Here is a 57,671-nt window from a genome sequence, read left to right as displayed (position 1 = left end):
AGCATCTACTTCTTTTACAAAATAAATATTATCTAAGTAAACAGTTGTTCCAGCAGTTACCGATTCAAATTTTAACTCTTTAATACTTATTTTATCTACACTCGTATAGTCAGATAAAATAATATCAATTGAATTCCAACCCGTTAAGGAAGGATTCACAGTTACGCTTTGTTCAGCCCCTGTTGTAGGAACTAAAAACACTTTCAAAGCATTACAATCTGGAGACCAGACATCCAAATGAAGTTTTGTCATTTTGGAAACATCAATTGGACTTTGCAATACAACTCCTTGGTAATTGAAATTAGAGTATTTTTTAGTAGCATTTCCAGAGACAAGAACCTCTTCATATACGGTTGATTGCCCCCAACCTGGATTCCAATTGGTTCCTGGTAAATCGGTATAAGCACCACCACTAAAAAGAGAAATCACGTTAGCTGTAGCGGCTGTTGGTGTTGCAGCAGCTGCAGTTGGACTGGTTGGTTTAATTCCATCACAATAGCTACCTACCTCATATTTTATGTATTTTGTTACAGACTGTCCCCCTGCATAAGCAAATTTACAAGCATAACTTATTACATCACCAGGCGTTTGTCCAGTAATTGTTTTAGTGTAAATTTTAGAGCCAACAGGATTGTTTGTCATTGGTATATCCTCAAAAGGAGTTTCTCTCCACAATCCAACAACTAATCCATCTTTTTGATCTAGTAATTCAAAAGAAATATTCACATTTGTCCCTACTGTTTCAAATTTTGTTTTGTAGCCAACAGTAAATGAACCTTGTTGAGCATCTGTTAAAATAGCATCACACGCCACAACTGGTGGAGCAACCAAAGATTTCGAAAAAGTTATATTATCAAAATAGCTAATACTTTGATCTGTTCTATCTCTAAAATCCATAAAGAAAACAATCTGATCAATTGCTCCAGAAGTGGCTTGACCAATTTTTCCTGAAAAATCAAAAGTTAATTCTTCCCATTCATTAATTTTGGTATTTGCTACTTTAATCTCTCCTGTAGAACCTCCATCAGCTACAGAAAATTTTATACCAACATCACTTATAACCGATTTGTAAACCATTATTTTTATGGTACAATTAGAATAGTTGAGTTTAAAAGTACCAAGATCCGCAGCATGTTTAGATTCACAACCGGCCCATGCGGCAGCTCCTGCCGTAGTGGTTGACAAAGCAGTAAATTTACCAACTGTTGCTGAAGTATTTATTCCAGAAACACTAGGATTGGCTACTTTTTCATAGCCCTCTGGTCCAGTACCATTCCCAAAATTGGCAAAAGTCCAACCAGAGCCATATCCTCCAGATTCAAAGGTTATAGGCGCATTTTGCGAAAAACCCAATGCATAAAGCATTAAGAAAATCAACAAAGTAATTTTTTTCATATGGTTTAGTTTTAAGTTTCTCAAATTTAGTTCAGAAACAAAAAAACCTTTACAAAAACTAGTATGTAAAAACTATACCAAAAAAATAATATAAGTAAATAACCAATATTCTCTTGTATTCACAAGTCTAAATCTGTTTTTAAAAAGATTCTTTGTAACAGCTTCATAATAGGTTATTTTGTAAAAAATGATAAATGATGTAGTAATGTATAGGTATTTACGAAAACGTTGTATTAAATATTATTTAAAATTATAACACTATAAAAACCATATTTATAAATAAATGGCCTTAATTTGAAATTATCTTAATTATTTATAACAAATTATAACCAACTTTTAATGCGATTTTGTAGTTTAAAAGAACTATAAAATCAAATATCATAATAGCTAAATAAAAAATCAAGATGTAAAACACTAAACAAAAGCTATTATTAACCCGTTGCGTGAAATCATTTTTTACAACATAGAATTTATAGTTTTTAAAAGAAAAAAATAGACGTTTTACTATTCACATAGCTATACTATTTGTGAAATAGTACTATTTCAATATATTCTTTACCTATTAAGCATTAACCTATGATTCTATGTATTTAAATTTTTATTTTATTAGAATTTCACCCAACGAGCTATTATTAGTATTTAATTCGCAAAAACATGTTTTTGAATGCTATAAATAAAAAATAGTAGTGAAATTTTATGTTATAAAACAAAACTAAAAACAACTCATTGCATTTACTTCAAAACCCCATTCTCATCTATAAATTAAGTACTTTTGTGTAAAATTTACTTTTTATGCCAATTGATATTTCCAAACTCGATCCAAAGAAAAACATCATAATAAAAGGAGCGCAAGTACATAATTTAAAAAATGTTGATGTCGCTATTCCAAGAAACAAACTTGTAGTCATAACAGGGTTATCTGGTTCCGGAAAATCAAGTTTAGCATTTGACACCTTGTATGCAGAAGGGCAACGTCGTTATGTAGAAAGCTTATCTTCTTATGCGAGGCAATTCCTAGGTCGTTTAGACAAACCAAAAGTAGAATACATTAAAGGAATTGCACCCGCTATTGCCATCGAGCAAAAGGTCAATACCACAAATGCTCGTTCAACAGTTGGAACTTCTACCGAAATATACGATTACATTAAACTACTATATGCTAGAATTGGCAGGACATACTCGCCTATTTCGGGATTGGAAGTCAAAAAAAATACGGTAACTGATGTTGTCACAACTGTAAAAGATTTTGAATTGGAAAGCAAATGGTTACTCCTTGCTCCTATTCATCTTGAAGAAGGTCGCCAGCTCGAAGACAAACTAAAAGTATTATTACAACAAGGATTTGCAAGGATTTTAGTCAATAATGTAATGGTACGTTTGGATGATTTTGATATTTCTGAACAACATACTTTAGATCACAAAGACATTTTACTTATTATTGACAGAATAGTAGTCAAAGAAGAAGAAGAGTTTTACAATCGATTATCAGATGCGGTACAAACTGCCTTTTTTGAAGGGAAAGGTATTTGCTTTTTACACGAATTAAATTCAGACAAAAAGTTTTCTTTTTCTAATAATTTTGAATTGGATGGAATTTCTTTTTTAGAACCCAATGTTCATTTATTTAGTTTTAATAATCCATATGGTGCTTGTCCAGTTTGCGAAGGTTACGGAAATATTATAGGAATCGATGCCGAATTGGTCGTGCCAAATACTTCACTTTCTGTTTTTGAAAATGCCATTTTCCCTTGGCGTGGCGAAAGTATGGGTTGGTTTCGTGATGAATTGGTCAACAACGCCTACAAATTTGATTTTCCAATTCACAAGCCTTTTTTTCAACTTACTGAAGATCAAAAAGACTTGATTTGGACCGGAAACAACTATTTTCAAGGTCTAAATAGCTTTTTTAAAGAACTTGAAGAAAAAAATTATAAAATTCAAAATAGAGTGATGCTTTCACGCTACAGAGGCAAAACCAAATGCCATGTCTGCAAAGGAAAACGCTTGAGAATTGAAGCTTCGTATGTGAAAATCAATGGCAAAACAGTATCCGATTTGGTGGATTTACCAATACAACATTTGGTTACTTTTTTCGAAAAAATTGATTTGGATGTGTACGAAAAACAAATAGCCAAGAGATTATTAATCGAAATCAACAATCGATTGTCTTTTTTAACCGAAGTAGGTTTGAATTATTTGACTTTAAACAGAAATTCTTCAACACTTTCTGGAGGAGAATCGCAACGAATTAATTTAGCGACTTCACTGGGGAGCAGTTTAGTGGGATCGATGTACATTTTGGACGAACCAAGTATCGGTTTACATCCAAAAGACACCGAACGATTAATTAAAGTTTTGCTATCTCTACGAGATTTAGGCAATACTGTAATTGTGGTTGAACATGATGAAGATATAATGAAAGCGGCCGATATGATCATTGATATCGGACCCGAAGCAGGTACTTTGGGAGGTAATCTAGTCGCTCAAGGTACGTATGATGAAATACTCAAATCAAGCTCGCTAACTGCAAAATATTTGAATGGTGAACTTGAAATTGCTGTCCCAAAAAAACGCAGACCATTCAAGAATTTTATCGAAATAATGGGTGCTAGGGAAAACAATCTACAAAATATAGATGTTACTTTTCCGCTCGATGTTTTAACGGTAATTACAGGAGTTTCTGGAAGTGGAAAAAGTACTTTGGTCAAGAAAATACTTTTCCCTGCTATGCAAAAAAAACTGGACAATGCAGGAGAAAAAGCGGGACAATTCAGCGAAATTCCAGGCTCATTTTCGCAAATAAAACATATTGAGTACGTAGATCAAAATCCAATTGGAAGAAGCTCTCGTTCCAATCCTGTTACGTATATAAAAGCTTACGACGATATTCGCGAATTATATGCAAAGGAAAAACTTTCGAAAGTAAGAGGGTATCAAGCCAAACATTTCTCTTTTAATGTAGATGGAGGTCGTTGCGAAACCTGCAAAGGAGAAGGATCAATAAATGTAGAAATGGTATTTATGGCAGATGTGCAATTGCCTTGCGAAACCTGTAACGGAAAACGTTTCAAAAAAGAAGTTCTCGAAGTCGCTTTTGATGGCAAAAACATTCACGACATTCTAACAATGACCATTGATGATGCTATTGCTTTTTTTGAAAAAAATAAGCAAACAAAAATCACTCAAAAGCTACAACCGTTGCAAGATGTTGGTTTGGGTTATGTACAATTAGGACAATCCTCATCTACACTTTCGGGAGGAGAAGCACAACGTATCAAACTTGCCTCTTTTTTAGTTAAAGGAGCGACCAAAGAAAAAGCCCTTTTTGTATTTGATGAACCTACAACTGGATTACACTTTCATGATATCAAGAAATTATTGAAGTCTTTTGACGCTTTGATAGAAAAAGGACATTCTATCCTTGTGATCGAACACAATCTTGACCTTATAAAATGTGCCGATTGGGTTATTGACCTTGGTCCAGAAGGAGGCGAAAACGGAGGTTTATTACTCGCAGTGGGAACTCCAGAGGAGATTGTGAAAAACAAAAAATCGATTACAGCCAAATATTTAAAAGAAAAACTATAAAATTAAAATCTAATTTATTTCAAACTAAAAAGCCACTGAACAATTAATAAATTATCGTGGCTTTTTATGTATTATACCTTTATATAATATTCCTTTAAAATTTATGATTCTTATCCCAAATAACAATTTTCTTCAAATACTTTACCATCCTCATCTATAGCTATCAAAATTTTTTTATCCTTTGCTGCCACTTGAGATAAATATAGCCATGGCAAAGACCACATTCCTAATGTTGCGCAACAAACTAAAAAATTCAACTTATGATTTACTTTCATACCTTGTTTATACAAAATGGTAAAAGGCATTTTATCATTTCGTTCTACAACCACAAAACCATCTTTAATTTTGTTTGAAATCACTTTAGTAAAGAGATTCAACCTTTTTTGATTAAGTAATTTACTTTTCATATTTAGTATATCAATTTTTATTATGCATTAAACAAATACTTGAAAACATTGCAAATTTAAAGCCAACATAAAAACTACACAATACCCACTTTTGGTGATATTAAAATAATAAAATACTAAATTACTCAAAAACAATAGGTTACAATCAACAAAAACAACAACAGGTCAATATACTCGTTGGAATGTCTATAAAATGAAAATAAAGAATAAATTACTTGCAAAAAAAAAGAGTACAAATTAAATATTAACACGTATATATGTGTTAAAAAAATTATTTTTCAGATTTAAAATTAAATGAAGGAGATTCATAGTCTTTATTCAAATAGTTGCCAGGTATAGTAGTTTTATTCCCATCTCGTAGAGAATTATAATGTGGTGACATAATTTCAATCCCAGCTTCATTAAAACAATCTTGAATATTTTGGTGCAAATTGGAATAAATTAATGGTTGTTGGTTGGGATGTTTAGTATACACATTAATTTCATAAGAAACATAAAAATCATCTAGACTGTTTTGCAAAACAAAGGGGACTGGAGTTTTCTCTACTAAATCTGTTCTCAAAGCTGCATCAATTAGCGCTTTATGAATTTCCTTCCAAGGACAATCATAACCAATTGTTACATTGGTATGAATCAGTAATCCATTACCATTTTCATAGGTATTTGCAGAATAATTAACACTGGAGCTTGACAAAACTGTTGCATTTGGTATTGTAATATCTTCCTGTTTTGCAGTTCGAATCCTTGTTACCAAAGTAGTTTTTTCAATTACAGTTCCTTTAACATCCCCAATTTTTATAAAATCTCCAATTTTAAAAGGACGCATATAAGTAATAACCAAACCTGCAATCATATTGGCAATCGCATTTGAAGAACCTAGAGAAAATAAAACTCCAACAAAAACTGATACCCCTTGAAATACAGGAGAATTAGAACCTGGTAAATAAGGAAAAATAACAACAACCATAAAAGCATAAATCAATACTCTTATAATATTAAAAGTTGGTTTAGCCCAATCACTATAAAAACCTTCAATTTTTATCTGACCCTTCTGTATCTCATCTACAAAAAATTTAATAGCTTTTAACAAATAATGAAATAACCCTACAATAACCAAAATCGAAAATAAATTGGGCAGAAAATCAACAAATCCTATTAAAGCAGCCCTGGCAGGAGAAAAAATCCACTTTAAAAGAGTAGATGCATACGCTTTTGTCTCAGGAAAAACACTAAATATAGCAGGCAAAGAAATATAAAAAATAAAAAGTAAAACCAGCAAACGAATCAACAAAATGAATTTTATAACAAATTCTAATTCTTTTTCTGGTGTAAAAATATAGGATTCCTTAATTTTAATTCCCGCAAAATAACGCTCTTTTCTCTTTCTAAGAAAAAATTGAATCCATCTAAATAATTTATTGATTGCAAATACGATTATTCCAACAAACACAACTAATAACAAAACAAGTCCAATTCGTCTTAACCAATTTTCAGCAGAATTGTTTTCTTTTTGAAAAAGAATTGATTTCTGGATAATCGAAAGATTTTTTTGTGCAAGTTTAAATTTTTCACTCCCAACAGATTTAGCATCTAAATCTGTTACCGACATCACTACAAAATCATCATTATAAACAATATCAACGCTGATATCAGATTTTATCAATACTATAGAATCGGGATAAAAATAGGGTTCGTTATACAAGGATTTTATTCTTTCACTGATTGCTTTTGCGCGTTCCTTGGCAGTAAATGAACCAATTTTATTATATATTAAAAACAGAGTGTCTTTAAATGGTACAACTGGATAACCACTTAATTCAGGATTTATTTTTTCTTTTTCTATGCTATCTGTAACAGTTCCTTTTCTGATCTGATTTTGAGAAAAAAGAACTGTCGAACTAATAAGTAACAAACAAATTAATTTTATTATAAATTTAATCATCGCTATAATATATTAGTATTAAACCCTAAATAAGTATCCATTACAATAGACACATATAAGAAACATCCTTACAAATATAAAAAAACTAAGCAACTAAATTTAAAAAAACAACTAGAAGATATAATAATCAATTAGTTAGTTATTTGATTATTCTCAATTTTACAAGTAATTTATCAAACGTTTGATTAATCTCAGGCGAAACTACCATTTTATAATTGATAAAACCATATACAATTGTTACCAGAATAGATTTTAACACTATACCAACGATTGGATGCAAAGGAAACTGCCAAAAGTAAAACAGCAAAAATACGAACAAAGAAATTCCAGCTGAAATAAAGTTTTGTTTAGTAAAAGGAAACAAATGCATGCGTTTTACAACAAAAAGCAATTTAGCTAAACTATAACATGTTATCGATAATAAAGTAGCGAATGCGGAGCCAATAATTCCAAATAACGGTATAAAAATCATATTCAAAACTACTGTTAAAACTACTAAACCTACACCCAAAAACAATACGGCACGATAATATTTTGAATTAAAGATGATCGCATTATTATTGCCTAATATCAGATCAAAATATTTTGAAAGCCCAATCATAAACACTACTAAAATTCCACCACAATACTCTTTCGGCATCATTTCATACAATTGATCGATATTAACAAAAATACACAACATAACAAAACCTCCAACAATTTGAAGATTAATCGAAGTTTTTTTATACAAAACATTTAGTTCATCATGCTTGTTTTCATGCATCAGTTTTGCTGTAATAGGATATACAATTTGGTGCATCGCTCGACTTGGCACCGAAATTACTAATGCAATATATGTGGCTACAGAATAAAAAGCAATGTTCCCAATATCCATATATTGATTAAGCATTATTTTATCGCCATCAAGAAGCAAATTGGCAACACTACCCGACAAAATAATATACGAAGTATACACTAAAATTTCTTTTACATTCCAAGGTATTGTAAATTGAAAAACAGGCTTTTTTATCCTAAAAGCATAAAACATGGTAACCAAAAATGCTACAAAGTATATTCCAGCAGTCAAATAAATAAAGTCAACAACTGTAATCCATTTAAAGTATATTCCCAAAAGAGCGATTAATGAAAATAAACGTAATCCTACCTCTTTTATAAAGTTGCCAAAAACGGAAAACATATGTACCCTAGCCCAAGCATAAAAAATCTCAAAATAAGCCATACAGATACCTACAAAAGGAATAAGCCAAATAAAATCTTTTACAATTGGATTTTTCTTTGTTACAAAAAAGGCAATTTCATCATAAAAAAACAATCCAATTAAAAGGATTGGAATAATTAACAAAATAGGGAACAAAACCGTAAATGACAGAAACTGATTTTGCTCTTTTTCAGATTTGCATTGCGAATAAAACTTTACCAATGTATTTTGCATTCCAATTGCAAATAATGGCATAATTACATTGGCACATGATAAAATATAATTAGACAATCCATAAAATGTTTTACCTAAAATTGGAGGAAACAAAAACAGTGTACTTATTCCCCCTATTGCAAAACCGATATAGGTTATTATTGTATTTTTTAAAGACTGATTTAATACTATACCCATTAATAGGAGTTTAAAAGTTTAAGGTTAAAAAAGTTTAAAGTTGAAAACCTTAAACCTTTGAATGTATCAATTTTGATAATTCTTTGGTTAAATTTTTTCTGGAATATTTTTGCAAACCTACACCATAAGATTGTAATTTCCCTTCCAAAAATTGATTGTAATACGATTTAATGGTGTGTTTTAGTTTTTCCTTCTCTGTATATTCAAAAAATACACCTGTATTGGTTTCTGTTATGATTTCGGCAAAATCAGAATCTTTTGGGCCAATTGCAATAATTGGTCTGTTGGAAACCATATATTCAAATAATTTTCCGGGAATAATACTTTTGGTTTCCGCAGAGTCAATTTCGATAAGTAACAACACTTGTGAATTACGTTGATGCGCCACCGCTTCCGAATGGGAAACATATCCTAAATTATTCAAATACCTTTCCAAATTAAATCGTGAAATAGTATCTAACACTTCCTGACTAACGGCTCCTATTAATTTAAGTTCCAAATGATTTTTAAAATCAGGTATTTCCTGAAGCAATTCGGTTAAAGATTCCCACAATATAGTTGGATTTCGTTCTGACAAAAAAGAACCTATATGCGCCAAACTGAATTTAGAATCTAAAGTAACGGTTGTTAGGGGCTCTGTATCAAATCCATTGGTGATAACAGCGATTGGTTTATTGGTTATTGCTCTAAATTCAGATTTAGTTGTTTTACTGGTGACAATAATAGTATCGGCAGTATTCAAGACACGAAATTCCAATGCTTTGTGTTTGTTTTCTGCTTTGGCTGATAATTTTAAAGATTTATGATAACCGATAGTTGTCCAAGGATCCCTAAAATCAGCAAACCAAGTTACTTTTAATTTTTGCTTTAAAACCAATCCAATTAGATGTAAACTATGTGGAGGCCCAGAAGTAATTATGGTATCAATTTTATTCTCAACAATGTATTTTTCCAAGTACTTTACAGATGGTTTAACCCAAAAAACTCGTGCATCAGGAATAAATAGATTGCCGCGAACCCACAACATAGTCTTTTCCAGAAAAGTTTGTTTCTTCTGATTTGGAATAATACCCGAACTAATTTTTTTGGTTTTATTTTTAGAAAAAACCGAAGCCAATTGATACGGTTCAAAAATTTTTTGCTTTAAAACAATCGCTTTATCCGATACTTCTTTTCCTAAATTGGCATCAACAATTGGATAAGTTGGATTCTCAGGAATATAAACAATGGGCTGAATATCAAAATCCGGCAAATATTTTACAAATTTAAGCCAACGCTGAACACCAGGCCCTCCTGCTGGTGGCCAATAGTACGTTATAATAAGGATTTTTTTTGTATCCAAAATGATAAGGATTTGTATTAAATAATTAAATCAAGAATCAATTCCGAAAATAATCGGGAAGTTAATTCATGTTCTTAAATCCATTCTTTTTCTCAAAGTACAATCCGCCAACTAAGAGAAATAACATTCCAATACAACTGACAAGCGTAATTGCACTTCCTGTTTTCACTACTTGAGGTTCAAATTTAAATTCTATAGTATGTTTTCCTGCTGGAACTACAATAGCTCTCAAAGCATAATCAGCTCTCATGATTGGAGTCTCTTTACCATCAATTAAAGCTTTCCAGCCTTTTTCATAATACATCTCAGAGAAAACAGCTAAACCTTCATTAGAATTGTATGATGTATATTTCAATTTATTAGGCTGATAGTCATCCAAGGTTATGGTAGCCGAACTGTCTTTGACGAAAGCCTTATTCTTTATTTCCGAAAATTCATTCCCATTGATAATAGCTAGGTTTTTAGAATTCACTTTATCCAAAGCTTTCATTTCTTCATCTGGATTAGTCACCAATTTAACTCCACTTACAAACCAAGCGTTTCCATTGGCATCTGGATTAATAATCGGGTATTCCTTCCCTTCTTTATCCAATTGAATCACATACTTTACATTCAACATATTAAGTATTTCCACATTATTTTTGGCAATTTGATAATCAAATAATTGTTGCATCCTTTGAGGCTTGACAGCACTATATCCTCCAATTGCTTTATGAAAATAAGAAGTTCGTGCTTGCATTAGACCTTGTATATCAAAAACACGATAATTAGTAGTATCTTTTAGAATCTCTGTATCAGTTGGTGTTTCTTGAAAAGGCACTTCAACTTCTCTGGCGCTTATAAAATCTTTGTTCGAAACATAATTTTTGTCCACAAAAAATAAATCAGAAACCATAAATAAACCAACCAAAATAATAGCCGTATTTTGGGCAACTTTATTTTTAACGAACAGCCATAAAGTACCAGCAGCTATCAAAATAAAAAAACCAGAACGTAATAAATCTGCACTATACAATGATCTTCTATCTGCTTTTAAGGCATCTACAAAACTCGGCCCATAATTTTCAAGAAAAGAACCATCATTTGCACCCGAAAAAGTGAATAAACTTTTGGACAAGAACAGAATCAAAATCAATCCTAATCCAATTGCCCCTGATTGCAACAACGGTTTCAATTGCTTATCTTTTTCTAATTTAAAAAAAGATTGCAACCCCATAATAGCCAAAACCGGAAAACACAATTCCAGAATAACTTGAATAGACGATACTGCTCTAAACTTATTGTACATAGGAATATGATCGATACAAAAATCCGTCAAAGCAGGAAAGTTTTTCCCCCAAGAAAGAATTAAAGTAATTAGAGCTCCACCTAAGAATGCATATTTAATTTTCCTTTCATCAATAAACAAAGCCAAAATTCCCAAAAAGAAAACCACTGCTCCTATATATGCTGGCGCAGATACAATAGGCTGATCCCCCCAATACGTAGGCATACCCGAAACAAAATCGGTGGCTTGAGCTTCTGGTACTCCCTGTGAAATCATGAACTCAAACATTTCACTATCTGTTCCTACCTTTTCATTATTAGATCCTCCAAATAATCGAGGTGCAATAAGATTAAAACTTTCCGCGATACCATAACTGTATTCTGTAATATAGTCACGAGACATTGCAACATCAGTAGTTCGTTTTGAACCGTCTGGGTTAAAGCTTAAATCGCTTTTTCCACGTGTACTAAAATTGGCATATTCGACCGTCGCCAATAAATTTGTTGCGTTGGAACCAATGGCTATAATACCAGCACCTATTAGAGTTCCTATCGAATACAATAAAGACTTATATTCTTTTGATTTAATCCCTTCATAAATAAAATATCCTGAAAGAATCAATAACAAAATCAATAAATAATAAGTCATTTGAAAGTGATTGGCATTTATTTCTAATGCCAAAGCAATCATGGCGAGCAATCCACCTAAAATATATTTCCGTTGAAAAACCATTACAAAACCAGCCACAACCATCGGCATATAGGCAATTGCATGCGCTTTGGCATTATGTCCAACTCCAAGAATTATAATTAAGTAAGTAGAAAAACCAAATGCCAATGCACCAAAAAAAGCTTTTAACGGATCCGCTTTTAAAACCAACATTAAAATATAAAAACTAAGAAAATATAAGAATAAATAATCCGCTGGTCGTGGCAAAAAACGCAATACATCATCAATGGCGCCTACATAATCGTGAGGATATTTAGCCCCCAATTGATAGGTTGGCATTCCCCCAAATGCAGAATTTGTCCAATAAGGTTCCTCGTGATGAGTTGCTCTAAAATCATTTTGCTCTTTGGCCATTCCAGTATATTGAGCAATATCTGATTGAAAAATCTGTTTTCCTTGTAATACTGGAAAGAAATAAAGTGTAGAAACTAGAATAAAACCAAAAATGGCTAGTGCGTGCGGAAAGAACTTTTGAAGTTGCTTCATTAATATGGGTTTTGGATTGTGGGTTTTGGTTTGTAAGTTATAAAAAGTAAAGCTATTTTAATTTAAATTTAAACTATCAACACTTTACAATTCCCCCTTTGGGGGTTAGTGGGCTAATCAATTTCTTCATAATCGACATAATCACCCACTTTTTTGGTCTCACGTGGGTTTTTACTATTGGCAGTGTCAATTATAATTTCATCATTGTTGGATGTTTTCTTCCAAGTTGTTTGCTGAGTGCGCTGTTGCTGTTGTTGCTGAAAATTTTGACCAGCCTTTTCTACAACTTTTTTTACTACTATAGGTAAAAATAGTTTGGCCAAAAATTTAAATATATAATAGAAAGCTATCATATAAAATATCATTTCTATAAAACCCGAAAAAGAGGCTGTTTGCATAATCCAATAATTTTTAGGCAAAATTAATAAATCAATATGGAAACTTCGGAGCATTTTAAAAATATCATTCTTAAAGAAATGATAAAAAATGAAGAAAAGGTGCAAAAAACAATTAAAACCCAATCACTCTAACGCAAATTAAACTCAACAACAAATTGTAATACAAATTAAAAACATTTTTTTATTCCTTTTTTTAACAAAAAAATAAAATTCAAGACATAATTTCACAGTAAAAATCAAATTTAAAAATCAAAAATCAAATTTAATATTATAATAAACTGATTATCAAAAGCTAATAAAAACCCAATTCTTAAAATACCATTAGTTTATATGGATTATAAACAGTAATTTTGCACCCTATTTTAAAAATACATATGAATAAATTTGAACAATTAGGATTGAGTGAATCGTTACTGAAGGCGATTTTAGATCTAGGATTTGAGAATCCGACCGAAGTACAGGAGAAAGCGATTCCCCTATTATTGGAAAAAGACACAGATTTAGTTGCGTTGGCTCAGACAGGGACAGGGAAAACGGCAGCATTTGGTTTTCCAGTTATTCAGAAAATTGATGCCAACAACAGAAATACGCAAGCATTGATTTTATCTCCAACACGTGAATTGTGTTTGCAGATTACCAACGAACTTAAAAACTACTCTAAATACGAGAAAGGTATTAATGTGGTAGCAGTATACGGCGGGGCTAGCATTACAGAACAAGCGAGAGACATTAAGAGAGGCGCACAAATTATAGTAGCGACTCCGGGTAGAATGCAAGATATGATTAATAGAGGATTGGTAAACATTTCTCAAATTAACTATTGTATCCTTGACGAAGCAGACGAAATGTTGAACATGGGTTTCTACGAAGACATCGTAAACATCCTTTCTACAACGCCTGACGAAAAAAGCACATGGTTGTTTTCTGCAACTATGCCTGCTGAAGTGGCACGAATTGGAAAACAATTCATGACGGATCCTATTGAAATTACAGTAGGTACCAAAAACTCAGGTTCTGCTACCGTATCACACGAATTTTACTTAGTAAACGCTCGTGACCGTTACGAAGCATTGAAACGTTTAGCAGATTGTAATCCTGATATTTTCTCAGTAGTTTTCTGTAGAACAAAAAGAGACACGCAAGCTGTTGCCGAAAAATTAATCGAAGACGGATACAGTGCTGCTGCATTGCACGGAGATTTATCACAAGCACAACGTGATGGTGTAATGAAATCTTTTAGAGGAAGACAAATCCAAATGCTTGTAGCTACTGATGTTGCCGCACGTGGAATTGATGTTGATAATATTACTCACGTAGTAAATTACCAACTTCCTGACGAAATCGAAACCTACAATCACCGTTCTGGTCGTACAGGTCGTGCTGGTAAATTAGGTACTTCTATCGTAATCGTTACAAAAAGCGAATTGCGTAAAATTTCTTCTATCGAAAGAATTATCAAACAAAAATTCGAAGAAAAAACAATCCCTTCTGGAATTGAAATCTGCGAAATCCAATTATTACACTTAGCTACTAAGATTAAGGATACCGAAGTGGATCACGAAATCGACAACTACCTTCCAGCAATCAATAATGTTCTTGAAGATTTATCTAAAGAAGAATTGATTAAGAAAATGGTATCAGTTGAATTTAATCGTTTTATCAACTATTACAAGAAAAACAGAGACATCTCTAATCAATCTTCTGGTTCTGAAAGACGTGATCGTGACGATAGAGATGGCGCTCCAAGAGAAAACAATAATGGTGGTGCTACAAGATACTTTGTAAACATTGGTTCTAGAGACAATTTTGACTGGATGTCATTAAAAGATTACTTGAAAGAAACATTAGACTTAGGTCGCGATGACGTTTTCAAAGTAGACGTAAAAGAAGGTTTCTCTTTCTTTAACACGGATCCTGAACACACCGATAAAGTAATGGAAATATTGAACAACGTACAACTAGAAGGACGTCGTATCAATGTTGAAATTTCTAAAAACGATGGTGGCGGAAGACGTGACCATAACGGAAGAAACTCTGGTGGTGGATTCGGTGGTGGAAGAAGTTCTGCTCCAAGAAGAGAAGGAAGTTTTGCTCCAAGAAGAGAAGGATCAGGCGGATTTAGAAGCGACAGAGGTTCTGCTCCTAGAGAAGGTGGTTTCAGATCTGAAAGAAGCTCAGCCCCAAGAAGAGAAGGCGGTTTTTCATCAGACAGAACTCCAAGAGAAGGTTCGTCTGACAGAGCACCAAGACGCTCTGAAAGCTTTGGTGATGCACCAAGACCAAGAAGACCAAGAAGAGACTAAAGAAAATAGAGGTTAGAGGTTAGAGGCAAGAAGTGAGAAGTGAGAAATAAGATTTAAATCGTATTTTTCTAATTTCTAACTTCTATTTTCTGACCTCTAATTTTTTTTCGATTGTTAATTTTCTTATAATTATACAAGAACTACAAAATATTTAATACCGTTTTACTACTTTTAAAGTTTTAAATCAGTTTATGAAATATTTTGTAGTTTTTTTATTTTTAGTCACATCCATAAAATCAATTGCACAAACAATTGATACTCCAACAAAAGTCTCTGGTTCTATAATCAGCGATAATACCGGCACCCCATTAGCCAACGTAAACATCATCAACATCAATCAAGTCACAGGAACCACCACAGACAACAAAGGTAATTTTGAAATTGCTGTAACACAAAGTGACACTTTACACATAACACTTTTAGGCTACCAATCTTTACGTGTAAGAGTGACCAATGACTGGATTAAAAATAAAAAAACAACCATACAACTTACCCAAAAAGCTATCCCTTTAAACGAAGTTGTAATCAGCCCATACTATCTTACTGGATATTTAGAAATCGATTCCAAATTAATTCCAATAAAAGAAGATTATCGCTATAGTATTTCGGGCTTAGGACAAGGATACGAAGCAGGCCAATACGCTCCAGAAGCATTTGGAAAAGTTTTAGGCTCTATCTTCAACCCTGCAGATATGCTCTACAATTTCTTCGGAAAAAAACCCCAACAACTCAAAAAATTAAAAGAGATGCGAAAGGATGATACTGTTAGGAATCTACTGGAAACCAAATACGACAGAGAAACCATCTCGCTGCTTCTTGGCGTTTCACAAGATGAAATTGCCGAAATATTAGGCCGATGCAGTTACTCAGAAGCTTTCATAAAAACCGCCAACGACCTTCAAATCATGGACGCCATAAGCGGTTGCTACGAACAATACAAAGTCTTGAAGAAAAAGTAAAGTTAGTTTTCAACGACAACTTTAAACATCATTTGGGCGTGTCACCATAAAAAAAAGGGACCAACTAATCACACTAATTAATCGGTCCCTTCTTTTTATGCTGCCGGGCTATCTGGGCTACTTCGGTAGCTTCCGTCTATCCCTCACGCGTATTTTCGTAATCTAACAGTTTTAGTATAAATACAGAAAATGAATTTATATTAAAGCAATAATTCAAAAACTATTATAATTATTTTTAGGTCAAAATCAAAGATTTATCTAAAAAATGATCGAAACATATTTGAAAACATTCAAAATCAATCTTTTTTGTGTTGTTGCTCTATGTGATTTTGATTACCGTTAATCATAGTATCACCGCCATTCATACTGTTTGACATTCCAACCATAAGCGCCGTAATAACAAGAATAATTTTTCTTTTTAACCAAAGAATAGGGCGTTTAGATTCCTCCAAACGTGTTTTGTTAGGTTTATACATTTTGTAAATGATAAATGATTAGACATTATAATATCATCTTATGTATTGAGTTGCATAAATGCTTAAAAAATATTTTTAAGCTATGTATAAATTTTTATAAGTTATTCTAGAAGTAACCATCTCATTTATAAAGATGGATTGAGATAAGATTGAACTTACTTCTTGATGAAGCAACTTCTGAGTTTTTAAAAGAACCCAAATTTGAAGACTATAACTATCTTTAAATTCGAGGCAAGCAAATAAAATTGGAGACGAACCCTTTTTAGATGAATTTACCTCACCGAACACATATAATTTGGAATCTTTATTATTCGATTCTCCTCTAAGAATTACGCTCGAAAATTGATAGTAATCTACTGAATTGGATTGAGAATATAAATCACAATCATTAACCATCAGGCCAAAAACCAGAAAAAGAGAAATCAGATATTTAAAACATTTTTTCAATCTATATAATTCGAATTATCAATTTTGGCAAAACTGGAAACTGTATCGCTTAGTATTTTTTTCCTAAAAGAAAATACAAATAAAACTAACAATACCACACTTAAAATTTCAATGGCAATACTAAAATGTACTTCAAACTAAAACAGCTTTATAAGTTTTAGAATTTGTAATTGCCCTTGAAATTGAATTTGCATTTGAAATAGAATTTTAAATTTGTGGATTCTCTTCATAATATCTTGCTTCAATCCTCTTTATATCTTTAATAGACTTTCTCGCCCAATCCAATCTTTTTACCAAAATCTCTTCTTCAGTCAATTGCCAATCAATATCCGAATTACGCAAACGATTCGTTAGATTCTGAATAATAATCGATGCCGAAACAGAAATATTCAAACTCTCTGTAAAACCAACCATCGGAATTTTAAGAAAACCATCCGCTCTCCTGAGAATCTCTTCTGACAATCCATCTCTCTCGGTTCCAAAAAACAAGGCGCTTGGTTTCGTGATATCAAAATCCTCCATCAAACAATCATTCTCGTGTGGTGTAGTCGCAATAATTTGATAGCCTTTATTTTTTAACGTATCAATACAATTCGTAACACTATCATAAGTCGAAATATCAACCCATTTTTGGGCTCCCATTGCAATTTCTTTATCGATTCGTTTTCCATAACGTTCCTCGATAACATGCAACTCCTGAATTCCAAAAACCTCACAACTGCGCATCACCGCACTAGCATTATGCATCTGAAAAACATCTTCAACCGCAATGGTAAAATGTTTGGTTCTGTCTTTCAAAACTTTCAAAAATTTTTCTTTTCTATTATCTGTCAAAATATTTTCAAGAAAAGCAAGGTAATCGAGATCAATCATTGTATATTAGTTTTGGTAAAAATACTAAAAAAGAGTAGTTTTATTTTCTATAAAAATTTCAAAAAATGAAAAAGAAATTAGTTGTTCTTACTGGCGCTGGAATTAGTGCCGAAAGCGGCATCAAAACATTTCGTGATAGCGACGGATTATGGGAAGGCCATAACGTAATGGATGTTGCAACTCCAGAAGGTTGGTATAAAAACCCTGCATTGGTTCTTGATTTCTACAACCAAAGACGACAACAACTAAAAGAAGTACACCCCAATTTAGGACATCAGATTTTGGCCGAATTAGAAAATAATTTTGACGTTTATATCATCACCCAAAATGTAGATGATTTACACGAACGAGCTGGAAGTTCAAAAATTACTCATTTGCATGGCGAATTATTAAAAGTACGAAGTTCCAAAAACGAAAACTACATCTTGGATTGGCCAAACGATTTAAATTTTGGCGACGTTGACCAACAGGGTAATCAGCTTCGTCCTCATATTGTATGGTTTGGAGAACAAGTACCCGCTTTGGATGAAGCGATAGAAATCACAGAACAAGCCGATTATTTTGCAGTAATTGGTACTTCATTACAAGTTTACCCAGCTGCTGGCTTAATCGATTTTACCAAAAGAGAAACACCCATCTATTATATCGATCCAAAACCCATAAAAATTCCAAATCTTAGAAACCCCCTTGAAGTGATCCCAAACATCGCTTCCGAAGGTGTTCGTATTTTAAAAGAAAAACTACTCGCTAATCCATAAGGACTTTATCAAACGAATTTAACAGACCCAAATCCAGAATGGTGCTTTTGTTATTATCACTTCGAGTATACATTGGTTTAAATTTGGCACCATAAACGACTTCTTCAAAAGTATAGGATGTGCGAGTTGCAACCGTAGTACTGAACATGTCATCAAAAGTTTTAATAATCACAATAATTTCACCCAAAATCGAATCATAATCAGATGAAACTAATTCCCACAAAGGACTTTCACTGGTTATTGGATGAACCAAAGTCCAACTCAGTGCTAGCGAATTTATTCTTTGATATTCCAAATCCAAAGTGTAAAATTTATTGGTCATCACTCCATTTTCTTCAATTCGCATTCCAAGAGTTACATTCACTTCGGCATCAATATAATTGGTATTTTTATAAGGAGCCAACCGAAACATTAATGCTTTTCCGTCATTAAAAGGAGCAATGACCGCATTTTTTGAAAATTTTAGAAAAATAGAAGGCTTGCTAAATCTCCCAAAAAACAAACCTGTCGCAATAGCAAAACTCAATAAACCAATTAGTGCTTCTGCCGAGGACAATGCGCTGGTATAAAATCCTGTCGGACTAATATGCCCATAACCAACTGTGGTAAACGTTTGCGCACTAAAGAAATAAGCCTGCCCAAATTGTACCCATTCATTATCGGTAGTTGCAATTCCATTAAGATGTTCAATCCCAATTGCAAAATACAGCAACGCAAACACAAAATTAATAGTAACATAAAACAACAACAGTATCGAAAGGAATTTCCACGAAGACATATCCAGCATCGTATGATACCAACTAATTCTATCTAGAGCACCAACTCCCTTTTTCACCGCATTGACCGAGCCATCTTTATTAATAAATCGCCCACCATAACTCGATGCACTGCTACCAAAGCCCGTATTTACAAGTGATTTTGCCCTCAAATTTAAACGATTAAATAATGCCATAAGATTGATAACTAATAACCTGCAAATTAGTCAAAAAATCCGAAACTCTAGTCTGCCATAATACTTTGGGCGTGACCGCGTTGAAAAAGGGGCTTACTTATAGCACCGCCCATTAAGCCCCTTTCTTCAACGCGGTCGGGTTATCACGAGCGCTTTGGCGCCTTGCTCTACCCCTCACGCAAACCCGTATCTCAAGATCAGAATTATACTTTTCAAATCAAAACGAATGACAACAAACTGAACAAAAACAGAATGAAAATTAGCATCAAAAAAGTTGAAAAATACTTCAAAATAAGAAACTAAAAACAAGAAAAATAAATTATGTTTGTAATCTAAACCTTAACCACTATGCTATTTTTTCTTACCTACTGGTGGATATTCTTAATTGTATTATCCTTTCTTTTTTACAAATTTGTTTTACGTGTTTTCTTCGGAATGGTTATCGTTCCAGAAAACAAAATTGGCTTAGTTACCAAAAAATTCGTGCTTTTTGGCGCTGATAAATCATTGCCAGACGGCAGAATTATCGCAACCAAAGGAGAAGCTGGTTACCAAGCCAAAACGCTTGCCCCAGGATTATATTGGGCGATGTGGCCATGGCAATTTTCGATAGACATGGCATCCTTTACTATTATTCCAGAAGGAAATATCGGATTGTTACTAAGTAAAGATGGAGCCGAAATACCAACTGGACGAATTCTTGCTCAAAAAGTGAGTTCAGACAATTTTCAAGACGCCACTCTATTTCTTGACAATGGCGGACAAAAAGGAAGACAATCTGCTTTTATTACAACGGGATCGTATCGTATCAACACCCATTTGTTTGAAGTGGTTATTTCTCCTCAAATAGTCATTTCCGAAAACATGGTCGGGATTGTAACCGCAATGGATGGAGAACCTATTCCGATTGGACAAATTGCCGGTAAGTTTGTAGACAACCACAATAACTTTCAAGATTTTGATCAATTCTTAAAAAACGGTGGAAACCGTGGATTGCAACCGCAAGTAATGCTAGCTGGTTCTTATTATATCAATACATGGGCAATTCAAATTGAACAAACCCCTATGACAGATGTGCCTATTGGTTATGTAGGTGTTGTTATATCTTACATTGGAGAAGACGGGCAAGATGTAACTGGCGATACCTTCAAACACGGAAATATAGTGTCAAAAGGACAACGTGGTGTTTGGATGGAACCTTTTGGCCCTGGAAAATATGCACTTAACAAATATACTACCAAACTTGAACCAGTACCTACGACTAACTTGGTATTAAACTGGGCAGATGCCAGAAGTGAATCTCATAACTTGGATCAAAACCTTTCAACAATTACGGTGCGTTCCAAAGATGGTTTCCCTTTTAATCTGGATGTTTCACAAATCATTCACGTTCCTGCAAATGAGGCACCAAAAGTAATTGCCCGTTTTGGAAGCATGAACAATTTGGTTTCTCAAGTATTAGAACCAACGATTGGAAATTATTTTAGAAATTCGGCACAGGAAAGTGATGTAATTTCATTTCTTTCGACTAGAAAAGAACGTCAGGAATCAGCAAAAAATCACATCAAAGTCGTTTTGGACGAATACAATGTTAACGCAGTTGATACCTTAATTGGAGATATTGTTCCACCTGAATCGTTAATGAAAACATTGACAGATAGAAAAATTGCCGAAGAAGAGCAAAAAACCTATCAAACTCAAAAAATGGCGCAAGAGCAACGTCAAGGAATGGAAAAAGAAACCGCCATTGCTGATATGCAAAAAGAAATCGTAAAAGCATCTCAAAGTGTTGAAATTGCACAACGAACAGCCGATGCAACCGTTAAAAAAGCAGAAGGAGACGCAACAAGTTTAAAACTTAATGTAAATGCCGAAGCAGAAGCTACAAAAATGCGAGCCAATGCAGAAGCTGAAGCTACCAAAGCAAGAGCAGGTGCACAAGCCGAAGCAACCAAATTGACTGCCAGTGCCGAAGCCGAAAGAATCTCTAAAACGGGTCTTGCCGAAGCCGAAAAAATTATGGCAATTGGTAAGTCAACAGCAGAGGCCTATCAACTGCAAGTTTCCGCAATGGGTGGAGATAATTTTACAAAATACAAAATCACCGAAGAAATAGGAAAAGGAAAAATCAAAGTCATTCCAGATGTCCTTATTTCCGGAAGCAACGGAACAGACGGATCTATGAGCGGATTATTGGGTCTAAAACTCATGGAAATGATGGATACTGAAAAAAGCAAAGTAGTTGTCAAAAAAGAGCTATAAAAATTGCAATTCTATTTTTAAAAATCTGCTGTAAAAAGCAGATTTTTTTATTTAATAAAAACACCTTTTTTAATTTTTTGTTATTAAATAAAATAAAATCCTATAATACATAGTTTAATTGTAAGACTTGTAAATTAAAAAACATATAAATTTAAATTTTAACCAAATTTAAAAATAAAACACACATAAAAAGTTAAAAAAATGAAAAAAAAGTTATATTTGTAAAATCCAAAATTAACCATAACTAACCAAATACCACATTATTATGAATATAAAGGTACCATTTGCAATTATTTTTCTTTTACTAACACAAACTTTCTTTGCTCAAGAATCCAAAAATGAAACTGTAAGTTCCGAAAGTTCTACAGCAACAACAACTGCTCCAATTGATTTTAAAAAACAAATGCAAGATTTAAAAGATCAAGAAAAAGCATATTTAGCAAAAATTGAAGCCGAAAAAAAAGCAGTTGCAGAAGCTAAAATAGCCGAAGAAAAAGCGGCTAAAGCAAAAGCCGAAGCAGACAAAAAAGCAGCAGAGCAAGCAAAAATAACTGCGGCAAAAGAGGCTGCCATAGCTGCTAAAGTAAAAGCTGAAGCTGAAGCTAAAGGTGCCGCTGAGGCAAAAGAAGCTGCAAGAGTAGCTGCCATCGAGGCAAAAGCAAAAGCCGAAGCTGAAGAAAAAGCAGCAAAAGAAGAAGCAATAGCATTGAAAGCAAAAGCAGAAGCCGATAAAAAAGCGGCTGATGAAGCTGAAAAAATTTCTAAAGAAAAAATAGCGGCTTATGAAAAAGAAGCTGGGAAAGCTAAAGATGCACAAGAGAAATTAATCAAAGATGTTGAAAAACTAAAAAAAGAAAAAGCAGAAGCTGACGCAAAACTAGCAGAATCTGCGAAATTAGCTTTACAAAAATCTACAATGCTAGATGAACAAATTGCAAAAGCAACAGCTGAAGCAGAGAAAAAAGCTGCTGCTGAAGCAAAAATTGCTGCTGAAAAAGCTGTTAAACCAAACTAAACATTGCTCTGAAATAAACACTAATACCCAAACAATAACATAAAAATATCCATTGAAAAATGGATATTTTTTTTTCTTTTTTACGAGCTCCAAACCAAGAACTACAGTTTTTTAAAAATGTTTATATTTGCTCAAAAATAAATACCATGCAACATATAATTGACCGTTTCATAAGTTATGTAACAATCGACACTGAATCAGATGCAAATTCAAGTACCACTCCAAGTACTTCAAAACAATGGGATCTAGCCAATATACTAGTTGAAGAATTAAAAAACATTGGTTTACAAGATGTAACCATAGACGACAAGGCTTATATAATGGCAACATTACCCAGTAATGTAGATCATGATGTACCAACAATTGGTTTTATTTCTCACTTTGATACCACACCAGATTTTACAGGTGCGAATGTAAAACCACAAATTATTCCAAATTATGACGGTAAAGACATTGTTTTGAATGCTGCACAAAATATAATTTTATCACCTACCTATTTTAAAGATTTACTACAATACAAAGGACAAACCTTAATTACAACAGACGGAACGACTCTCTTAGGTGCTGACGATAAAGCGGGAATCACCGAGATTGTAACCGCAATGGAATTCTTAATCAAGAATCCTGATATCAAGCATGGCAAAATCAGAATTGCTTTTACACCTGACGAAGAAATTGGCCGAGGAGCGCATCACTTTGATGTGGAAAAATTTGCCGCAGAATGGGCTTATACTATGGACGGAAGCCAAGTAGGTGAATTAGAATATGAAAACTTCAATGCAGCAGGAGCCAAAATAACCTTTAAAGGAAAAAGTGTTCACCCAGGTTATGCTAAAGGAAAAATGATCAATTCAATGCTAATCGCTAATGACTTTATCAATGAATTACCAAAAGACGAAACTCCACAGGAAACCAAAGGATATCAAGGTTTTTTTCATGTGCATCAGTTAACAGGAAGTATTGAAGAAACGGTTTTAGAATTAATAATCAGAGATCATAACAAATTAAAATTTGAAAAACGAAAAGATTTAATTGCTAAAATCGCAAAAAAAATCAACAAAAAATTTGCCAAACAATTTGGTGAAGATATTGTGATTGCAACTGTTAAAGACCAATACTATAATATGAAAGAAAAGGTAACTCCCGTAAAACATATTGTTTTTATTGCAGAAAAAGCGATGAGAGAATTAGGCATAAAGCCACTTATAAAACCTATTCGTGGCGGTACTGATGGCTGTCAATTATCATACAAAGGATTGCCCTGCCCTAACATTTTTGCTGGCGGACATAACTTTCACGGAAAATACGAATATGTTCCAGTAGAAAGCATGCAAAAGGCAGTAAATGTCATTATAAGAATTGCAGAATTGACTGCCAAAGGTGAATATTTAAATAAAGAAATCATATCAAGAAAAAAATAAATAAAATTATATATTCCTATAAAGCCTATCTATTTAAAGTTTAATTAAAAGTTTACACTTGACCCCATTGCATTTTAAACAATAAAAAAAACTTTTAATCATCATAAATAAGAGTAAGCGCTTTATTAGAAAATGAATTTAGCTATAGTAGATTTCTAATTCGAAATCTATGTTTAAATACAGGCTAAAAATGAATTTAAAACAAAAAAGAGTTTCGAAATTAATTAGATTAATTTTGAAACTCTTTTTTGTTAAAATATGTATTTAGAATCACCATAAAAATTATACCTCCTAAACTAAACACACAAAATAAAAAATCAGCAAAACCTTAACATTACAACATTCATATATTCATTATATTTGTTAATGTAAAACTAACAATTTATTAATATTGAGATATTTACAAACCACTTCCTGATTTTACAAAAATACCAAAATAAAAATAAAACATTAACAATATACAATTATGATAGAAAAAAAAGATGAAAATGTAGTGACTGAGAAAACAGAGAATACAGACATTTCAAAAACCGAAAAAACTGAAATAGTAAAACCTGCAATAGCAAAACCATCCGCCGTTAAATCGACAACTGCAAAGACAGCTGTTACTAAACCAACTGCTGTTAAAGCAATCAGTACAAAACCAGCTGTTGCAAAACCAGCTGTTGAAAAATCAGCTGTTACAAAATCAAATTCTACAAGGACCACTCCAAAATCCAACAAAACAAAAATTCCATCTACATCAACTGGAGTTATAGCTAGCGCAGCTAATGAGCCAATTATTGAAAAAATTAAAACTCAGGATAAAGCAATTATTTCTGAAGATGAAGAAAAAAAGAAAAGCAAAAAGAAAAAATCCAAAATGAAAGAAAAAGAAAAAGAAAAAGAAAAAGCTAAAAAGGCAAAAGCAAAAGAAAAAGCGAAAGCAAAAGCAAAAAAAGCTAAGAAAGCCAAAAAAGACAAAGCAAAAAAAGCAAAGGTAAAAGCGAAAGCCAAGGAAAAAAAGATGAAAGCAAAAGCAAAAAAGAACAAAAAAAATAAAAAAAACAAAAAGAAATAAGTTTTTTATTTTAAAAATAAAAACCCCAAATTTCAGTCTGAAACAGACAGAAGTTTGGGGTTTTTGTTATTATATCGAATAAATTATGCCTTTTTATTCAAAGTAGCACTAAATTCCATTGAAATAGAAGAACGTTCCATTTTTATTTTTCCAGCCATAGTTTCAATAATTACCGTTGAATCACCTAGCTCAGCTATCTTACCATGAATACCACTTTTTGTAATGATTTTATCTCCTACTTTTAATGCGCTTTCAAATTCTTTTTCATTTTTAGCTCTTTTTTGTTGTGGTCTTATCATAAAGAAATAAATGACTACGAACATTAATAGAAACGGCAAGAACTGTTGTAATTGTCCCATAATTTAAATATTTAGTTTTTATGTTAAAAAATTATTGCGCAATTCCTATTCTCGGAATTACGTTTGCTTTTATGTTTAAAATTTCAGTACCTTTTGTTGTATTTGCTGTAATTGTAACAGATTTATTTTGTATCCCTGATCTATTAGTAGAATTAAATAAAACTTTAATACTACCGTTTTCACCAGGCTTAATGGCATTTTTCGGAAATTCCGGAACTGTACAACCACAAGATCCAACAGCGTCTGTAATTATTAAATCCACATTTCCCGAATTTGTAAACTCAAATTCTGTACCTACTTTATCTCCTTGATTCACGGAACCAAAATCATGCATTTTTTCTGAAAAATTCATATCGGTTACTGCACTATCTCTATCTAAAACATTACTGCTCTTTTTACAAGAAAAAATGGTTATCAATACAAAAAAAAGTAGTGTGGGTATTGCTTTTTTATCCATTATAATAGAAAAATTAAAATTACATCAATCCTCTTCCTATCTTAACAATTCTTTTATTTCCTTCAAGTTCTTTAACCAAATTATCCAATATTCCATTAATAAAAATACTGCTTTTTGGAGTTGAATATTCTTTAGCCAATTCTAAATACTCATTCAAAGTTACTTTTACAGGAATTGATGGGAATTTCAAGAACTCACAAATGGCCATCTTAAGGATAATCGTATCGATTTCAGCTATACGCTCACTATCCCAATTAGGTGTTTTATCTACATATTCCTTAGCCAATTCGGTTTCGTTTAGAATTGTTTTTCTAAACAAGTCTTTTACATAAGCTTTATCTTCATTGTCTTTGTATAATTTCGGAACTCTAAAATTATCATCTTCACCTTGCTTAATTGCTTTTAGTTGCTTAACAATATGAGTATTTACCAAAGGAATATCATCAATCCAAGTTAATTTATCGTCTTCTAAATAATCATACAACTTTTCGTTAGGAACAATAACTTCCGAGAAAATGTCAACAATAAATTCTTTATCTTCTTCAAAAGTAGAAGCAGGATTACTCATGTATTTTGCATACAATTCACTTTCCTTTATTGCATTTAGCAACAGAATTATATAATCATCATTTAATTCCCAATTATTGATGGAACGATTTTCAAGTGCAATGCTTAAAGAATTGTTTTCGGCAAGAATTTGAAAAATTCTGTTTTTGATGAATTTTTCATTTGGGTTACGCTCTTCTTTTGTTGCCAAATGTTTTTGGCTTGATAAATGTAAAAAAACTGTTTCTTTTTTACATATCTCTATCAATGAAGAAAGCATTATTAGGTATAAATCTTGAATAGCGTCAATACTATACATGAGGAATTTCTCTTCCTTTTCTAGATTGTCAGAACCATTTTGATGCATTGCATAAATGGATTGCATGACTTTAACGCGAATGTGTCTTCTATTTACCACCTTGTAAGAACTTTTAAAATTAGTTGGCAAAAATAAGAATTTCATCTATTAAATGAAAATTTATACCTGCTTTATTTGAGAAAATAATCAGTGATCAGTGGTCAGTTTTTTAGTGATCCGTATTTGCACGAAAAAAAAGTGTTCAGCATTTTCAAAATAAAAATACTGAACACTCTTTCAAAACTGAATACTAAGAAACTGAATACTGACTACTTCTTTTCGTTTTCTATTTTTCTTAAATCAATACGATTTTGTGCAATTGTCAACGCTGCTTGATGCGTTGTAATTCCATTTGCAACAGCATAATCAAAAATCTCTAATGTCGTATTATAAATATTTTCTGTTTTACGCATAATTTCTGCTTTGTCATAATGAGCCAATTCAGCATACACATTGATAATACCACCAGCATTGATCAAGAAATCTGGCGCATAAAGAATTCCTCTTTCTTGCAAGATCAAACCGTGAGTATTTTCGTTTGCCAATTGATTATTTGCAGCACCAGCAATTACTTTAGCTTTAATTTTGTTTACGGTAATATCATTTATGGTTGCTCCCATAGCACAAGGTGCATAAATATCGACATCAGCACTATACAAATCGTCGCCTGTAAAAATTTGAGCATTATATTTCTTTGCTACTTCGTATAATTTCTCTTCATTAATATCAGCAATAAATACAACAGCTCCTTCTTTTGTTAAATAATCTACCAACGTCTCCCCTACGTGTCCAATTCCTTGAACCAATATTTTTTTACCTTCTAAATTATCGGTTCCAAATTGCTGTTTCGCAGCAGCTTTCATACCCATATAAACTCCAAAAGCAGTAACTGGAGAAGGATTTCCCGCACCACCTCTTTCTTCAGAAATCCCAGTGACATAAGGTGTTACATCTCTAACCAAATCCATATCTGAAGTTTCCATTCCAACATCTTCAGCAGTAATATATCTTCCACTTAAAGAGTGAACAAATTCGCCAAATTTACGCATTAACTCAGGTGTTTTCTGTGTTTTTGCATCACCCATAATAACAGCTTTTCCACCACCAATATTCAATCCCGTGATTGCAGCTTTATAGGTCATTCCTCTAGAAAGACGCAAAACATCATTCAAGGCATCCCATTCATTTGCATAATTAAACATACGAGTCCCCCCCAATGCTGGTCCCATAACCGAATTATGAATACCAATAATTGCTTTTAATCCTGTATCTTTGTCATTGCAAAAAACAATTTGTTCATGATCATTAAAAGATAATTGTCCGAAAACAGGATCCATTTTTTGAAGTTCTTTCCCCGTGGTAACAGTAGCATTCATAGTACTATTTGTTTTTAGTTAAAAATTACGAATTTATCAAAAAGACATCTCAAACATACGTAAAAAATAAATATACTTTATTAAAATTATTTAAAAATAAATATATCACAACAAAAACAAAACTACAAATTGACAAAACAATTGTTAAATTTTAAACATTAAATAAATAACAAAAACAATTCAATACTGAATATATCAAAATATGAAAGAATTACGCTATTTAAACAAATATTTCATCAAATACAAATACAGCTTTTTACTTGGAATAATTATCACAATAATCGCACAAATATTTTCATTATTTACACCTAAACTCATCAGTAAATCATTTAATGAAATTGAAGCTTTTTCAAAAAGTAAAGCAGTTGATACCAGTATAATAAGTCAACAATTGATTTCAAATATTTTATTGATAATTGCCACTACAATCGTTGCTGGATTTCTAACATTCTTGATGAGACAAACACTAATCGTGATGTCTCGCCACATTGAATTTGATTTAAAGAATGAAGTCTTTCGTCAATATGAAAATCTTTCTCAAAATTTTTACAAACAAAACCGAACAGGTGATTTGATGAATCGCATCAGCGAAGATGTTTCTAAGGTACGTATGTACGTAGGACCAGCTGTTATGTACACCATCAATACTTTTATTCGCTTTTCGATCGTAATTGGCTACATGTATAATGTATCTCCGCGACTTACTTTGTACACTATTTTACCTTTGCCTATTTTATCTTTTTGTATTTTTAAATTAAGTTCTGAAATCAACAAAAGATCTACAACTTTTCAGCAGTATTTATCAAAAGTTTCCAGTTATACCCAAGAAGTATTCTCTGGAATACGCGTTATAAAAGCGTATTCACTGGAAGACCAAAATCAAACACTTATAACCAATTTAGCAAACGAAAGCAAAAGCAAAAGTTTAAGTTTAGCCAAAGTACAATCACTATTTGGACCACTAATGCTTGCACTTATAGGAATAAGCAACTTAATTGTAATCTACTTTGGAGGATTAATGTATATAAATGGAACTATAAAAAATATTGGAACCATTGCTGAGTTTATTTTATACGTAAATATGCTGACATGGCCAGTTGCTTCTCTAGGATGGGTCTCGTCAATGGTTCAAGAGGCTGAAGCATCACAAAAAAGATTGAATGAATTTTTGAAAATTGTGCCCGAAATACAAAACAAGAATACCAATAGATCTAAAATCGAAGGAAGTATTTCGTTTGAAAATGTGAGTTACACGTATGAAGACACTCATATAAAAGCACTTCAAAACGTAACTTTTACAGTTAAGAAAGGAGAAACCTTAGCTATTTTAGGAAAAACGGGGTCTGGAAAATCAACTATTATATCTTTAATCTCCAGATTGTATGACACTACCACCGGTAAAATTTTGATTGACAATAAAGAAATCAGCCAACTCAATTTATTTGATTTACGAAACAGTATTGGAGTAGTTCCACAGGATGCTTTTTTATTTTCAGATAGCATCAAGAACAACATCAAATTTGGAAAAGAAGATGCAACTGATCCAGAAGTGGAAGCTGCCGCAAAAAGCGCTGTTGTTCACGACAATATCGCTAATTTTAACAAAGGGTATGACACCATTTTAGGAGAAAGAGGCATAACGCTTTCCGGAGGTCAAAAACAACGTGTTTCGATAGCAAGGGCGATCATAAAAAACCCGGAAATATTACTTTTTGATGATTGCTTATCCGCGGTTGATACTGAAACTGAAGAGGCGATTTTGAACAATCTCTACCAAATTTGCAAAAACAAAACCACCATAATTGTCAGCCATAGGGTCTCATCAGCAAAAAATGCGGACAAAATAATTATTCTGGAAGATGGCAAAATAATCGAACAAGGTTCTCATAATCAATTAATAAACCAAAACGGACACTATTCTGCTCTCTACACAAAGCAACTTTCAGAAAAAGAATTGCTTTAATTGTTGTATAATACATATATTTTTATGATTTTTGATTGCTATTAAATAAAAAAAATGACGAAAAGATTATGAGAGAAAATGATATGTTAGAAAAAGAAGAAATATTTTCAAAAGTTTTAAGAGCTGGCAGAAGAACCTATTTCTTTGATGTAAGAGCTACTAAAGCTGATGATTATTACATTACAATTACCGAAAGTAAAAAATTCACTGAAGAAGACGGTTCTTTTCATTTCAAAAAACACAAAATCTATTTATATAAAGAAGATTTTACCGCATTTTCAGAAATTTTAGAAGAAATGACTTCTTATGTTTTAAACCACAAAGGCGAAGAAGTAATCTCTGAAAGACACCAAAAAGATTTCAAAAAGGAATATGCTTTAGACAAAACTAATGAAGATATTATTCCAAGTACCTCTAGTTTTACCGATATCGAATTTGACGATATTTAAATCCAAATTAAAACAGAAATAAAAAAAGACCGAGAGAAATTAACTTCTGTCGGTCTTTTTTTATTTATAGTAAATAGAAACTCTATGCTTATAGCGCTTTTCGAAACGTTTTTCTTCGACAATGAACTACTGGATTAAAGTTTTTCCATAGCAACTGAATAGCAATATTGTCTGCCAATTCTGGAGTCCTAAAACAGTTTTCAATTCCTTTTTCAGTAAATGTTTTATGGTATTCATTAAAAATAATAGCCGTAACCCCTTTGTTTTGATAATCTGGATGCACTCCGATAAGGTAGAAAACAACATCTTTACTATTGCGTCTTGCATTCAATAAATGAAGAAAGCCAAAAGGAAATAATTTACCATTAGCTTTTTGAAGTGCTTTTGAAAAACTCGGCATCACAATGGCAAATGCCACTAAATTTCCATTTTTATCTTCGACATATTTTATGTATTCCGGATTGATGAAACTGATGTATTTTTTCTTGAAATATTCCTTTTGAATGTCGGATATTGCTACAAAAGAAGACAAATTCGCGTAGGATTCATTAAACAAATCAAACATTTTATCTACATATGGCATTACCGCTTTGGTCGATTTGAAATTGATGGGTTTGAGTTGGTACCTTGTTTTGACTAACTCATTTATTCTTTCAAAAAATTCTGGTTTAGCATTAGCGAAAGGAAATTTATTTTCAACATATTCTTTTTCGGTCACATACCCCAATTGTTCAAAATGCGTTGCATAATACGGATGATTGTACCATGTTATCATGGTTCCAAGTTCATCGAACCCTTCTGTCAAAACACCTACTTTATCTAGATTCGAAAATCCCATCGGACCTTCAACATATTCTAAATTATTTTTTAGACCCAATTCATATACTTTCTCGAGCAACGCTTTGGTCACTTCGATATCATCAACGACATCGAACCAGCCAAAACGAACTTTCTTTTTTTGTTGGTAATTGACTTCGTCCCAATTTATGATTGTAGCAATTCTACCCGCCATAACATTGTTTTTATATGCTATATAAAAATTGGCTTCGGCACTATTAAAAGCTGGGTTTTTTGTTTTATCAAAAGTTTCCAACTCATCCGCAATTATAGGAGGAACCCAATACGGATTGTCTTTGTATAAGGCAAAAGGGAATTTTATAAATTCTATTAACTCATTTTTGGTCTTAGCTTCTTGTATGGTAATCATTTTTATTTATTGGGAATTGCTATTACTTTTTATTAAATATTCTAAATCCTTTTTTGGTTTTTGTTTTTTTTGCCATTTTTTGTGCGGCCTGCTCTTCTTTGGTCAAAAGTTGGACTTCTTTATATCGGCCATCCCATCGCCAAGACATTCCAACCCCTCCATAAAGAATAGAGGGTGTATCTTTAAAATTAGTACTTATAGAAGCATCAACTTGCAAATTCTTGTTGATTAAATAAGCTGCTCCACCTCTTACAATGGCATCACTATAAAAATCACTTTTAATACCTTGATTTTCCACAAAGGCAGACCATTTATCATTAATTCCTTTAGTCAAAGTCAAGATATAACTCAAACTTGGATAGTCCGTAGTCATATAGTTTGAAATAATATTGGTTACAAATACCCAAGAACCATCACCCAAATGATTTTGCAAAATGATAGCCACTTTTGGAGAAATACTCGATTCTGGAGAAAAATAAAATGGATTGTCAGCCCCTGTAAAATTGGCTCCGGCAAAAACAGCGACAGCTGGAATTACTTGATGCCAATTGAATTTATGGTTGGCATTCCAACTGTATATATTCACCTCTTTTTTATACCCTTTGTTGGGATCATAAATCAGGTATTTGGCACCAATAACAGATTGCTTAAAATCAGCTCTATCATCCACTCTCATTGGATAAGTAAATCTTTCATTTACAAATTGAACATCCGCAATGAATTCTAAATTCTCAAGGAATGCGCCATATCGCACTTCAAAATCTATTCCAAAACCATTGGCATCATATTTCGATAAGGTATGACTTTCCTGAATTCCAAACACTCCTGACTCTATTTGAAGTACCGTTTTTCCAACAGCAAAAGCCGACATAGATTCACCCGGTCTATTCGAATTGATCTCGTCTGTGTGTTGACTATAATGAATTGTTGGAATTAAAAAAAGAGATACTGCAACTACTGTTTTAACATTGAACATACTGAATTATTTGAGTGAAAAGCTATAACGCATTTCAAATGTACTATATTTTATTGTAACTATCATTTGATTGAAAACTTCTTGATTTGCTCTTTACACTAATCTTCATATTTATTTAAAAACGCAATTAATTCCTGAGTCGCTTTTCCTCTGTGACTGATTTGGTTTTTTGTCTCTAATGACAATTGAGCGAATGTTTCTTGATAGCCTTGTGGTCTAAAAATGGGGTCATAACCAAAACCTTGATTACCGTTTTTTTCTAAAGTGATTTCTCCTTTCGCAATTCCTGTAAAAAGATACTGCTCCCCTTTTAGATTTAAAGTAATAACGGTTTTAAATTGGGCAACTCTATCGGTCTTACCTTCAAGATTTAAAAGCAATTTATCCATATTATCTTCGGAAGAACGTTGTTCGCCAGCATATCGCGCGGAGTAAACTCCGGGTTCCCCATCTAGAGAATCCACTTCAAGTCCAGTATCATCAGCAAAACAATCGTAACCGTATTTCTCAGTTACATAATTGGCTTTCATGATGGCATTTTCTTCAATAGTATCCGCAGTTTCTGGAATATCTTCTAGACAACCAATACTTTCTAAACTAATAATTTCTATACTTTCAGGAAGCATACTTTGAATTTCGAGAATTTTATTTTTGTTATTAGTTGCAAAGACAATTTTCATCAGCTAATTTTTTATATGATTAAAGTTTGCAAATATATCAGTTTAACATTATCAAATTGATTAAATATTCCATTTGAAAAAAACAAAAATAAATTAGTAAATTCAAAAATAAAATCATTAATACACACCTCGTTAAAACAGAGTTAAAAACCTAAAATTAAGCATTTTATACGTAAATAAACTGTAAATTTGATTGTGGTTTTGATTAATTACTTGAGCATATAATATCACAAATATTTCAATATTAGAAAAAGTATCTCAATAGTCAACTATACGACATATAGTATAAGTTTGATAATGATAAATCAGAACTTACAAATTAGAGGGTCTTGAAAAAGCCCTCTTTTTTTGCTTTAATTTTAAGTGTATCGCAATCGCACATATACGTGTTTGATGCCTTTTTTATCCGAATCCCTTTCGTCAATTTCCAAAATATCGGTTAACGATTTAAGCATTGGAGTAAGTTTGGTAAAACCATAACTTCTTGGATCAAATTCGGGTTTATTTTTTACAATTAGATTCCCCACATCACCCAAAAATGCCCATCCAGCATCATCACAAATAGCATCAATGGCATCTTCAATTAAATCGATAGTCGGATTGTCTATCTTTACGGATGGTTCTTTTTCTGGGATCTTTTTGGCATCTTTAGTTTCAGCATTAGGATTAGTAGTAGTAGGTTTAGGTTTTTTCTTTTTGATAGCACCATCCAAAACTTCAATATAAATAAATCGGTCACAAGCTACAATGAAGGAATTCGGTGTTTTTTTCTCGCCAATCCCAATCACTTTCATTCCCGATTCTCGCAAACGAATAGCCAAACGTGTAAAATCACTATCACTGGAAACAATACAAAAACCATCTACTTTGTCTGAATACAACAAATCCATGGCGTCAATAATCATCGCCGAATCAGAGGAATTTTTCCCTACGGTGTAACTGTATTGTTGTATTGGTGTTATAGCATGTTCGAGCAAAACCGATTTCCAACCGTTGGCATTGGGTTTCGTCCAATCAGCATAAATACGTTTGGTGGTAGGTGTTCCATATTTGGTGATTTCCTCCATCATTCCTTTGACATTACTATAAGGAACATTGTCGGCATCAATAAGTACAGCAAGTTTTAGTTCTTTTACTATTTGAGACATTTCTTTTTATTTTAGACTTTGGATTGTAGATTTTAGATAATTGATTTTATCCTTTTTATATTACTATTTAACCTGATTCAAATATACGTGTTTTTATTAAAGAAAGTTGTTGCATGTGTTTTAGGTACTATCTTCAATACCTAATTTATTTTGGTTAATTTTTATATATTTGTTACACCGAGAGGAAGCTTCTTGCGATTATTCACTGGATGTTTACCTTGTGTAGCCTCAATTTTTATGTTGGGGCTATTTTTTGCTATTGTGTCTTCTTCGAAGCCAATTGCCCGAGAGGTCAACTTTTGCTCCTCTTCTTGGATATTTAGCTGATAAATAGCATCGTAAGCTTCATTCTTTTTCCATAAATGATAAATCATTGTCAGTATCTTTTTTTGAACCGCCACATAACTTTTCATTTTTATTCCATGTTTTTCATAGGTTCTATCATATAAATCTTTGAAGGGTTTAACTTTGCATTGAATAACTACCAATGACGGCATATGTAAGGCGCGTCTTATTCTTGAATTCCCTCTTTTTGATATTTTGGTTTTACCAACACGCTTTCCTGATTGTGCTTCAACTACGTCATAACCCGCATAAGACACTAACTGTTTGTAATTCGTAAATAATGTAAAACCGTTGGTTTCAGCCAAAATAGTACTCAATGTTAAAATTCCTAATCCTTTCATTTTCAATATATTTTCAGTCTTGTCATAAACTTCTTTATTAGATTTCAAATGAATCTTTATTTCTTTGTCCAACTCTTTGAGCTGTGTCTCAAATAAAATTATGGTTTGCTCTAATTGATTTGTAACTGAATCCAAATGGTGCATTGCAAAACTCAACGCATCTAATTGGTTTTTTAAAACCGTTTTCAATTCGGTAACATTTTGATGTTGCCTTGTCAACAATCGTAATTCATAGAAAAAGGATCCCATTGGTTGCCATAAATCTAAGCACTGTTCGGCTCCCATTTGTGATAATCCTTTGGCATCAATGCTGTCATTTTTTGATTTGAGCCCAATAGCTTCCAAATATTTTTTTGCTTTATTAGGCAAAATTATAGAAACATCAAATCCTTTCCCAAACAAACAATAAGCACAATTCTCATGATAAATCCCTGTAGCTTCCATGCAAATTACCACAGGAATAGTTTCCTTTTTATGCTTTAAAATCCACTCTTCCAAAGAAGAAAATCCTTTTAATGTGTTAGAAATAATGGTACTTGACTTTACAGTTACCTTTTGTTTTTCATCAATAACACTAATACAAGCATTAATTTTTTTGCTTGAAACGTCTAATCCAACAGAATACTTTAAATTCATAACTCTTTGATTTAGAATCAATAAACAAAATATTACATAAATCTTTGCTCATTTTTTATACAAGATCCAAATTAAATTCTGGTCTTTAAGTACTATTGTGACTCGAAATGTAATAAAAACGAAATGGATTAACCTAATGTCTACAATATCATCAAAAGATGTATTTCGCCCCGATAGAATTTGGCCATTTCGTTTTGCTTATCAATTGTTGTATTTCAAAGATACATTTCATATTTTTAACATAGTCAAAGATATGAGCCCTGATGGAAATGGAAAGCCTCGACGGAATAAACCTATTTTTTCTTTTGACGCAAGAGCGACTGGAAGAAGCTCCTTGCGACACAATAGAAAAAAAGGTTTATGACGGAGAGCTTGTAATGGACAGCAGGAAATAGCTTCACCTTTCGACTTCGCTCAGGATGACAGCATTGCTATTTATAATGGATTGGTTTTAGAAAAATAAATATACTTTCAAGATGTTAATACATTATAAATATTTATTTTTGCAACTTCTTAAAATTAATAGTAGTACAGACATATATTATGGTAAAAGATTTATTCGAAAGAATTCAAAACAATAAAGGACCATTAGGAAAATGGGCGTCACAAGCAGAAGGTTATTTTGTATTTCCTAAATTAGAAGGAGACTTAGGACCGAGAATGAAATTTCAAGGAAAAGAAGTTTTGAACTGGAGTTTGAATGACTATTTAGGTCTTGCAAATCATCCAGAAGTACGTAAAGCAGATGCCGATGCAGCTGTAGAATATGGAGCTGCTGCCCCAATGGGAGCACGTATGATGAGTGGTCACACGAAATACCACGAACAATTAGAGAACGAATTGGCTGCTTTTGTAAAGAAAGAATCGGCTTATTTATTGAATTTTGGTTACCAAGGAATGGTGTCTATTATTGATGCTTTGGTAACTCGAAATGATGTGATTGTGTATGATGTAGATGCTCACGCTTGTATCATTGACGGTGTTCGTTTGCATAGCGGAAAGCGTTTTACATACAAACACAACGACATCGAAAGCATGGAGAAAAACTTGGATCGTGCTACAAAACTAGCCGAAACAACTGGCGGTGGTATTTTGTTTATTACTGAAGGTGTTTTTGGAATGCGTGGCCAACAAGGAAAGCTGAAAGAGATTGTAGCCATGAAAGAAAAATACAATTTCCGTTTGCTTGTTGATGATGCGCACGGTTTTGGTACACTTGGTGAAACAGGTGCTGGAGCTGGTGAAGAGCAAAATTGCCAAGACGGAATTGATGTTTACTTCTCTACTTTTGCCAAATCAATGGCGAACATTGGTGCTTTTGTAGCGGCTGACAAAGACATAATCGATTATTTAAAATACAACTTACGTTCTCAAATGTTTGCCAAAGCATTGCCAATGATTCAAACTATTGGTTCTTTGAAACGTTTGCAGTTGTTGCGTGACAACCCAGGGTTGAAAAACAAATTATGGGAAAATGTAAACACTTTACAAAATGGTTTAAGAAGCAAAGGATTTAATATTGGAGACACTAATACTTGTGTTACGCCAGTTTACTTGGAAGGAAGCGTACCAGAAGCGATGGTAATGGTAAATGACTTAAGAGAGAATTATGGTATTTTCTTGTCAATCGTAATTTATCCAGTTATTCCAAAAGGAATGATTTTATTACGTGTTATTCCTACTGCTTCCCATACATTAGAAGATATTGCTGAAACACTTACTGCTTTTGAAGCGATTCGTGAGAAATTAGTAAACGGAACATATAAAGAAATTGCAAGCAGAACTACAGTAGATTTGGACGCTTAATAGTTAGCAGTTCTTTTGAATATAGAAAATCCATTGGTCGAAAGGCTGATGGATTTTTTTTTGGAGCAAACCACTGGTATATCGCATCACGTTCAGTCCCGCTGTCCGTTGCAATTCCCGATCAAGAAAAACTACGGCTAAAAAACCTTGTTTTTCTAAATCGGGAGATTTTCCCTCCCATCGGGGCTCATATCTTTGACTATGTTAAAAATATGAAATGTATCTTTGAAATACAACAATTGATAAGCAAAACGAAATGGCCAAATTCTATCGGGGCGAAATACATCTTTTGATGATATTGTAGACATTAGGTTAATCCATTTCGTTTTTATTACATTTCGAGTCACAATAGTACTTAAAGACCAGAATTTAATTTGGATCTTGTATAAAAAATGAGCAAAGATTTATGTAATATTTTGTTTATTGATTCTAAATCAAAGAGTTATGAATTTAAAGTATTCTGTTGGATTAGACGTTTCAAGCAAAAAAATTAATGCTTGTATTAGTGTTATTGATGAAAAACAAAAGGTAACTGTAAAGTCAAGTACCATTATTTCTAACACATTAAAAGGATTTTCTTCTTTGGAAGAGTGGATTTTAAAGCATAAAAAGGAAACTATTCCTGTGGTAATTTGCATGGAAGCTACAGGGATTTATCATGAGAATTGTGCTTATTGTTTGTTTGGGAAAGGATTTGATGTTTCTATAATTTTGCCTAATAAAGCAAAAAAATATTTGGAAGCTATTGGGCTCAAATCAAAAAATGACAGCATTGATGCCAAAGGATTATCACAAATGGGAGCCGAACAGTGCTTAGATTTATGGCAACCAATGGGATCCTTTTTCTATGAATTACGATTGTTGACAAGGCAACATCAAAATGTTACCGAATTGAAAACGGTTTTAAAAAACCAATTAGATGCGTTGAGTTTTGCAATGCACCATTTGGATTCAGTTACAAATCAATTAGAGCAAACCATAATTTTATTTGAGACACAGCTCAAAGAGTTGGACAAAGAAATAAAGATTCATTTGAAATCTAATAAAGAAGTTTATGACAAGACTGAAAATATATTGAAAATGAAAGGATTAGGAATTTTAACATTGAGTACTATTTTGGCTGAAACCAACGGTTTTACATTATTTACGAATTACAAACAGTTAGTGTCTTATGCGGGTTATGACGTAGTTGAAGCACAATCAGGAAAGCGTGTTGGTAAAACCAAAATATCAAAAAGAGGGAATTCAAGAATAAGACGCGCCTTACATATGCCGTCATTGGTAGTTATTCAATGCAAAGTTAAACCCTTCAAAGATTTATATGATAGAACCTATGAAAAACATGGAATAAAAATGAAAAGTTATGTGGCGGTTCAAAAAAAGATACTGACAATGATTTATCATTTATGGAAAAAGAATGAAGCTTACGATGCTATTTATCAGCTAAATATCCAAGAAGAGGAGCAAAAGTTGACCTCTCGGGCAATTGGCTTCGAAGAAGACACAATAGCAAAAAATAGCCCCAACATAAAAATTGAGGCTACACAAGGTAAACATCCAGTGAATAATCGCAAGAAGCTTCCTCTCGGTGTAACAAATATATAAAAATTAACCAAAATAAATTAGGTATTGAAGATAGTACCTATGCTACAACTTTAAATTTTCATAAGAGCCAATGCAAACAACATATAAAAAATCTGTATTTTTATGATTTCAAAATAAAACCATAAAATGAAAAAAATAGTCCTTTCATTAGTACTCCTGTTGTCTGTAACATTAGTTTCTGCCCAAAAAACAGAATATACCACCGTTAGCAATATCCATTATTACAACGAAGCAACAGCCAATAGTGATGCGTACATCAAAGAACGTTGTGTTCTCGATATCTATTACCCAAAAAACACCAAAGGATTTACCACTGTAATTTGGTTTCATGGTGGTGGTTTAACCTCAGGCAGTAAAGAACTTCCAGAAGGACTCAAAGACAAAGGATTTTGTGTTGTTTCTGTAAATTATAGACTATCCCCAAAAGTAAAAGCACAAAAATGTATTGAAGATGCAGCAGCAGCCGTAGCTTGGACATTCAAGAATATTACCACTTACGGCGGAGATGATTCACTGATTATTGTTTCAGGACATTCGGCGGGTGCGTACTTATCATTGATGGTGGGATTAGACAAAAAATGGCTGAAAGCTGACGGAATTGACGCCAATTCCATAGCAGGATTGATTCCGTTGAGCGCTCAAACCATAACCCATTTTGAAATTCGAAAAGAAAGAGGCATTCCAGACACACAACCCATAGTTGATGAGTTTGCCCCTTTGTATCACGTTCGTGCTGATGCACCACCGTTATTGCTAATTACAGGTGACAGGGAAAAGGAAATGTTGGGGCGCTATGAAGAAAACGCCTATATGATGCGAATGATGAAAATTGCCGGCCACAAACAAACGACTTTGTATGAATTACAAGGTTTTGGACACAATATGACAGAACCCGCTTTTCCGTTAGTTATTCAAGAAATTAAAAGAATTACAGCTTTAAAAAAGAAATAAAATGACACCACACTTATTAATTATACCAGGACTTGGTGATTCTGGCGAAAAACACTGGCAAAGCTTTTGGTTACAAAAATTCAGCAATTCGACCAAAGTCACACAAGACAATTGGGACGAACCTCAACTCGACGAATGGCTGGACCGACTTGACAATACCATTCAGAAAATTGATGAACCGATTATTTTAGTGGCTCATAGTCTAGCGGTTTCCCTAGTGATGCATTGGGTTTCCCAAAACAACAATCCAAACATTGTGGGTGCTATGCTTGTCGCTCCCGCAGATGTGGATTCGCCTGAACATACACCTGATTTCCTAAGACACTTTGCTCCCATTCCAACCCAAACTGTTCCTTTTCCGTCGCTGGTTATAGCGACCGAAAACGACACGTATATGTCTTTGGAAAGAGCACAAGAATTGGCAACGTACTGGGGAAGCGATTTTATAAACGTTGGTTTTAAAGGACACATCAACTCCGATTCCAATCTGGAATACTGGGAAGAAGGGCAAACTTTTTTACACCAATTAATCGCAAAAATAAATTAATTCTATAAATAACGCTATTCAGTCAAATACATTGACAAACATAGAAGTCATATAAGTTTTTAATTTAAAAAATCAAGTTAAATCAAAAGTTCATTTAAGTAAAATTACTTAAACTACGAAATTTTTTCAACTTATATCTCCTTTAAAATCTATGTTTTAACAAACTAATAACTTTATACTTATATGACTTATATGTTTAAAATTAGACACTCTTTATTTAGAATATAACAACAAAAAAACTTTAAAAATGACAAATCCAATAGTTTCCGCAGCCTGGCTTCAAGAACATTTGAATGATTCAAATCTAATAATTCTCGAAGCTCGATTAGACCAAAACCAATCTAACTTAGAGAATCAAAATTCCGATTTACAAATAAAAGGTGCCCGCTTATTTGATATCAAAAATAATTTTAGTGACACCAGCAATCCGTTACCAAACACTTTTCCTTCTGAAGAAAAATTTACAGCGGAAGCCCAAAAATTAGGTATCAACAAAAATAGCATCATTGTCGTTTACGACACGTTAGGAATCTATTCCAGCCCGAGAGCTTGGTGGATGTTTAAAGCAATGGGACATTCTAATGTTTTTGTTTTAAATGGAGGATTGCCGGAATGGATTAAAGAAGCATATCCAACAGAAAAACAACAACCTAGAACTTATCCGAAAGGAGATTTTGAGGCAAAATTTCAACCCGAATTAATCAAAAATAAAGAGCAGATTTTGGAGAACATCACCTCCAAACAGGCAGTATTGATGGATGCCAGATCTTCCGACCGATTCTATGCCAACAACGAAGAACCAAGAGCAGGTTTAAGAAGTGGACATATCCCTGGTTCCATAAACATTCCTTTCACTCAGTTACAACAAGACGGAAAGTTCAAATCAAACGAAGAACTAAAACAAATCCTAAAACTAAACGATCAGCCTTTACTTTTTACCTGTGGATCTGGAATTACCGCTTGTATTGTTTTATTGGCCTGTGAATTGATTTCGGACAATCCAAAAGCCGTTTATGATGGTTCTTGGACCGAATGGGGTTCTAGTAATTTGCCGATTGAAAAATAGACAAATCGAAAACATTGATAACCTGAACGCTATTAATCATTAATCTTTTATTCTTTGAAAGTCCTGCAAGGTTTTTTTAACCTTTTAGGTATAATCACTATTGACAAAATACCTACAAGGTCTCGAAAAAGACCTCGCCGGAATAGTAAAGCACATAATTTACTATCCATTTTTTATGCAACCTTTATCGAGCTAAGGTTGATAGTTTTTCACTTTGCCCAACACTACCCAATTCGCAATCCGTTTTCTATTTTAAAATCAGGAGCCAACAAAATAACATCTCCCTCCTCGCCTACTGCGCCAAGCACTAGACATTCGCTCATAAACTTTCCGATTTGTTTTTTGGGAAAATTGATAACCGCCACAATTTGTCTTCCAACCAAAACTTCTTTGGTATATCTTTTGGTTATTTGCGCAGACGTTTTCCGAATTCCAATAGCGGAACCAAAATCAATAGTTAATTGAAAAGCGGGTTTTCGGGCTTCAGGGAAATCTTGAACTTCGAGTATCGTTCCTACACGCATTTCAATTCGTTCAAATTCTGTCCATGTTAATGGAAATAGAGTTTCAGGAGCCATATTTTTTTTAAAAAATAAAAATAATTATTTTAAAAATAATCAAAAAAGAGTTTTGTAAAAATAAAAAATAAATTATAATTTTAGAAAGAATCTTAAATATTTAATTATGAGTAATTTACAACAATACCCTCGAGTATTTTCACATATTGGAATTTCTGTTCCCAATATCGAAAAAGCGATTGAATTTTATAAAAATGTGATGGGATGGTACATTATTATGAATGTCACTACAGTAAATGAAGAACAAGAAACTGCAATTGGTCAAATGTGTATTGATGTTTTTGGAACAGGATGGAAAACATTTAAGATTGCACATTTATCTACAGGAGATCGTATTGGAATCGAGTTGTTTGAATTTCCACAAAACATAAAACCGCAAGCTGAATTTGAACCATACAAAACTGGTGTTTTCCATTTTTGTGTTCAAGACCCCGATGTAGAAAGTCTTGCCAAAAAAATTGTTGAAGCAGGTGGAAAACAAAGAATGCCAATAAGGGAATATTATCCAGGCGAAAAACCGTATCGAATGGTCTATATGGAAGATCCTTTTGGGAATATAATCGAAATTTATTCTCATTCGTATGAACTACATTACGGAGCTGGAGCTTACCAACATGACATCAGTTAGAATCAAATACAATCTTTTCAAAGATTAATTAAAAGATTTCCGAAGAAACATCATGCTGTCATTTTTTAATATTTAACAATTGAATTAAAAGTCATACTTCTATTTTTTTTAAAATAGTCTATTTTATCTGTTGGAGTACAGTCGAGAAACAGTTGTACATATCAAGTGCGCTCGATAATACAAAAATAGGATTGAACTATTTTGAATTCATTGGTAAAAAAAATCCCAAAACGTTAATAAAACGTTTTGGGATTCCTGTTTTTAGTCTTACATACTCGGACCATAAAATAAGGTCCAGTAAAACTTTTTATTTCACTTCCATCAATTCAACATCGAAAATCAAAGTAGCGTTTGGTGGAATAACGCCACCCGCTCCTGCTGGTCCGTATCCTAAATCAGATGGGATCACAAAACGAGCTTTGTCTCCAACTTTCAATAGTGCAATACCTTCGTCCCAACCTTCAATTACCTGACCTTGACCCAAACGAAATTCGATTGGTTTTTTTCTTGGGTACGAAGAATCAAAAACTTTACCGTTCTCCAATGAACCTTCATAGTGAACTGAAACAGTTTTACCACTTTCTGCTTGTTTTCCTTCACCTCTTTGGATGAATTGGTAACGCAACCCACTTTCTGTTTTTTCAAAACCAGCTGCTAATTTTTCCATTTTAGCTTCAGATTCTGCTTTCAAAGCGGCTAATTTTTTCAAACGAGCTCCTTTTAAACCAACGAAAGCTTCAATAGCATTCCATTTTTGAGCTTCTTCACCTACTCGGATGATTTCAACTGAATCTAATGAATCTCCTTGAGCAATTGCATCTACAACATCTTGTCCTTCTACAACATTTCCAAAAACGGTATGTTTGTCATCTAACCAAGGCGTTGCAATATGTGTGATAAAAAATTGAGAACCATTAGAACCTGGACCTGAATTTGCCATAGACAAAACACCTGGTGCGTCATGACGCAAATCTTGATGGAATTCATCATCAAACTTGTAACCTGGATCACCAGTTCCAGTTCCTAGAGGACATCCCCCTTGAATCATAAAATCTGGAATAACTCTGTGAAAGTTTAAACCGTCATAGAATTTTTGACCTTGAGGTTTAATTTTGTTTTCCATATTCCCTTCGGCAAGAGCAACAAAGTTACCAACTGTTCCAGGAGTTAAATCGTGTGTTAGTTTTACCAAAATCGCCCCTTTTGCGGTGTTGAATTTAGCGTATATTCCGTTTTCCATTGTGTATATTTTTTATTGAGGTGCAAATTTACGAATAAAATTATAGAATGAGAAAATTTGAGGATTTGATTGCTTCAAATGTATTTTTCCTAATTATTTTTAAAAACATTGATTAAACAAAATCCGATTTTAAAATCGAGTACAAATTCAAATCAATAAAGGTATCATACAGCAATTCACCTTGTCGAATCACTCCTTCTTTGGTAAAGTTTAATTTTTCGGGAATGGTTTTACTTTTGAAATTTTCGGTTCCGCATTTAATTTCGATTCTATTTAATTGCAATTCCGAAAAACAAAAATCAATAATCGCCTTGCAGGATTTGGTCACACTACCTTTTCCTTGAAATCCTTCAATAATCCAATATCCAATTTCTCCAATTTTGTTTTGACCGTCTATTTTATACACGCCTATTCGGCCAATTACTATTGAATTTTCAACAATTACAAAAGCATATTCGTTTCCGTCTTTATTTCTTTGCATCGTTCCATTTACAAAATTTTGAGCAAATTCAACAGTTTGCATTCGGTCAACGAAAGGCAACCAAGGACGCAAATGAGTTCTGTTAGCGTCAACCATTTCAAAAATGGGTTGTGCATGATTTTCGTTAATCAATTCAAGTTTTAAGGTATTATCGATGATAATTGTCATTTTACAATATTTTAAAATTATTAAAATATAAATATTTTAAATTGGAATAAACAAATTTAGAAAAAGTAATAAATTTCAAATAAATTCTCACTAATCGTCAAACCCAGATTCTGTATTAAAAATTTTCCGCATCTGAATCCAGACACTTTAAAAAAATTACTCAATATATTCCAATATATCTCCCGGCTGACAATTTAATGCTTTACAAATTGCCTCAAGAGTACTAAAACGAATGGCTTTTGCTTTTCCAGTTTTTAAAATGGAAAGATTAGACAGAGTCACCTCCACTTTTTCGGAAAGTTCGTTTAGTGAAATTTTACGTTTGGCCATCATAACATCTAAATTAACTACTATTGCCATAACTTAAATGGTTAATTCGTTTTCAGCTTGTATTTCTGCTCCTCTTTTAAAGACTTGTGCAATAACCAAAAGTATGATCCCCATAAACAACCAAACGTCTGCACCTCCTAATCGTAAACTCTGAATATCAGGCATTGTTATCCCTTTTGCAATTAACCATTTTGTATATTCAACTCCCCAGTTAGAAAACAAACCAATTCCTAATGCCAAATAAGACATATTAGAAATAAAATGCTGTATTTCGGTACTAAATGGTTGAGTTACATTTATTTTTTTGTTGTTCAGGATTTTCACAATTAAATAAAAAAGAAAGGCTTGCATGATTGCAACGATACACATTAGTGAAATTTCAGTAATAAAAAAGCCTTTATCAAAATCATATAAGCTTGACAAATCAACATGTTGCCAAAAGTTTTTTGCAGCAATAGAGTTGATCAATAATGCAAAAAAAGCATTGAATAAAACTCCACCAGCGTTTATACAAAGACCTATAAAAATAATCCACGAAAGCACATGCAGCACTTTCAACATCTGTTTTGTTGTGATTTTAATTTCCATAATTACTTTTTATGTTTAAAATTATAGAACAAAAATAACATATATTTATTGATAAACAATAAATATATAATGATAAAAAACAAAAATGTTTTATTTTTTTATTAAATATGCTCATTTATTATTTAAGTCTTAAGCCATGATTCCGCATTAGAAATCTACTGTATCTTAATTCTTCTCCAAAACAAAGCACTCAATCCTGTTTTAAAATTCGATAGAAAAAAGTCTCCTTTCATCAAATTAGTTCGTAAGCATTTGCTTTTATTGAAATATCCAACTACAGTACGAAGTCTAATACTGAATCTGGATTAAAAGTAGAATAGTACTTTTTATATTTAATTCCACTAAAGCCTAGCCCAGATGGTAATGGAAAGCCCAGAGTGCAAAAAGCTAATTTTTCTTGTCCTAAAAGAGCGACCAAAGGAAGCTCCTTTTAGGGCTTAGAAAAATAGTTTTTTAAGCGAGGACTTGAAATGAACAGCTGGATTAGCTACTGAATGGTATAACTTTTAGAGTCAATTTCGGAAAGATGAAAATAGCCAAATGGATAATCATCGGGATTGGTTTTATTGATTATATTTCCACGCAATGTGGCTGGGGGAGTTGAAAAAGGATTACCGCCCTCTGAACCTGCAATATTGATTAATTTAGACATATAATTGCTGTATTTTTCAGTAATACCTTCTACACTATAGGCTAATACATCACCTTTTTTGAGTTTATCATCTTGATAAATGGCAAACATTAGATTTCCTTGAGTAAATTCATCTGTAAGTACACCATATTCAGGATGAACGAGGTTGCTGTTTTTTACTCCTACGAGATAAAAATTATTTTCGGTTGGATTGTCTTGAAAATAATATTTGATTTCATAAATGTCTTTCCCGCCAAAACCTGGTTTTATGGTTTGTTCTGTTTTTTCTATTATTGGAGTAGGCATGAATTTGGACGAAGAGGTGTAATTTTGTCCTTTATAGGCTACACTAAGTTCATATACATTATCGATAATTGGGTTGAAATTGGTGCAAATGTATTCTCCTGTTTGCCCGTCTTCAATAAATTGATAGGTAACTGGAGTACTCAGGCTTGTATTGGTGACTGTGACAGTAGCTCCTGTTGCTACTGGGATTGTATTGGAATAAAAATCTGTAGAATTTGTTAATTTTATTTTTTGAAGACTTCCTGTGGTTCCCTTTTGCCATTGTATAGAGGCATCGATCACTAATTTTGGAGTACCTGTTTCTAAATTGACATTGACAACATCTTCACAACTTATTAGGGATATTGATGTGATTAGTATAGCTATGTATAGTTTTATCTTTTTCATTTTTTAAAATTTAAAATTATAAGAAACAGATGGGACAATTCCAAAAATGGATAGTTTGACAGCTTCGTTTACACCTGTTTCTGCATTTTCTCTAAAACTGATAGAAGCAGCATTTTTTTGATTGTAAATGTTGTAAATACTAAAAACCCATTCGCTTTGCCAGCCTTTCTTTTTGTATGGTTTTGGGATGTAAGTAGCCGAAACATCCAAATGGTGGTATAACGGAAGGCTATTTTTGTTGCGTTCCCCATAATCGGGTACTACAAGGTCTTTGTATTCATATTGCATATTTGGATATGTCACAGGTTGTCCGCTTTGTAAAGTGAAGTTTCCTCCAAAATTCCATTTTTCATTTAAAGTGTAATTGGCTGTAACGGCTATATTATGCAATTTGTCATAGGCAGAACGATACCATTGGCCGTTATTGATTCCTATTTCGTCAGGGGTTCTTCCCGGTGTTCTTTGTTGGGATTTTGATAAAGTATAAGCAATCCAACCATTAAATTTTCCTGTGTTTTTTCGAAGTAATATTTCTAAGCCATACGAGCGCATTTCGCCATTAAGAATTACTTGTTCAATGGCTTCGTTAGCGATTAAATTGGCGCCATCTATGTAATCCATTCTATTTTTAATTTTTTTGTAGAAACTTTCTACTTCTAAGGTGTATTTGTTTGCCGAAAAATTATTGAAATACCCAATCGCTACTTGATCTGCAATTTGCGGTTTGATGTAAGAATCACTTGGCGTCCAAACATCAAGCGGAGTCGGAGAGGCCGTGTTAGAGACCAATTGAAGGTATTGCACCATGCGATTGTAACTTGCTTTTACGGATTGGTTTTCGTTTAACTCATAAGCTGCTGAAAATCGAGGTTCAAGATTGTCAAAACTGGCAATGGTTTTGTTTTTGTTGTAATAAGTAGTTCCAATGGGTTTTGCTTTTTCGTAAATTTTTAAATCAGAATCATAGAATACAGGCTGATTGTTTTGGTATAAATTAACGGTTGAATTTCCCAATCGGTTAAACATACTATACCGAAGACCATAGTTTATGGCTAATTTATCGGTTAGAATTTGTTCGGCTTCAAAATAGATCGCATTTTCAAAAGCGTATTTTCGGTCTAATTGTTTGTATTTAATATTAGAACTTGAATTAATAGGGTCTATTGTTCCAGGGTTGAAGTCATAATAAATAGAGTTGAACCCGTAGTTTAGCTTTAGCTTATTGGATAAATAATGCTTGAAATCATATTTTAAATTATAATTTTTAATACCAGAATCCCAATTAAATCCAATGAAATCAAGTGTTAATCCATAATAATAATCGCTATAGATTACGGATAAATTTGAAAATAATTTGTCACTAAAAAGATGGTTCCATCTCAAATTCAGTGTTGTATTGCCGTAAGTATTAGAAAAGCTTTTGTTTAATGAAAATATATCACGACCAAAATATCCAGAAAGGAATAAATTATTATTGGTATCGAGTTTGTAATTCAACTTTGTATTAAGATCATAAAAGTAAGCGGAATTCTTATTGTCAGTTAGTTTTAAAAACAGATGGGCATAGGATGCGCGACCTCCAATTAAGAACGAGCCTTTGTCTTTTACAATAGGACCCTCGGCAAGAATTCTACTTGAAATCAAGCCAATTCCCCCATTCATGTGAAAGTCTTTGCTATTTCCATCTTTTTGATAAATATCCAAAACCGAAGAAGCACGACCTCCAAATTTGGAAGGTATTCCGCCTTTGTATAATTTTAAATCTTTAATGGCATCGGGATTAAATACAGAGAAAAAACCAAAAACGTGTGAAGAATTGAAAATAGTAGCTTCGTCAAGAAGAATTAAATTTTGATCCGCACCTCCACCTCGTACATTAAAACCAGATTGCCCTTCGCCAGCATTTGTAACTCCCGGAAGAAACAAAATGGACTTTATTACATCAACTTCACCTAATACAACTGGCATTTTTTTGATAGTCGAAATTGATAGTTTATTGACGCTCATCTCTGGTTTTCGAATGTTAGCAGTGGTTTTTTCGGTAGTAATTACAACTTCTTTAAGTTCTTGACCAGATTCACTTAACGAATAATTTTTTTTGATGTTTTGTGTCAAAGAAATTTTTTCTGAAATACTGGTAAAACCGACATAGCTTATGACAATTTCGTAATCTCCCTTGGATAAAGTAAGAGAGTAAAAACCATATTCATTGGTAATAGCATACGACTTTGTTCCGTTTGCAATTATGTTTACACCAATCAACGTTTCATTGTTGTTTGTGTCTGAAATAGTTCCACTGATAGTGTATTTCTCTTGTGAAAAGGAATAAAAATGAAAAGTTATAAAAAGAAGGAATACGAATATTTTTTTTATTGAAATCATTGATTGGATTTTGAGGTACAAAATAAATGAATTAACATTTGTTAAGTAGAAAAACAAGTGTTAATCTAACGTTAAGATGCAAATTTTTGATTGAATACGGATTCAGCATTAGACATTATTACGCAGAGTCACACGAAGAATTCGCGAAGAATCACAAAGTTTTTTAAGCCATTCAAAGAATTCAATTTCCCTTTGCGTGTCTTTGCGAATCCTTTGCGCATCTTTGTGAAATTTTTCCTATTGCGGAATCTCGGTTGAACTTACGTTGTAATTCATTTTAAATGGGATCTGATTTTTATCTTCTATTCCAAATAATAGTATATGAAATTATGTTCAAAAATGTTAGTCAATATTAGTAGTAAAAAGTTACATTTTGAAGAAAGTAAAAAAAAAGACAACCGTTTCTGGTTGTCTTTTAAATATATAAAATAGAATAAACGAATTGAATTAAGCAATTTTAGCCAAAATACTATTGAAAGTTTCGCTTGGACGCATAGCTTTGTCCGTTAATTCTGGATTTGGTTGGTAATAACCGCCTATGTTTTGAGGTTTACCTTGAGATCCTATTAATTCGGCATTGATTTTAGATTCATTAGCAAAAAAATCGGTAGCGATTGGCGTGAATGTTGCTTTTAATTCGGCATCTTTGTCTTGAGCTGCCAAAGCTTCTGCCCAATACATTGCCAAATAAAAGTGTGATCCACGGTTGTCAATTCCTCCAACTCTACGAGAAGGAGATTTGTCTGTTGCTAAGAATTTTTCAGTAGCTGTGTCCAATGTTTCAGCCAAAACTAATGCTTTTGGGTTGCGTAAAGTTTGTCCTAAATGCTCTAATGAAGCGCCTAGTGCTAAGAATTCACCAAGAGAATCCCATCTTAGGTATCCTTCTTTTATGAATTGCTCAACGTGTTTTGGAGCCGAACCTCCAGCGCCAGTTTCAAATAAACCTCCACCATTCATTAATGGAACAATAGAAAGCATTTTGGCTGAAGTCCCAACTTCTAAAATTGGAAACAAATCGGTTAAATAATCACGCAATACATTTCCTGTTACCGAAATAGTATCCAATCCTTTGATGATTCGATCTAAAGTAAAATTGGTAGCTTCAATTGGGTTTAGGATTTGGATGTCTAAACCAGTTGTATCATAATCTTTTAAGTATTTCTGAACTTTAGCGATAATTTCTCTATCATGTGCTCTGTTGTTATCCAACCAGAAAACGGCAGGAGTATTAGACAAGCGAGCTCTGTTTACAGCTAGTTTTACCCAGTCTTGTATAGGTGCATCTTTCGCTTGACACATTCTAAAAACATCATTTGCTTCTACATCTTGCTCCATCAAAACATTTCCGTTTGTATCGACTACACGAACAACACCGTCCCCTTTTAATTGGAACGTTTTATCGTGAGAACCATATTCTTCTGCTTGTTGTGCCATAAGTCCAACGTTTGGAACACTTCCCATTGTTGTTGGAACAAAAGCACCGTGTTTTTTACAAAAGTCAATAGTTGCTGTATACACACCTGCATAACATCTGTCTGGAATAATAGCTATAGTATCTTGTTGTTTTCCGTCTTTATCGTACATCTGTCCCGATGTACGGATCATGGCCGGCATAGACGCATCCACAATTACATCTGAAGGTACGTGAAGATTGGTAATTCCTTTGTCTGAATTTACCATTGCTAATGCTGGACCATTCTCGATTGCTTTTGTAATTGCAGCTTCTACTTCAGCTTGCATTGGGTGACCTGCTATTTTTGCATATACATCACCTAAACCATTGCTAGTGTTGATGTTTAATTCTGCAAATAAAGCAGCATATTTTTCAAATACATCAGCAAAGAAAACTTCTACTATTGCACCAAAAATAAGTGGATCAGAAACTTTCATCATCGTAGCTTTCAAGTGAACAGAAAGTAAGATGTTTTGTTCTTTTGCCTCTTTTATTGTTTTAGCAACAAAAGTTTTTAATGCGTTTAAGTGTAAAACAGAACTGTCTATAATTTCACCAGATTTCACAGGAGTACTTGCTTTTAAGACTGAAGCCGTACCGTCTTTGGCAACAAATTCAATTTTGACATCTGTTGCATCATTTAATGTGATTGATTTTTCACTTCCGTAAAAATCACCACTTTCCATAGATGCTACACGCGTTTTTGAATCTGCAGACCATGCACCCATTGAGTGCGGATTGGCTTTAGCGTAATTTTTAACCGCTTTTGGTGCTCTACGATCTGAATTTCCTTCGCGTAAAACTGGATTTACAGCAGAACCTAAAATTTTTGAGTATTTAGCTTTGATTGCTTTTTCGTCTTCGCTTTGAGGGTCTTCTGGGAAATCTGGCAAAGCGTAACCATGTGATTGTAATTCGGAAATGGCAGCTTTCAATTGTGGAATTGAGGCTGATACATTTGGTAATTTTATAATGTTTGCTTCAGGTGTTGTAGCTAATTTTCCTAATTCCAGTAAAGCGTTTTCCGTTTTTTGATCTTCTTTTAAAAACTCCGGAAAATTGGCAATGATTCTACCTGCAAGAGAGATGTCTCTTTTTTCTATTTCTATATCCGAAGTAGCGGTAAATGCCTGAACAATAGGTAAAAAAGAGTAGGTTGCCAATAGTGGAGCCTCATCTGTTAGGGTGTAAAAAATTTTAGCTTTTGATGTCATTTTTTTATTTTTTAAAATCTAAATCACAATTTATAAACGGTATTTTGCCCAATTACAACGATTGAGTTAAGGCGGGCAAAGATATGAAAACAAGTTGTAATAGAGATTGAAATTGTCTATAAAAAAATAATTATACAAAGGTATTCTGTGATATTTTTAAATATTTAGAATTTGATATTTTTAACGCCTTTTAATTTCTAAATTCTAAATTCTGAGGGGGTATAATTGTCAAAAAAAAAGTCCCAATTTCGATTTTCATCGTATTGGGACTTTTTGTAATAAAGAAAATAATATAGATTATCTTCTTTTATCTCTAATTTTAGCTTTTTTACCAGTAAGTTCTCTGAAGTAGAAAATTCTAGCTCTACGTACAGCACCTTTCTTGTTGATTTCAATTTTTTGCAAAGCTGGCAAGTTAACTGGGAAGATACGCTCTACTCCAACTGCTCCTGACATTTTACGAATTGTAAAAGTTTCTGTGTTTGCAGAACCTCTTCTTTGAATAACAACACCTTTAAAAAACTGTGTTCTTGTTTTTTCACCCTCTTTAATTTCGTAGTAAACTGTGATAGTGTCTCCAGCTCCAAATACAGGGAATTCTTTTCTTGTTACGAATTCGTCTTGAACGAATTTCATTAAATCTGCCATGATGTTTTTTTATTATGGTTTTTATCAAATCAACATTCGCGGACTTCGCCAGAGGTTAATCTAAATTTGGGTGCAAATGTAGAAAAAAATGTTTAAAGTTTAAAGTTTAATGGTTTAAAGTTTAAAAAAAAATCAGGCTAGTTTTTTATTCCCCCTTCGGGGGTTAGGGGGCTTATTCCTCAAGCAAATCCGGCCTCCTATTCTTCGTATGTTCGTAAGCGGTATCTTCTCTCCATTTGTCAATTTTGGCAAAATGGCCGCTCAATAAAACATCGGGAACTTTCCAGCCTTTGTAATCGGCAGGTCTAGTATATATTGGACCCGAAAGCAATCCGTCTTGAAAACTATCTGTCAAAGCTGAGGTTTCGTCACTCAAAACACCTGGAATCAATCGAATTAATGCGTCGGATAAAACCAAAGCGCCTAATTCTCCTCCAGACAAAACATAATCGCCAATTGAAATTTCTTTGGTTATAAAATGATCGCGTACGCGTTGGTCTACTCCTTTATAATGTCCACACAAAATAATAATGTTTTCATACATCGACATAGTATTGGCCATTTTTTGGTTTAATGTTTCACCATCAGGAGACATATAAATGATTTCGTCGTAGGTTCTTTCACTTTTCAGGTGAGTGATGCAAGCATCTATTGGCTGAACAGTCATTACCATTCCAGCACCTCCGCCAAAAGGATAATCATCCACACTTTTTTGTTTGTTGGTTGTATAATCTCTTAAATTATGAAAATGAACTTCAACAATTCCTTTGTCTATAGCGCGTTTCATAATCGAAGCTTCAAAAGGACTTCTTAATAACTCAGGTAATACAGTAATGATATCAATTCTCATGTTGCTTTTTTAAGAATGGCAAAGGTATAAATTTTTTAACCGAAAGCTACAAGTCTTCAGCACACAAAGCTTGGCGAACTTAGCGCAATTCTTTGCAGGCTTTGCGGTTAGATTGAAGCTAACTAAAACTCCAATCTTTGTAACTCATTTCTTTTTGTATTTTTTCTTCTATTTTTTCAGATAGTTTATGATTGAAATCAATTCCAGTGATTTGTTCAATGGCATCAATGGTTGTGGCAAAAGTGTAAAGTGGTGCATCCGATTTTTTATTGGGAACTAAAAATGGAATCATAACCAATCCTTCATTTTGAACCCGAACCACAATTTTAAAAAAATAATCGGGAACGGATACTTCTTCTTCGCCAATAGTAATCAAGTTATCATGCAAAATGCTGCCTGTTACAATAAAAAGGGCGCTGTATTTATCAGCCCAATACCTTATTTTTTGTTCCAATCTATTCCATACACCAGCATTGAATGCTCTATTTTGAGGTGCTACATTCGAAGTTAAAAAGGTTTCTTGGTAGGCTTCTTCAGAGAATTTCATATCTGCTGCCGGAACGAGATGCCCTTTGTCAAAACCTGTATCTTTGTAGTTTTTCCAATGTGCTGAATCGGTATCGACTAACGGATCTTGTTTGAAATAAGGTCTTTCAAGATGATGTTGTGATTTAGAATTGGCTGTTAAATAATAGGCAGCCCACTCTGCTTGTTCGTGTTTTTCGGAGTACGACAGGAAAAAATGTTTATGTCTAATAATAGTCATCGACTAATTTGTTTTTAAAGAAATGTAAACTAAACTCCAAACTGTTTTAAGTGGTGATCCACATGTTTCCACATTAATTTGTCCCAATTTTCATAAGTCATTTTGCCCCAAAACGGGTGGTCTATTATTTTGATTGTTTGTGGCCCTCTTGCAAATTGACTAAAGCTTTCAATAAATTCCTTTTTGGCAATTTCAAGATCATACTGATTGGTAAAAACAAACTCTTTGGCAGTAGGGCTGTTTTTTTTGAATTCACTATTAAAAACTTTGCTTTTAAGCGTTTCGCCAAGAAAACGCATCAAGAAATTCACTTTTACATCTTGTTTGTCAAAAGCTACATTAATAGCGCTGGTACAATGTTTGCACATTTGGTCGACTGTCATTTTCCCCCATAATGCTTTAGATTCAGTAGTAAGCGAATTAATTCTGGCAATTTTAGCATCATTATCTGATTTGTTAAAAATAGAGCTCATATTGTTTCCTTTTGTTATTTTAACAAATATAGGAGATGTTATTTAAAATTTATTCTTAATTTTTTATACATACATTGTTTCGGTTCTAAATTAAGAGAATATTTTGCATTAATTATTTTTTTTAAACAGTTAAGTTCTTTATTTAGTTAATTTTATAACCAAAAATTAAACTATTATTAACTATGCAAATTTTTTCAAAACTATTTATTACTAGTTCGCTGTGTTTTGTTTTGTCGCTCCAAACACAAACAACCAGTGCTCAATCCAATGAAGTAAAAATGACAAATCCATTATTACAAAAAAGTACTTTACAGTATCAAGCGCCTGATTTTAGTCTGATTAAAGACGAACATTTCAAACCAGCTTTTGAGTATGGCCTTAAAATTCACGATCAAGAAGTTGATGCTATTGCAAATAATGTTGCAAAACCTACATTTCAAAATACGGTTTTGGCCTTAGAAACGTGTGGTGTTGACTTGACAAGAGCAGTTGGTCTTTTTTATAATCTAACAGGATCAAATACAAATCCTACATTACAAGCTATTGAAGCAGAATATGCTCCTATATTTTCAGGGCACAACGATAAAATTTATTTAAACAGTAAATTGTACAATCGTTTCAAAGCCATTGATTTGAATAAATTAAAAGGGGAAGACAAAAAACTAACTCAATATTATTTGCAACAATTTGAATTGGCTGGAGCTAATTTGTCTGATACAGATAAAGAAAAAATGAAAAAAATTAATGAAGAGTTAGCTACATTAAGTACTCTTTATGGTAATAAGTTATTACTAGCTCGTAAAAATGCTGCTGTAGTATTTGATAATGTTACCGATTTAGACGGACTTGGAGCAGATGAAATTGCAGCTGCCAGCGCAAAAGCAAAAGAAGCAGGTCTTGAAGGGAAGTATGTAATTGGTATCATGAATACTACGCAACAGCCGTTATTGTCAAGTTTAAAAAACAGAGCGTCTAGAGAAAAAATCTTTAAAGCCTCTTGGTATCGTGCCGAAAAGAATGATGAAGGAGATACTCGAGAAGTATTGGAGAAAATTGCAAAATTGCGTTTGCAAAAAGCCAATTTAATGGGTAAGAAAAGTTTTGCCGAATGGAAATTGCAAGATCAAATGGCCGAAAAACCAGAGGCTGCAATGGAGTTATTAGCCAAAATTGCTGCGCCAGCAGTTGCAAAAGCCAAAGTGGAAGCTAAAGAAATACAAGATTTAATAGATTCTCAAAATGGAGGGTTTAAACTAGAACCATGGGATTGGAATTTCTATGCAGAGCAAGTACGCAAAGCCAAATATGACTTAGACGAAAGCCAAATTAAACCGTATTTCGAATTGAATTCTGTTTTAGAAAATGGGGTTTTCTTTGCGGCCAAACAAATGTATGGTATCACTTTCAAAGAAAGAAAAGATCTACCAGTTTACAACCCAGACGTAAAAGTGTATGAAGTTTTTGATGACAAAGGGACATCAATTGCCATATATTACCTTGATTTTTACACCAGAGACAATAAAAATGGAGGAGCTTGGATGAATAATATCGTGAGCCAATCCCATTATTTAAAACAAAAACCGGTAATCGTAAACGTGTATAATTTCTCCAAACCTGTCGATGGAAACCCATCATTAATCAGTTTTGATGATGTAATTACCATGTTTCATGAGTTCGGACATACACTTCACGGATTGTTTGCCAATCAACAATATGTTACTTTATCGGGAACATCGGTTCCTAGAGATTATGTAGAGTTTCCTTCTCAAATCAATGAACATGCGGCATTGGATCCGGTAGTTTTGAAGAATTATGCATTGCATTACCAAACCAAACAACCAATACCACAAGAGTTAATTGATAAAATCAAAAAAGCAGAAACATTCAACAAAGGATATGATGTTACCGAATTGCTAGCAGCTGCAACTCTAGACATGGCTTGGCATAGTGTCGAAAAAGAGTCTGATTTCAAACCCGCTTTAGTATTCGAGAAAGAAGCACTAGAGAAATACGGATTATTGGTCAATGAAGTTCCTACAC

At 33.1% G+C, this 57,671-nt stretch carries 48 protein-coding genes (2 of these 48 running past the window's edge); 17 read left to right on the top strand and 31 right to left on the bottom strand.

Translation table 11 applies throughout. The features are described 5' to 3' along the window. Nucleotides 1-1,395, bottom strand: the start of a protein-coding gene (locus tag OZP06_RS13185; protein WP_281323820.1) for a putative Ig domain-containing protein. 4,818 nt of this gene lie to the left of the window's left edge; only the first 1,395 of its 6,213 coding nucleotides appear in the window; the start codon lies at nt 1,393-1,395; its stop codon lies off the left edge, out of view. Between the two features lie 792 nt (nt 1,396-2,187). Between OZP06_RS13185 and uvrA the strand changes: the two genes are divergently transcribed. Continuing rightward, nucleotides 2,188-4,983, top strand: a complete 2,796-nt coding sequence (uvrA, locus tag OZP06_RS13180) for an excinuclease ABC subunit UvrA (protein WP_281323819.1) — start codon at nt 2,188-2,190, stop codon at nt 4,981-4,983. A gap of 110 nt (nt 4,984-5,093) precedes the next feature. Here the strand turns inward: uvrA and OZP06_RS13175 are convergent, their stop codons facing one another. The 6 genes from OZP06_RS13175 to OZP06_RS13150 form a co-directional block, all read right to left on the bottom strand. Beyond that, on the bottom strand, nt 5,094-5,390 hold the full coding sequence (locus tag OZP06_RS13175; protein ID WP_269222263.1) for a hypothetical protein: 297 nt from the start codon (nt 5,388-5,390) through the stop codon (nt 5,094-5,096). A gap of 271 nt (nt 5,391-5,661) precedes the next feature. Next, a complete protein-coding gene (locus OZP06_RS13170; RefSeq protein WP_281323818.1) occupies nt 5,662-7,332 on the bottom strand; it encodes a mechanosensitive ion channel family protein in 1,671 nt (556 codons plus the stop codon). Nucleotides 7,333-7,471: 139 nt separating this feature from the next. Beyond that, nucleotides 7,472-8,941 carry an oligosaccharide flippase family protein gene (locus OZP06_RS13165; protein WP_269222261.1) on the bottom strand — a complete coding sequence of 490 codons (1,470 nt, stop codon included), beginning with the start codon at nt 8,939-8,941 and terminating at the stop codon, nt 7,472-7,474. 49 nt (nt 8,942-8,990) lie between these two features. Continuing rightward, the gene (locus OZP06_RS13160; protein ID WP_281323817.1) at nt 8,991-10,283 is read right to left on the bottom strand and encodes a glycosyltransferase family 4 protein; all 1,293 of its coding nucleotides are present in this window, start codon (nt 10,281-10,283) and stop codon (nt 8,991-8,993) included. Between the two features lie 61 nt (nt 10,284-10,344). Beyond that, on the bottom strand, nt 10,345-12,765 hold the full coding sequence (locus OZP06_RS13155) for a YfhO family protein (RefSeq protein ID WP_281323816.1): 2,421 nt from the start codon (nt 12,763-12,765) through the stop codon (nt 10,345-10,347). 113 nt (nt 12,766-12,878) lie between these two features. Further along, nucleotides 12,879-13,163, bottom strand: coding sequence for a DUF4834 family protein (locus tag OZP06_RS13150; protein WP_269222260.1), 285 nt, complete (start codon nt 13,161-13,163; stop codon nt 12,879-12,881). Nucleotides 13,164-13,537: 374 nt separating this feature from the next. Between OZP06_RS13150 and OZP06_RS13145 the strand changes: the two genes are divergently transcribed. Further along, nucleotides 13,538-15,466, top strand: coding sequence for a DEAD/DEAH box helicase (locus OZP06_RS13145; RefSeq protein ID WP_269222259.1), 1,929 nt, complete (start codon nt 13,538-13,540; stop codon nt 15,464-15,466). Between the two features lie 191 nt (nt 15,467-15,657). Continuing rightward, nucleotides 15,658-16,425: a carboxypeptidase-like regulatory domain-containing protein gene (locus OZP06_RS13140; RefSeq protein ID WP_269222258.1), complete on the top strand. Its 768-nt coding sequence runs from the start codon at nt 15,658-15,660 to the stop codon at nt 16,423-16,425. Nucleotides 16,426-16,721: 296 nt separating this feature from the next. Here the strand turns inward: OZP06_RS13140 and OZP06_RS13135 are convergent, their stop codons facing one another. Together OZP06_RS13135 and OZP06_RS13130 are read right to left on the bottom strand one after the other, a co-directional pair. Beyond that, entirely contained in the window at nt 16,722-16,901 is a 180-nt protein-coding gene (locus tag OZP06_RS13135; RefSeq protein ID WP_269222257.1) for a hypothetical protein, read from the bottom strand. Nucleotides 16,902-17,555: 654 nt separating this feature from the next. After that, the gene (locus OZP06_RS13130) at nt 17,556-18,221 is read right to left on the bottom strand and encodes an RNA methyltransferase (RefSeq protein ID WP_269222256.1); all 666 of its coding nucleotides are present in this window, start codon (nt 18,219-18,221) and stop codon (nt 17,556-17,558) included. 65 nt (nt 18,222-18,286) lie between these two features. Between OZP06_RS13130 and OZP06_RS13125 the strand changes: the two genes are divergently transcribed. Next, entirely contained in the window at nt 18,287-18,979 is a 693-nt protein-coding gene (locus OZP06_RS13125) for an NAD-dependent deacylase (protein ID WP_281323815.1), read from the top strand. Here OZP06_RS13125 and OZP06_RS13120 read toward each other — a convergent pair. After that, the gene (locus OZP06_RS13120) at nt 18,969-19,931 is read right to left on the bottom strand and encodes an ion channel (RefSeq protein WP_269222255.1); all 963 of its coding nucleotides are present in this window, start codon (nt 19,929-19,931) and stop codon (nt 18,969-18,971) included. The genes OZP06_RS13125 and OZP06_RS13120 overlap by 11 nt on opposite strands. Nucleotides 19,932-20,279: 348 nt before the next feature. Here OZP06_RS13120 and OZP06_RS13115 point away from each other — a divergent pair, with 348 nt between their 5' ends. The 4 genes from OZP06_RS13115 (at nt 20,280) to OZP06_RS13100 (ending at nt 25,689) form a co-directional block, all read left to right on the top strand. Beyond that, nucleotides 20,280-22,193 carry an SPFH domain-containing protein gene (locus OZP06_RS13115; protein WP_269222254.1) on the top strand — a complete coding sequence of 638 codons (1,914 nt, stop codon included), beginning with the start codon at nt 20,280-20,282 and terminating at the stop codon, nt 22,191-22,193. A 265-nt stretch (nt 22,194-22,458) separates the two neighbouring features. Further along, nucleotides 22,459-23,208, top strand: coding sequence for a hypothetical protein (locus tag OZP06_RS13110; protein WP_281323814.1), 750 nt, complete (start codon nt 22,459-22,461; stop codon nt 23,206-23,208). Between the two features lie 146 nt (nt 23,209-23,354). Next, nucleotides 23,355-24,629, top strand: coding sequence for a peptidase T (gene pepT / locus OZP06_RS13105; RefSeq protein ID WP_281240232.1), 1,275 nt, complete (start codon nt 23,355-23,357; stop codon nt 24,627-24,629). 466 nt (nt 24,630-25,095) lie between these two features. Next, nucleotides 25,096-25,689 (top strand): hypothetical protein, encoded by a 594-nt coding sequence (locus tag OZP06_RS13100; protein WP_281323813.1) that lies wholly within the window; start codon nt 25,096-25,098, stop codon nt 25,687-25,689. Nucleotides 25,690-25,772: 83 nt separating this feature from the next. Here OZP06_RS13100 and yajC read toward each other — a convergent pair whose 3' ends face one another. The 4 genes from yajC to OZP06_RS13080 all read right to left on the bottom strand — a co-directional run bounded on the left by yajC (nt 25,773) and on the right by OZP06_RS13080 (nt 28,785). After that, nucleotides 25,773-26,048: a preprotein translocase subunit YajC gene (yajC, locus tag OZP06_RS13095; RefSeq protein ID WP_269222249.1), complete on the bottom strand. Its 276-nt coding sequence runs from the start codon at nt 26,046-26,048 to the stop codon at nt 25,773-25,775. 31 nt (nt 26,049-26,079) lie between these two features. Beyond that, nucleotides 26,080-26,505 carry a DUF1573 domain-containing protein gene (locus OZP06_RS13090; RefSeq protein ID WP_281323812.1) on the bottom strand — a complete coding sequence of 142 codons (426 nt, stop codon included), beginning with the start codon at nt 26,503-26,505 and terminating at the stop codon, nt 26,080-26,082. 19 nt (nt 26,506-26,524) lie between these two features. Continuing rightward, nucleotides 26,525-27,436, bottom strand: coding sequence for a transcription antitermination factor NusB (gene nusB, locus OZP06_RS13085; protein ID WP_269224614.1), 912 nt, complete (start codon nt 27,434-27,436; stop codon nt 26,525-26,527). 242 nt (nt 27,437-27,678) lie between these two features. Beyond that, complete coding sequence (locus OZP06_RS13080; RefSeq protein WP_281240235.1) at nt 27,679-28,785, bottom strand: Glu/Leu/Phe/Val dehydrogenase; 1,107 nt, start codon at nt 28,783-28,785, stop codon at nt 27,679-27,681. Nucleotides 28,786-28,987: 202 nt separating this feature from the next. Between OZP06_RS13080 and OZP06_RS13075 the strand changes: the two genes are divergently transcribed. Together OZP06_RS13075 and OZP06_RS13070 are read left to right on the top strand one after the other, a co-directional pair. Further along, nucleotides 28,988-30,748 carry an ABC transporter ATP-binding protein gene (locus tag OZP06_RS13075; protein ID WP_269222247.1) on the top strand — a complete coding sequence of 587 codons (1,761 nt, stop codon included), beginning with the start codon at nt 28,988-28,990 and terminating at the stop codon, nt 30,746-30,748. Between the two features lie 68 nt (nt 30,749-30,816). Next, nucleotides 30,817-31,197: a PUR family DNA/RNA-binding protein gene (locus tag OZP06_RS13070; protein WP_269222246.1), complete on the top strand. Its 381-nt coding sequence runs from the start codon at nt 30,817-30,819 to the stop codon at nt 31,195-31,197. A gap of 88 nt (nt 31,198-31,285) precedes the next feature. Here OZP06_RS13070 and OZP06_RS13065 read toward each other — a convergent pair whose 3' ends face one another. The 5 genes from OZP06_RS13065 to OZP06_RS13045 form a co-directional block, all read right to left on the bottom strand. Next, on the bottom strand, nt 31,286-32,404 hold the full coding sequence (locus OZP06_RS13065) for a GTP cyclohydrolase (protein ID WP_269222245.1): 1,119 nt from the start codon (nt 32,402-32,404) through the stop codon (nt 31,286-31,288). Nucleotides 32,405-32,426: 22 nt separating this feature from the next. Then, entirely contained in the window at nt 32,427-33,380 is a 954-nt protein-coding gene (locus OZP06_RS13060; protein ID WP_269222244.1) for a transporter, read from the bottom strand. Between the two features lie 98 nt (nt 33,381-33,478). Further along, entirely contained in the window at nt 33,479-34,060 is a 582-nt protein-coding gene (locus OZP06_RS13055) for a non-canonical purine NTP diphosphatase (protein ID WP_281323811.1), read from the bottom strand. 359 nt (nt 34,061-34,419) lie between these two features. Further along, nucleotides 34,420-35,208 (bottom strand): NYN domain-containing protein, encoded by a 789-nt coding sequence (locus OZP06_RS13050; RefSeq protein WP_269222243.1) that lies wholly within the window; start codon nt 35,206-35,208, stop codon nt 34,420-34,422. Between the two features lie 161 nt (nt 35,209-35,369). Next, the gene (locus OZP06_RS13045) at nt 35,370-36,530 is read right to left on the bottom strand and encodes an IS110 family transposase (RefSeq protein WP_269222240.1); all 1,161 of its coding nucleotides are present in this window, start codon (nt 36,528-36,530) and stop codon (nt 35,370-35,372) included. Between the two features lie 543 nt (nt 36,531-37,073). On the opposite strand from OZP06_RS13045, the gene OZP06_RS13040 reads away from it, so the two are divergent. The 5 genes from OZP06_RS13040 to OZP06_RS13020 all read left to right on the top strand — a co-directional run bounded on the left by OZP06_RS13040 (nt 37,074) and on the right by OZP06_RS13020 (nt 42,505). Then, entirely contained in the window at nt 37,074-38,336 is a 1,263-nt protein-coding gene (locus tag OZP06_RS13040; protein WP_269222241.1) for a pyridoxal phosphate-dependent aminotransferase family protein, read from the top strand. Between the two features lie 444 nt (nt 38,337-38,780). Beyond that, nucleotides 38,781-39,941 (top strand): IS110 family transposase, encoded by a 1,161-nt coding sequence (locus tag OZP06_RS13035; protein ID WP_269222240.1) that lies wholly within the window; start codon nt 38,781-38,783, stop codon nt 39,939-39,941. A 126-nt stretch (nt 39,942-40,067) separates the two neighbouring features. Further along, nucleotides 40,068-40,892, top strand: coding sequence for an alpha/beta hydrolase (locus OZP06_RS13030; RefSeq protein WP_269222239.1), 825 nt, complete (start codon nt 40,068-40,070; stop codon nt 40,890-40,892). Between the two features lies 1 nt (nt 40,893). Beyond that, nucleotides 40,894-41,439, top strand: coding sequence for an alpha/beta hydrolase (locus tag OZP06_RS13025; protein WP_269222238.1), 546 nt, complete (start codon nt 40,894-40,896; stop codon nt 41,437-41,439). A 247-nt stretch (nt 41,440-41,686) separates the two neighbouring features. Next, nucleotides 41,687-42,505 carry a sulfurtransferase gene (locus OZP06_RS13020; RefSeq protein WP_269222237.1) on the top strand — a complete coding sequence of 273 codons (819 nt, stop codon included), beginning with the start codon at nt 41,687-41,689 and terminating at the stop codon, nt 42,503-42,505. Nucleotides 42,506-42,729: 224 nt separating this feature from the next. Here the strand turns inward: OZP06_RS13020 and OZP06_RS13015 are convergent, their stop codons facing one another. Continuing rightward, a complete protein-coding gene (locus OZP06_RS13015; protein ID WP_269222236.1) occupies nt 42,730-43,083 on the bottom strand; it encodes a tRNA-binding protein in 354 nt (117 codons plus the stop codon). Nucleotides 43,084-43,189: 106 nt separating this feature from the next. On the opposite strand from OZP06_RS13015, the gene OZP06_RS13010 reads away from it, so the two are divergent. Beyond that, the gene (locus OZP06_RS13010) at nt 43,190-43,711 is read left to right on the top strand and encodes a lactoylglutathione lyase family protein (protein ID WP_269222235.1); all 522 of its coding nucleotides are present in this window, start codon (nt 43,190-43,192) and stop codon (nt 43,709-43,711) included. 307 nt (nt 43,712-44,018) lie between these two features. Here the strand turns inward: OZP06_RS13010 and OZP06_RS13005 are convergent, their stop codons facing one another. The 11 genes from OZP06_RS13005 to OZP06_RS12955 all read right to left on the bottom strand — a co-directional run bounded on the left by OZP06_RS13005 (nt 44,019) and on the right by OZP06_RS12955 (nt 55,631). Next, on the bottom strand, nt 44,019-44,951 hold the full coding sequence (locus OZP06_RS13005; RefSeq protein WP_281323810.1) for a peptidylprolyl isomerase: 933 nt from the start codon (nt 44,949-44,951) through the stop codon (nt 44,019-44,021). Nucleotides 44,952-45,063: 112 nt separating this feature from the next. Next, complete coding sequence (locus tag OZP06_RS13000; protein ID WP_269222234.1) at nt 45,064-45,600, bottom strand: GNAT family protein; 537 nt, start codon at nt 45,598-45,600, stop codon at nt 45,064-45,066. A 156-nt stretch (nt 45,601-45,756) separates the two neighbouring features. Next, nucleotides 45,757-45,960: a helix-turn-helix transcriptional regulator gene (locus OZP06_RS12995; RefSeq protein ID WP_269222233.1), complete on the bottom strand. Its 204-nt coding sequence runs from the start codon at nt 45,958-45,960 to the stop codon at nt 45,757-45,759. Nucleotides 45,961-45,963: 3 nt separating this feature from the next. Next, nucleotides 45,964-46,518 (bottom strand): DUF2975 domain-containing protein, encoded by a 555-nt coding sequence (locus OZP06_RS12990; RefSeq protein WP_269222232.1) that lies wholly within the window; start codon nt 46,516-46,518, stop codon nt 45,964-45,966. A 487-nt stretch (nt 46,519-47,005) separates the two neighbouring features. Continuing rightward, nucleotides 47,006-47,842: a DUF4249 family protein gene (locus tag OZP06_RS12985; protein WP_281323809.1), complete on the bottom strand. Its 837-nt coding sequence runs from the start codon at nt 47,840-47,842 to the stop codon at nt 47,006-47,008. 3 nt (nt 47,843-47,845) lie between these two features. Then, the gene (locus OZP06_RS12980; protein ID WP_281323808.1) at nt 47,846-50,224 is read right to left on the bottom strand and encodes a TonB-dependent receptor; all 2,379 of its coding nucleotides are present in this window, start codon (nt 50,222-50,224) and stop codon (nt 47,846-47,848) included. Nucleotides 50,225-50,671: 447 nt separating this feature from the next. After that, the gene (locus OZP06_RS12975) at nt 50,672-52,894 is read right to left on the bottom strand and encodes an NADP-dependent isocitrate dehydrogenase (RefSeq protein ID WP_269222230.1); all 2,223 of its coding nucleotides are present in this window, start codon (nt 52,892-52,894) and stop codon (nt 50,672-50,674) included. A gap of 297 nt (nt 52,895-53,191) precedes the next feature. Next, nucleotides 53,192-53,542 (bottom strand): 50S ribosomal protein L19, encoded by a 351-nt coding sequence (gene rplS, locus OZP06_RS12970; RefSeq protein WP_269222229.1) that lies wholly within the window; start codon nt 53,540-53,542, stop codon nt 53,192-53,194. Nucleotides 53,543-53,714: 172 nt separating this feature from the next. Then, nucleotides 53,715-54,392: a tRNA (guanosine(37)-N1)-methyltransferase TrmD gene (gene trmD, locus OZP06_RS12965; protein WP_269222228.1), complete on the bottom strand. Its 678-nt coding sequence runs from the start codon at nt 54,390-54,392 to the stop codon at nt 53,715-53,717. Nucleotides 54,393-54,510: 118 nt separating this feature from the next. After that, nucleotides 54,511-55,158, bottom strand: coding sequence for a DNA/RNA non-specific endonuclease (locus tag OZP06_RS12960; protein WP_269222227.1), 648 nt, complete (start codon nt 55,156-55,158; stop codon nt 54,511-54,513). Between the two features lie 29 nt (nt 55,159-55,187). Beyond that, nucleotides 55,188-55,631, bottom strand: coding sequence for a DUF1569 domain-containing protein (locus OZP06_RS12955; protein ID WP_281323807.1), 444 nt, complete (start codon nt 55,629-55,631; stop codon nt 55,188-55,190). A 278-nt stretch (nt 55,632-55,909) separates the two neighbouring features. On the opposite strand from OZP06_RS12955, the gene OZP06_RS12950 reads away from it, so the two are divergent. Beyond that, on the top strand, nt 55,910-57,671 hold the 5' portion of the coding sequence (locus OZP06_RS12950; RefSeq protein ID WP_269222225.1) for a M3 family metallopeptidase. The gene runs 269 nt beyond the window's last position; 1,762 of the gene's 2,031 nt are visible here — the first part of the coding sequence; the start codon lies at nt 55,910-55,912; the stop codon falls past the right edge of the window.

Origin of the sequence: Flavobacterium sp. IMCC34518, assembly GCF_027111095.2 — a bacterium.
Classification (GTDB): domain Bacteria; phylum Bacteroidota; class Bacteroidia; order Flavobacteriales; family Flavobacteriaceae; genus Flavobacterium; species Flavobacterium praedii.
The sequence above is the reverse complement of the archived record's forward strand: the minus strand, read 5'-3'. Positions and strand labels throughout refer to the sequence as shown.

Coding starts and splice junctions, on each gene's coding strand:
- OZP06_RS12960 (WP_269222227.1), bottom strand. CDS start 55,158: ATGACTATTATTAGACATAAACATTTTTTCCTGTCGTACTCCGAAAAA.
- OZP06_RS13040 (WP_269222241.1), top strand. CDS start 37,074: ATGGTAAAAGATTTATTCGAAAGAATTCAAAACAATAAAGGACCATTA.
- OZP06_RS13170 (WP_281323818.1), bottom strand. CDS start 7,332: ATGATTAAATTTATAATAAAATTAATTTGTTTGTTACTTATTAGTTCG.
- OZP06_RS13140 (WP_269222258.1), top strand. CDS start 15,658: ATGAAATATTTTGTAGTTTTTTTATTTTTAGTCACATCCATAAAATCA.
- OZP06_RS12980 (WP_281323808.1), bottom strand. CDS start 50,224: ATGATTTCAATAAAAAAAATATTCGTATTCCTTCTTTTTATAACTTTT.
- OZP06_RS12975 (WP_269222230.1), bottom strand. CDS start 52,894: ATGACATCAAAAGCTAAAATTTTTTACACCCTAACAGATGAGGCTCCA.
- rplS (WP_269222229.1), bottom strand. CDS start 53,542: ATGGCAGATTTAATGAAATTCGTTCAAGACGAATTCGTAACAAGAAAA.
- OZP06_RS13010 (WP_269222235.1), top strand. CDS start 43,190: ATGAGTAATTTACAACAATACCCTCGAGTATTTTCACATATTGGAATT.
- OZP06_RS13100 (WP_281323813.1), top strand. CDS start 25,096: ATGATAGAAAAAAAAGATGAAAATGTAGTGACTGAGAAAACAGAGAAT.
- OZP06_RS13060 (WP_269222244.1), bottom strand. CDS start 33,380: ATGTTCAATGTTAAAACAGTAGTTGCAGTATCTCTTTTTTTAATTCCA.
- pepT (WP_281240232.1), top strand. CDS start 23,355: ATGCAACATATAATTGACCGTTTCATAAGTTATGTAACAATCGACACT.
- yajC (WP_269222249.1), bottom strand. CDS start 26,048: ATGGGACAATTACAACAGTTCTTGCCGTTTCTATTAATGTTCGTAGTC.
- OZP06_RS13005 (WP_281323810.1), bottom strand. CDS start 44,951: ATGGAAAACGGAATATACGCTAAATTCAACACCGCAAAAGGGGCGATT.
- OZP06_RS13135 (WP_269222257.1), bottom strand. CDS start 16,901: ATGTATAAACCTAACAAAACACGTTTGGAGGAATCTAAACGCCCTATT.
- OZP06_RS13150 (WP_269222260.1), bottom strand. CDS start 13,163: ATGCAAACAGCCTCTTTTTCGGGTTTTATAGAAATGATATTTTATATG.
- trmD (WP_269222228.1), bottom strand. CDS start 54,392: ATGAGAATTGATATCATTACTGTATTACCTGAGTTATTAAGAAGTCCT.
- OZP06_RS13090 (WP_281323812.1), bottom strand. CDS start 26,505: ATGGATAAAAAAGCAATACCCACACTACTTTTTTTTGTATTGATAACC.
- OZP06_RS13035 (WP_269222240.1), top strand. CDS start 38,781: ATGAATTTAAAGTATTCTGTTGGATTAGACGTTTCAAGCAAAAAAATT.
- OZP06_RS13025 (WP_269222238.1), top strand. CDS start 40,894: ATGACACCACACTTATTAATTATACCAGGACTTGGTGATTCTGGCGAA.
- OZP06_RS13120 (WP_269222255.1), bottom strand. CDS start 19,931: ATGGCATTATTTAATCGTTTAAATTTGAGGGCAAAATCACTTGTAAAT.
- OZP06_RS13015 (WP_269222236.1), bottom strand. CDS start 43,083: ATGGCTCCTGAAACTCTATTTCCATTAACATGGACAGAATTTGAACGA.
- OZP06_RS12985 (WP_281323809.1), bottom strand. CDS start 47,842: ATGAAAAAGATAAAACTATACATAGCTATACTAATCACATCAATATCC.
- uvrA (WP_281323819.1), top strand. CDS start 2,188: ATGCCAATTGATATTTCCAAACTCGATCCAAAGAAAAACATCATAATA.
- nusB (WP_269224614.1), bottom strand. CDS start 27,436: ATGCAATCCATTTATGCAATGCATCAAAATGGTTCTGACAATCTAGAA.
- OZP06_RS13050 (WP_269222243.1), bottom strand. CDS start 35,208: ATGTCTCAAATAGTAAAAGAACTAAAACTTGCTGTACTTATTGATGCC.
- OZP06_RS13155 (WP_281323816.1), bottom strand. CDS start 12,765: ATGAAGCAACTTCAAAAGTTCTTTCCGCACGCACTAGCCATTTTTGGT.
- OZP06_RS13055 (WP_281323811.1), bottom strand. CDS start 34,060: ATGAAAATTGTCTTTGCAACTAATAACAAAAATAAAATTCTCGAAATT.
- OZP06_RS13045 (WP_269222240.1), bottom strand. CDS start 36,530: ATGAATTTAAAGTATTCTGTTGGATTAGACGTTTCAAGCAAAAAAATT.
- OZP06_RS12995 (WP_269222233.1), bottom strand. CDS start 45,960: ATGGCAATAGTAGTTAATTTAGATGTTATGATGGCCAAACGTAAAATT.
- OZP06_RS13130 (WP_269222256.1), bottom strand. CDS start 18,221: ATGATTGATCTCGATTACCTTGCTTTTCTTGAAAATATTTTGACAGAT.
- OZP06_RS13145 (WP_269222259.1), top strand. CDS start 13,538: ATGAATAAATTTGAACAATTAGGATTGAGTGAATCGTTACTGAAGGCG.
- OZP06_RS13020 (WP_269222237.1), top strand. CDS start 41,687: ATGACAAATCCAATAGTTTCCGCAGCCTGGCTTCAAGAACATTTGAAT.
- OZP06_RS13065 (WP_269222245.1), bottom strand. CDS start 32,404: ATGATTACCATACAAGAAGCTAAGACCAAAAATGAGTTAATAGAATTT.
- OZP06_RS13110 (WP_281323814.1), top strand. CDS start 22,459: ATGAATATAAAGGTACCATTTGCAATTATTTTTCTTTTACTAACACAA.
- OZP06_RS13175 (WP_269222263.1), bottom strand. CDS start 5,390: ATGAAAAGTAAATTACTTAATCAAAAAAGGTTGAATCTCTTTACTAAA.
- OZP06_RS13080 (WP_281240235.1), bottom strand. CDS start 28,785: ATGAATGCTACTGTTACCACGGGGAAAGAACTTCAAAAAATGGATCCT.
- OZP06_RS13125 (WP_281323815.1), top strand. CDS start 18,287: ATGAAAAAGAAATTAGTTGTTCTTACTGGCGCTGGAATTAGTGCCGAA.
- OZP06_RS13115 (WP_269222254.1), top strand. CDS start 20,280: ATGCTATTTTTTCTTACCTACTGGTGGATATTCTTAATTGTATTATCC.
- OZP06_RS12990 (WP_269222232.1), bottom strand. CDS start 46,518: ATGGAAATTAAAATCACAACAAAACAGATGTTGAAAGTGCTGCATGTG.
- OZP06_RS13030 (WP_269222239.1), top strand. CDS start 40,068: ATGAAAAAAATAGTCCTTTCATTAGTACTCCTGTTGTCTGTAACATTA.
- OZP06_RS13070 (WP_269222246.1), top strand. CDS start 30,817: ATGAGAGAAAATGATATGTTAGAAAAAGAAGAAATATTTTCAAAAGTT.
- OZP06_RS13075 (WP_269222247.1), top strand. CDS start 28,988: ATGAAAGAATTACGCTATTTAAACAAATATTTCATCAAATACAAATAC.
- OZP06_RS13165 (WP_269222261.1), bottom strand. CDS start 8,941: ATGGGTATAGTATTAAATCAGTCTTTAAAAAATACAATAATAACCTAT.
- OZP06_RS12955 (WP_281323807.1), bottom strand. CDS start 55,631: ATGAGCTCTATTTTTAACAAATCAGATAATGATGCTAAAATTGCCAGA.
- OZP06_RS13000 (WP_269222234.1), bottom strand. CDS start 45,600: ATGACAATTATCATCGATAATACCTTAAAACTTGAATTGATTAACGAA.